The sequence below is a fragment of the Duganella sp. GW821-FHT07F09 genome (assembly GCF_059418705.1).
On sequence record NZ_JBWKQJ010000001.1, the window covers coordinates 810,536 to 867,463 of the forward strand.

Sequence of the window (56,928 nt, forward strand, 5' to 3'; positions counted from 1 at the left end):
GCCATCGACACCGGCTGGCGCGAGTACTTCAACGAACCGCGCCTGCAACAGCTGATCGCCGCCGCGCTGGAGAACAACCGCGACCTGCGCACCGCCGCGCTGCGCATCGAGGAGGCGCGCGCGCTGTACAACGTGCAGTCGGCCGACCGCCTGCCCAATCTCAACGCCAGCGTCGGCGCCACGCGCGCCAAGACGCCGGCCCTGCTGTCGCCCACCGGCGAGAGCGCGATCGGCCGGCGCGTCGACGCCGGCCTGTCGATCTCCTCGTTCGAGCTCGATTTCTTCGGCCGCGTGAAAAGCCTGAACGACGCCGCGCTGGCGGCCTACCTGGCCACCGACGAGGCGCGCCAGGCGGCGCAAATCAGCCTGGTCGCGCAGGTGGCGCAGGCCTATTTCACCGAGCGCGCCTACGCCGAGCAGTATGCGCTGGCGCAGCAAAGCTACGAGGCGCGCGCCCGCACCTACAAGCTCACGCAGCAGCGCGCCGAAGTGGGCGCCTCGTCGCGGCTTGACCTGCGCTCCAACGAAACGCTGATGGAGACGGCGCGCGCCGCCGCGCTGACCCTGGCGCGCCAGCGCGCGCAGGCCGAAAACGCCCTGACCCTGCTGGTCGGCCAGCCTTCGGCCACCGGCGCCGCCACCACCACGAATGCCGGAGCCATGCCGACCGACAGCCAGATCGACGCGCTCAGCGCCGTGCCGGCCGGGCTGCCGTCCGATTTGCTGGCGCGCCGGCCCGACATCCGCGCCGCCGAACAGCGGCTCAAATCGGCCAACGCCAACATCGGCGCCGCGCGCGCCGCCTTCTTCCCGCGCATCAGCCTGACGGCGGCGATCGGCAGCACCAGCCCGACCCTGGGCGGCCTGTTCGACAGCGGCACCGGCAGCTGGTCCTTCGCGCCGCAACTGGTGCTGCCGATCTTCGACGCCGGCCGCAACCGCGCCAACCTGACCCTGACCGAGGTACGCAAGAATATCGCGGTGGCCGACTACGAGAAGACCATCCAGACCGCCTTCCGCGAGGTGGCCGACGCGCTGGCCGCGCGCGACTACCTGGGCGAGCAGGTGGCGGCGCAGCGCGCGGTGCAGGACGCGCAGGCGGACCGTTTGAAGCTGTCGCAGCTGCGCTTCGACAACGGCGTCGCCAGTTCGCTCGACGTGCTGGACGCGCAGCGCGAGTTGTTCAGCGCCCAGCAGTCGCTGGTGCAGGCGCGCCTGCTTCGCACCACCAGCGCGATCGACCTGTATCGCGCCTTGGGCGGAGGTTTGAAGTAAAGCGTCACCGCCATGACACGTAGGGTGGATTAGGCGGCACGCCGTAATCCGCCATCTACGAGCCGCCGACCACGCACGCATTGGCGGATTACGCTGCGCTAATCCACCCTACGTATTTCCTACTTCACGCATACACCGCATGTCGTCGCCAATTAACATCCGTCTGGGCCAGCGCGCCCGCCAGCGCATTGCGCAGGAAGGCATGCTCGCCTCCGACATCGCCATCATCCCGGCCGCCGCCGGCGGCCCCAAAGGACTGATCCTCAACGGCCTCGATCAATGGCTGTTCGGCTCCTGGCTCAAGACCGCCCCGCGCCCGCGTAAACTGGTCGGCGCCTCGATCGGCGCCTGGCGCATGGCCGCTTCCGCCTTCGACGATCCGGCCGCCGCGCACAAACGCCTGGCCCACCTGTACGCCCATCAGCGCTATCCCGCCAAGGTCACCGCAGCCTACGTCAGCCAGACCTGCCGCGCGCTGCTCGACGAACTGCTCGACGGCCGCGCCGCCGAAGCGGTCGACCATCCGCACCACCACGTCAGCGTGCTGACCGCGCGCGGCACAGGCGCGCTGGCTCGGACCAACGGCGTGCGCTGGCGCGAGATGGCCGGCTTCCTGCTGGCCGCCGCCGGCAACGCCGTCTCGCGCGACCGCCTGGCCGGCGCGATGGAGCGCGTGGTCTTCCACAACCGCCGCGACGACGCCCAATGGTTGCGCGAGCCGTTCGACGCTTTCGCCGGCCACTTCGTCGATCTGTCGGCGGCCAACCTGCGCGACGCCCTGCTGGCCTCCGGCTCGATCCCGCTGGTGCTGGAGGCGGTGACGGCCATCGCCGGCGCGCCCGACGGCGCCTACTGGGACGGCGGCTTGATCGACTACCACCTGCACCTGCCCTACCAGCGCGACCCGGGCCTGGTGCTTTACCCGCACTTCAGCGACTACATCGTGCCGGGCTGGCTGGACAAGTCGATGCCCTGGCGCCGCGCCGGCGGCAACGGCGATCCCGCGCTCGACAACCTGATCCTGGTCTCGCCGTCGGCATCCTTCGTCGCCACGCTCCCCAACGGCAAGCTGCCGGACCGCAAGGACTTCACCGCCTACGGCCAGGACCACGCCGGCCGCATCCGCGACTGGACGCGCGCCATCGCCGAGAGCGAACGCATGGCCGAAGCCTTCGCCCGCTGGTGCGAAAAGCCCGACTTAAAGGCAATATTGCCTTTCTAGTCAAGACACATTGTTTCATATCCGCAACATAAATTCACTGACCACATGACCTTGCGCAAGGCGGGGTGCATACTTCGCCTATCAAGCCGCGCCACCTCGGCGCCGCCCTCCATTTAGCCTCGTCTGTTGTTGTCATCGGAGTAAATCATGAACTTTCTGTCGCATACGCGCATCGGAACCCGCCTCGCCATCGCGTTCGCCATCGTCCTGCTGCTGGCGGTCGTCGCCACCACGGTGGGGCTGGTCAACGCCCGCAGCAACGCCGCCGCCACCAAGCAAATGATGGAGCAACCGCTGGCGAAGGAACGCCTGGTGTCGGACTGGTACGTGCTGATCTACTCCGCCGTCGCCCGCACCGAACTGATCGCGCGCAGCAAGGACGACACCTTGCCGGTGGTGTTCGCCGACACCATCGCCGCCAGCACCAAGCGCGGCGGCGAGTTGCTGGGCAAGGTCAAGGAACTGCTGTCCAGCGACGAGGAACGCAAGCTGTACGACGCCACCATCGCGCTGCGCGCCGCCTACCAGAAGGCCAAGAACGACGTCGGCGACATCCGCAAAACCGGCGACGACGCCGCCGCCGAAGCGACCTACCGCGACAAGTTCCTGCCGGCCGCCGAGGCGTACAAGAACAAGGTCAACGAGCTGCTTGGCTATCAGCGCAAGGCCATCGACGACACCGCGCGCGCGATCGACGACGCCAACGCGCGCAGCAACACGCTGCTGCTGATCCTGACGGTGCTGATGGTCGCGATCGGCTCGTTGGCGGCATGGATCATCTCGCGCTCGATCACGGCGCCGCTCAAGTCGGCGATCGACATCGCCGCGACGGTCGCCAACGGCGACCTGACCACCCGCTTCGACGGCCCCACGTCGCGCTCCGAAATCGGCGAACTGATGACCGCCCTGAAGGGCATGAACGACTCGCTGCGCAATGTCGTCAACCAGGTGCAGGTCGGCACCAAGACCATCGCCAGCGCCTCCAACGAAATCGCCGCCGGCAATATGGACCTCTCGCAGCGCACCGAGGAACAAGCCAGCTCGCTGGAGGAAACCGCGTCGTCGATGGAGGAACTGACGTCGACCGTGCGCCAGAACGCCGAAAACGCCCGCCAGGCCAACCAGCTGGCGCACGCCGCCTCCGACGTGGCCGAACGCGGCGGCTCGATCGTCGGCCAGGTGGTCAACACCATGGGCACGATCAACGACTCGTCGCGCAAAATCTTCGACATCATCAGCGTCATCGACGGCATCGCCTTCCAGACCAACATCCTGGCGCTGAACGCGGCGGTGGAAGCGGCGCGCGCCGGCGAGCAGGGGCGCGGCTTCGCGGTGGTCGCCTCGGAGGTGCGCAATCTGGCGCAGCGCTCGGCGGCGGCGGCCAAGGAGATCAAGGAGTTGATCGGCAATTCGGTCGAGCAGGTCGACATCGGCTCCAAGCTGGTGCAGCAGGCCGGCAGCACGATGAACGAGGTGGTCGACAGCGTGCGCCGCGTGACGGACATCATGGGCGAGATCACCTCGGCCAGCAGCGAGCAAAGCATCGGCATCGACCAGGTCAACACCGCGATCACGCAGATGGACCAGGTCACGCAGCAGAACGCCGCGCTGGTCGAGGAAGCTGCCGCGGCGGCGGCCAGCATGCAGGAACAGGCCGAGCGCCTGGCCGATGTGGCGTCGTCGTTCAAGCTGGATCAGGAGGAAAGGCGCCAGACGCTGGCGGCGCCGCCGGCCGCGCGCAAGATCGCCGTCAAGGCGCCGGTCCGTCCGGCGCCCGCCGCGCCGAAAAAGCCCGCCGTGCGGCTGGCGTCGTCCAGCGCCAGCAGCAATGCCCGCAAGCCCGCCACGGTCGGCAACGACAAGGACTGGGAAGAGTTCTGACCGTGACGCGGAATGACCACGGCGACACGTAGGGCGGATTAGGCGGAACGCCGTAATCGGCCATGCCTGCGCCGCGGGCTGCTCATGCATGGCCGATTACGCTGCGCTAATCCGCCCTACGTGATCACGTGGGCATGCAATTGTCTCGCCGCGTCAGGCCGTCAGGAACATCTGCTGCAAATCGTTGAGGAAACGCTGGCCCAACTCGGTGGGCCGGATCACTTTGTAATCCCGGTACAGCAAGCCCTTGGCCTCGGCGGCGTCGAGGCTTTTCTCGATCGCGTTCAAACTCAATCCGGTGCGCTCGCTGAACAGGTTCGGATCGAAGCCGCCGTGCAGGCGCAACGTGTTCAACATGAACTCGAAGCCCATGTCCTCGCGCGCGATCTCGTACTCCTCCTGCACCGGCGCGCCCAGCCTGACCTGCTCCATGTAGGCCTTCGGCTGCTTGTAGCGCGCCTGCCGCAGTATGCGATGCGGGAACGATATCTTCGAATGCGCCCCGGCGCCGATACCGAGATAATCGCCAAACTCCCAGTAATTCAAATTGTGGCGCGCGCGGTGGCCCTCCTTGGCGTACGCCGACACCTCGTACTGCTGGTAGCCATTGGCGGCGGTAAGTTCGGCGATCATGTCCTGCATGTCCGCGCTGGCGTCGTCGTCGGGCAACGACGGCGGATACTTGGCGAACAACGTGTTCGGCTCCATCGTCAGGTGGTACAGCGACAGGTGCGGCGGCTTGAACGACATCGCCGTCTCCACGTCGAGCCTTGCCTCCTCCAACGTCTGCGACGGCAGCGCGTACATCAAATCCAGATTGAAGTTGTCGAAGTTGGCGAGCGCGATATCGACCGCGCGCCGCGCCTCGTTGTCGTCATGGATGCGGCCCAGCGCCGTCAGGTGGCGCGCGTTGAAGCTCTGGATGCCGATCGACAGCCGGTTGACGCCGCTGGCGCGGTAGGACTTGAACTTCTCCGCCTCGAAGGTGCCCGGATTGGCCTCCATCGTGATCTCGACGTCGCTGTCGAGCGGCAGCAAGGTGCGCACGTCCGACAGCAGGCGGTCCAGGCCGGCCGCCGACATCAGGCTCGGCGTGCCGCCGCCGATGAAGATCGTGTAGATCTTGCGGCCCCAGATCAGCGGCAGCGCCATTTCCAGGTCGGCGCGCATGGCGTCCAGGTATTCCTGTTCAGGGAAGGCGCCGCCCTCCTTCGCCTCGTGCGAGTTGAAGTCGCAATAAGGACACTTCTTCACGCACCACGGGAAATGGATGTACAGCGACAGCGGCGGCAGCGCCGACAGGTTCAGCGAGCCGCTTTGCAGGTACTTGAGCGCGACGCCGGCCGCGTCGCCCAGGTCGGCGCTTGCCGCATTCGGTGAAGCCGGTGAAGCCGCCTTGCCGCCGGCTCCGACGATTTTGATCGGAATCATTTCAGTTTCTCTACCAGCGCGCGCAATGCCTGGCCGCGATGGGACATGGCGTTTTTCTCGTCGGCGGTCAGCTCGGCCGCGCACTTGCCCAGCGCCGGGATGAAGAAGTAGGGGTCGTAGCCGAAGCCGCCGTTGCCGCGCGGCGTGGCGATCATCTCGCCGTTCCAGCGGCCGTCGGCGATGACCGGCTGCGGATCGTCGGCGTGGCGCAGGTACACCAGCACGCAATAGTAGTAGGCCGATTTGTCGGCGTGCGCGGCCAGGTCGGCGATCATTTTCTCGTTGTTGCGGGCGTCCGATTTCGGCTCGCCCGCGAAGCGCGCCGAGTACACGCCGGGGGCGCCGCCCAGGGCGTTGACGCACACGCCGGAATCGTCCGCCAGCGCCGGCAAGCCGGTCAGGCGCGACGCGTGGCGCGCCTTTTGCAGTGCATTTTCGACAAATGTGTGAAAAGGCTCATCCGCCTCGGGCACGCCGAACTCGCCCTGCGCGTGGACGGAAAAGCCCACCGTGGACAGCAGTTCGTTGAATTCCTTGAGTTTGCCGGCGTTGTTGGAGGCGAGGATCAGGCGTTGGGTCATGGGAATCGGCAGGGCCACTAAAGCTAGGAAGCCGACATTGTAAACCCTTTGCCCGGATAGGTCGCCAGCACGATCGAAGTCGAGACGGCGCCGAAAGCCGCCAGCTTGTCGATCACTTCTTCCAGCTGGCTCATGGTGGCGACCGTGGCACGTACGATGAAACAGTCCTCGCCGGTGATGCGGTCCGAGGCGACGATGGCCGGCGTGCCCGCAAACAGCCGCAGGCAGGGCTCGATCTTGTCGTGTGTGGTCTTGAGCCGTATGAAGGCGCTGATCTCCAGTCCGGCGCTGCGTGGATTGATGCGCGCGCCATAGCCTTCGATCACCCCCTCCTCTTCCATCCGCTGGATGCGCGCCGTCACCGCCGGTTGCGACAGGCCGACCTGCTTGCCGATCTCGGTGTTGGTGTAGCGTGCATTCTGCTGCAACAGGTCGAGGATGCGTTTATCCAGCCTGTCCAGCGCGCGCCTTGAAGTCATCAGAAAAACCCTCGGAATTGTTCGATATTGCTCGTATCGAGCAGCAATTTCATTTGCCAGCCCATGTGACAACGGCAGCTTAGCCCGCATACTGGACAAGGTCAACAACAACGAGGAAACGAACTATGCGGAAACTAATCGTGCCGGGCATCGGCAACTCCGGTGCGGAACACTGGCAAACGCTGTGGCAGCAAAGCCACGCCTGCGTCTCGCGCATCGAGGTCGCAGATTGGAACGAGCCGCAATGCGCCGACTGGGTGGCTGCCATTGAACGCGCCATGCGGGCAAGCGGGCCGGATACGTTGATCGTCGCGCACAGCCTGGGATGCCTCGCGGTGGCACATTGGACGGCTTCGGCGGGGCGGGCGGCGTGCCGCGCGGCGGTGCTGGTGGCGGTGCCCGATCCGCATGGACCGGCCTTCCCCGCCGCCGCGCACGGTTTTGCGCCACTGCCTGAACAACGGTTCGATTTCCCCAGCCTGATCGTCGCCAGCGACAATGATCCATACGCCAGCATCGAGCATGCGCGGCACTACGCCAACGTATGGGGTAGCCGCCTGCACTACGCCGGCGCGCTGGGGCACATCAATGCCGCCAGCGGACTCGGCACATGGGATAAAGGATGGGAACTGCTGGAAGAACTCAGTCGATCAACTTAAGCGTTCAAGCCCAGCACCTGCTTCTGCAATTTGATCAAATCGGCGATGCCGCCCTGCGCCAGGTCGAGCAGGCGGTTCATGCCGGCGCGGTCGAACGCCGCGCCCTCGGCCGTGCCCTGCACCTCGATGAAGTGGCCGGCGTCGTTCATCACCACGTTCATATCGGTATCGCAGCTCGAATCCTCGACATAGTCCAGGTCCAGCACCGGCACGCCCTGATACACGCCGACCGAGATCGCCGCCACGAAACCCTTGAGCGGAATGGCCGGCACCGCGCCGCGCGCGACCAGTTTGGAGAACGCGTCATGCGCGGCGACCATGGCGCCGGTGATCGACGCGGTGCGGGTGCCGCCATCGGCCTGGATCACGTCGCAGTCCAGGTGCAAGGTGCGCTCGCCGAACGCCTGCAGATCGAAGGCGGCGCGCAGCGAGCGGCCGATCAGGCGCTGGATCTCCTGCGTGCGACCCGACTGCTTGCCGCGCGCGGCCTCGCGGTCCATGCGCGTGTGGGTCGAACGCGGCAGCATGCCGTATTCGGCCGTCATCCAGCCTTGGCCCTTGCCCTTCAGGAAACCGGGCACCTTGTCCTCGATGCTGGCGGTGCAAATGACCTTGGTGTCGCCGCATTCGATCAGCACCGAGCCTTCGGCGTGCTTGGTGTAATCGCGGGTCAGGCGCAGGGTGCGCAGGGCGTCGACGGCGCGGCCGCTGGGCCGGGCGAAGGTGGGTGTTGCTAAGGTCATACGGTGTCCTTGTGAATTGTGTGGGGATTATTTGAGAATCTGGGAGGATTTTTCGATCGCGCCGCGTATCTCGGCGATGGCTTTTTCAATTTCATCGTCGTCGAAGGCGGCATCCATAGCGGCCGTCGATGGATCCAACTCCGTCCGAACCGGCCCGCCCTGGATGGTGGTGCTGTGCAGGTCCTGCGGCAGCGCCTCGGTGGAAATCACCGTCGGCATGCCGCCCGCCGTCGTCGCGCCCATGCCGTCGACCACCGAACTGCCCTGCCACATGATGGCCAGCGCGGTGACGTTGTCGCTGCCGTCGCCGGCCGCGACCAGCGCCGCCCGCAGCAGGTCCGGCACGGCCCGCACCACCGTGTGCGCGTGCATGCGGCGCGCCATTTCATCGTCCGGCAGCATAGACCACAAACCGTCGGAGCACAACAGCAGCTGGTCGCCCGGCAGCAGCCCCCCGCCGCCCGACATCTCCACCTTCGGCAGGCTGTCGGCGCCCAGGCAGTTATACAGCTTGTTACGGTCCGGGTGGGTGGCGCGCTCGGACGCCGCCACCAATCCCTTGGCGATCAGGCTTTCGATATGCGAGTGGTCGCGCGTGCGCGCCAGGATGCGGCCGTCGCGCAGCCAATACAGGCGCGAGTCGCCGCAGTGCGCCCAGGTCGCCGTGTTGTGCTGGATCAGGCAGGCGACGATGGTGGTGCGCGGCGTCTCCGCCATGTCGTGGGCCTTGCGGTAGTCGTGGATGTCCTGGTGCGCGGCCGTGAAAGCCTCCTCGAGGAAGCGCTGCGGCTTTTTCACGTAGGGCGTGGCCTGCTGCTGGAACATGGCCGAAATGGTTTGCAGCGCGACGGCGGCGGCGATCTCGCCGCGCAGGTGGCCGCCCATGCCGTCGGCCAGCACCAGCAGCAAGGCGTCACGCGTAAAGCTGTAGCCCATGCGGTCCTGGTTGACCTTGCGGCCGCCGATGTGGCTTTCCTGATACACGGAGAATTGCATTGTTTGCCTTCGCAGTCGCCTTGTTTAACGTGACCAGTACCCAGTCCCGATCAGACAAGTGTATCCGGTCCGGCCTTAGCCTTCGGTCCTGCAGCGCCACCGAGCCGTCCGACCAGGCCGCGCAGGCCGCCGCCGAGCTTCTCGATGATGCCCCGCCGTGCCTGCGCCGGGGGCGGCGGCTCCGGCGGCGCCACCGACGCCTGCAGCACCTTCTGCAGCGCGAACAGGCTTTGCGGCCGCTCCAGCGGGTCGACCATCAGGCACCAGCGCACCAATTGCACCAGCTCCGGTGTGTAGCCGCCGGCGAGCTTTTCAAAGTGTCCGGCCATTTTATCCTCGGTCTTGCGCTGGTCGGCCGGCTGCGGCGGCGAACCGACCATGCAGGCGAACATCGACGCGCCGATGCTGTAGACGTCCGACCACGGCCCCAGGCCGCCGGTTTTGACGTACAGCTCCGGCGGCGCGAAGCCCGGCGTGTACATCGGCGCCAGGGTCGGCATGTCGTTGTTGACGGTCTGGCGCGCCGCGCCGAAGTCTAACAGCATCGGCGTGCCGTCGGTGCGCAGGTAGATATTGGCCGGTTTCAGGTCCAGGTGCAGCAGCTTGTTGGCGTGTACCTCGCGCAGGCCCTTGAGCACCTGAATAAAGATCGTTCGGATGAAGGCCTCGCCCACTTTGCCGCCTTTGGCGCGCTGGCCCTGGATATGCTCCTGCAGCGAATGGCCCGATTCGTAGGCCATGACCATGTAGACGGTATCGTGGGCGCGGAAGAAGTTGAGCACGCTGACGACGTTGGGATGGGAGATGCGCGCCAGCGCCCGGCCCTCCTCGAAGAAGCATTTGAGGCCGATCCGGAACACCGGCAGGTTGGCGCGCGAGACGGTCGGCGCCAGCTCGCCGTCCTGGCGCAGCGCAAGCGAACTGGGCAAATACTCCTTGATGGCGACCGCCACCCCGTCGGGGTCGTACGCGAGGTAAACAATACTGAACCCACCGGACGCAATTTTCTTTACAATGCGATATCCAGCAATTTCCAGACCATCGGGTAACGGGGCGTTGTTTTGTGCAGCCATAGGATTCCTCGCCTCAACACACCGGATTGTGTGGATAAATCACTGTTTTGTAAAGATTAAATCGGGGACATCCATTGAGCATTTCCAGCATGACGGGCTACGCAGTCGCCACCAGTGAAAGCGCGGCGGGCACACTGACGATCGAAATCAAGAGCGTCAACTCGCGCTTTCTCGACCTTCAGTTTCGAATAAACGACGATTTGCGCGCGCTCGAACCCGATTTGCGCTCGGCGGTCATGGCCGCCATCACGCGCGGCAAGGTCGAGCTGAGGCTCAGTTTCGGCCGTAAAGCGGCCACGGCCGGCACGCAGGCGCTCAACCTGCCCCTATTGACCGAATTACAACGACTGCAACAAGAAGTCGGCGCGCACTTCCCCGCCGCGCCGACCATGACCGTGGCCGAACTGCTGCGCTGGCCCGGCGTCATCGAGGAAGCCCAGATCGGCCAGGAGTCGCTGCAGGCCGACGTCGCCGCGCTGACCGCGCGCACGGTCGAGGCCTTCGTCGTCAGCCGCCAGCGCGAAGGCGCCGCGCTCGAAGCGATGCTGACCTCGCGCATCGAGGCGATGGAAGTGATCGTCAAGCGCATCACGCCGCTCATCCCGCAGGTGGTCGCCGCCTTCCAGCAAAAAGCCGTCGAGCGCATGCAGGACGCGCTGGGCCTGGCCTGCCAGGGCTCGAATTCGGCGTTGTCGCGCCAGGACGCGCTGGAGCGCATCCGCCAGGAAGTGATCCTGTACGGCATCCGCATCGACGTCGCCGAGGAGCTGGGCCGGCTGTCGGCGCACCTGACGGAGACGCGCCACATCCTGAAAAAGGGCGGCCAGGTCGGTAAGCGCCTGGACTTCATGATGCAGGAACTCAACCGCGAAGCGAACACGCTGGGCGCCAAGGCCTCGGTCAAGGAATTGGCGGACGCCTCGATGGAGCTCAAACTGCTCATCGAGCAGATGCGCGAACAGGTGCAGAACCTGGAATAACGGAAAGGAGCGGCAACGCTCCTTTTTTTCGCCCCGCCTCCTTGAAGCGCCGTCTCGCGCCACTCCCCCGTTAAGAACCGTTTTATCACCGCACAAATCAGCGACGGTTGAAAAGTGTCAGAAAATAGCGCATACTTCTTTCATTCAGGAGAAATTCACCATGCAGACCCTTGCCAAACAAGTCTTACAGCACGCCGCAGAACTGCCGGAAGGCACGCCTCTGGTCGCGAAAGGATTGCTTCACTTGGGGAATCGGGCAGCGGTCGATCAGGTGCTATCCCGCCTCGTCCGGCGCGGCGCCCTGCTGCGCGCCAGCCGTGGCATCTATGTTCTGCCTGTAAAAACCCGCTTCGGCAACCGCGCGCCATCGACCGCCAAGATGGTCGAGGGATTGGCCAACCACTGTGGGGAAACCATCGTGCCGCATGGCGCAGCGGCGGCCAACGCGCTGGGACTAACCAAGCAAGTACCAATGCGTGCGATTTACCTCACGTCAGGCCCTAGCCGCCGCTTGAAGTTGGGCGCGCAAACGGTCGAGCTGCGGCACGCCGCGATTTGGCAATTGATTTTTCCCGGACGCGCCGCAGGCGAAGTCGTCCGAGCACTTGCCTGGCTGGGACCAGAAAAGTCCGTGGACGCGGTACGCAAGCTACGCGCCAAGTTGCCCTCAGCGGAGCTGAACGAAATCGCCTCGGCGCGGCCCCGCCTGCCGACCTGGATGGCTCAAGAAATTAGTACGCTGGTGATGCATGCCTGATTTTTTCCAGCTCGCCGTCGACGAGCGACTGGACGCTTTGAATGCCGCCGCAGATGCGTCGGGCCTCCCGCCCCATCTTTTGGAAAAAGACATATGGGTAGTCTGGGCTTTGCGGCATTTGTTTTCAGGCCCTTATGCCGAGCAACTGGTATTCAAAGGTGGCACCTCCTTGTCGAAGGCATACGGCGTTATCCGGCGCTTCTCCGAAGACGTGGATCTGACTTACGATATTCGTGCCATTGCCGGCGATCTGGTGGGCGATGCAGATACGCCACTGCCTGCCACTAAAAGCCAAGAGAAGAAATGGAGCAAGGAAATTCGTGTACGCCTGGCCGACTGGGTGAGCACCGAAATCGTGCCTCGCTTGCAGCGCGACCTTGAACAGTCCAACTTGCCGGCCACGGTGCGGGCCGAAGGCGACACGATATTTATCGAATACACGCCTCTGTCCACCGGGACCGGCTATGTGGCCCCTGCGGTCAGGCTGGAGTTCGGCGCCCGCTCCACCGGAGAGCCAAACGAACAGCGCACGGTACATTGTGACGCGGCCGCATATCTGCCGGACGTAGAGTTTCCGACCGCGACGCCACAAGTCATGCGCGCCGAACGCACCTTCTGGGAAAAATCCACGGCAATCCACGTTTTCTGCGCTCAAGGCGAGTTTCGTGGCGGGGACCGCTTCGCGCGCCATTGGCATGACATTACGCGACTCGACAGCGCCGGTTTCGTCGATGCCGCGCTCGCAGACAAAGCGCTCGCCAGCGCAGTGGCTGATCATAAGGGCATGTTCTTTTCAGAAAAAGACACCCAAGGAAAGTCCATCGACTATCACGCCGCAGTCGCGGGCGGACTACAGTTGGTGCCCGATGATGGCGCTCTAGCCAAGTTGCGAATCGACTATCAGCATATGATCGATGACGGCCTGTTTCTTGATGACGCCGAGCCATTTGAGACCTTGATGGAGCGTTGCCGAGTGATTCAGCAGAAAGCCAACCCCAAACGGTGATTGTGAGAGCGCCTCAAATGAAGCCAAGCTTTTTTAGCGACTGGCGTTGGCTCCACCGAGGTCACACCCACATTGAAGCTCAGTTATGTGACCGTGGAGGATGACGCTTGCGGCTCGGTACCCGCTGTAGTAATTTCGTCGTACTCGCCAGTATGTTCCTTGTCGATACCAATGTCGTATCGGAATTACGAAAGGCACGACAAGGCAAGGCCCAAGGGGTTCAATTCGATGGCGCGGCACCGATTTGCTGTAACAAGCCAAGCATATCGGGCTGGCCGCGCTCTTCAACGAACTTGCCGTTGGAGAGACGGTAGAGGTTCATGGCTTGCACGGCGATCTTCTTCCCGGTAGGCGCTACACCGAAGAATGGTCCTTGATGTGTGCCGCGCATCGTAAACCGGGCGGCCACTTTATCGCTCTCGGCCACCATCTCTTCCAGGGTCCACTGAATGTCGGGGAATCCTTCGCGCATCATGCCGATGATGGCGAGATAACCAGCCGGCCCTTGCATTGGCTCCGGACGTCCCGGCACATGAAAGATTGCCTCCGTCGAGATGAGTTCGTTAGCCAATGCTTCGCTGGCGGTGTTGATGAACTCGACAAACTTCTGCATGGTGAGTTTGTTTGCTTCTGATGTCATGGTAATGCTCCTTTATCGAAGGATTTTTCGCGATGTGCTACCTGATGTTAAAACCAACCGCCGTGGCGAACGACATCCCCTCGGGCACGGTGATGACGAGGGCGTCGTCGTCCTGCTTCCAGCGCAAGGGCGCGCCCGCATGGCCGAGCAACGTGACGGAGGCGACCGGCTTACCCAAGCGATTGGCGGCGCGGCCCAGCGAAGCGATGCGGAGTTCGCTGCCGGCGGCGGGAACCGCCATGCTGTACGCGTAGAGCGAGCCGTCACCACCCACCGTGAAGCGGAAATCCTTGGGACCGAAGCGGAACTCGGCCTGCTCTTTTCCGATTTTTCCGCCAGGCAGGGTGCGCAACTTTCCGCCTTCGCCCTCGCCGGGCACGACCCAGGCCTTGCTGCCGTAGATGCCCTGGCCGTTCAAGCGCATCCAGGCGCCGACCTCCTCCAGCATGCGGGTGCTGCCGGCGTCCAGCGAACCGTCGGGCAGCGGCGAAATGCAGATGGCGATATTGCCGTCGCGCGACACCTGCTCAAGGATATAGCGGATCACCGCGCCCGAATCGTAGGTGAAGCCGGGCCCGTAGTACCAATCCCCCACCGGCGTTTCCGCGATCCACGCCTGGTCGGACTTGATGCCGTCCGGGACGCTGCCCTCCTCCGTGTTCACGGTGCCGTTGGTGGTCGGCCGGAACTTGATGATGCTGAAGGTGTCGACCTTGCCGCGCTTTTTCAGGGTCTGATTGTAGAAATCGGCGATCACGCGCTGCGTCGCATCGGACTTGATGCCGGTGCCGGTGTGGGTTCCGCTAAACGGTTGCGGCCCCGTGCCATCGGTATAGATGAAATCGGGATCGTAGCGCTCCACCACGTCCATCATGCGCAGCGCCCATTGGGTGGCATACCACTTCGTATACGCGGTGTGGCGGCTGAACAGGCCGGCCGGCGGCGGATTCCAATCCGTCTGGGCCGCCGCGGCGACGCCCTTGTATTCGCGCAGGTCGACGTTGTAGAGCCGGCGCGGATCGAGCCCTTCCCACCACTTTCCCTTGCCGTCGGCCATGGTCAGGCCGCCATCGTAGGGAACGCCGGCCAGCGGCCCCTGCTTGTCGCTGCCGAAGGCGGTTTGCCACCACCACCACGAATATTCATGATGGAAGGCCACGCCATAGCGCATGCCGGCCTCCCTGGCCGCCTTGGACCACTCACCGACCAGATCGCGCTTCGGGCCCATGCGGGTCGAATTCCACGGCTGGTAGCGCGAGTCCCACAGGTCGAAATTATCGTGATGCACGCCTTGGACGATCAGGAAGCGCGCGCCCGCCGCCTTGTACAGCGCCGTCAATTTGGCGGGATCGAGCTTGCTCGGATTCCAGTCGCGCAGCATTTCCTTGTAGCCGACGCGCGATGGATGCCCCTGGTTCTTGAGGTGGTTGTCGTAGGCCGGCGTGCCGGGCGCGTACATCCGGCGGGCATACCAGTCGCCGCTCATGCCGGCCGCCTGCGGTCCGAAATGCACCCAGATGCCGAATTTCGCTTCGCGCAGCCAGGCCGGCGTGCCCGGGTAGTTTTTCTCGATCGATTCCCAGGTTGGTTCGAAAGGGCCTGCCGTGATCGGCAACGCCAGCTTCACTTCCGGCACGGAATCGTGGGCGGCCATGTCCACACTGTCCTGCGGCAGCGGCGACGGCAGCGCCGGCATGGGCGGCATCGGAGGCAACCGCGACGGCGGGGCGGCGTGGGCGGCGTGGGCGGCGATCGTGGCTGCGAGCATGCCTGCCAGGAGCACTCGGCCCGGGACTTTCTTCGTGTGCAAAGATTTCATTTACAGGTGTCTCGAATGGGTAGTTTGGCTAGATGATAACCCAAATTGTTCCACATATATAATAAACATTTACTACAAAATCTTGCAGGTTGTCCCGATGTTTTATGTAACCGCCGCCGTCGGCAATCGCTGACGGCGGCGTCCCCTTCACTACGCCAGGCTTACGGCCGGCCCACCACGATCCCCCTGCCCGCCGTGCTCATGTAGACCACGCCGAAGGTGTTCATGTCGCCGACGACGAATCGACCATTGCCCGGACCGCCGTACTGGTGGGCGTTGTCGTTGATCCGCGTCCAGGTCTGGCCGGTGTCGGTGGAGCGGAACAAGCCGCGCACGCCGCCGACCGTGCCCCAGATGAAGACGGTCGGATAAGTCGCGCCCGCCGCCGCCTTGCCGAAGCCGACCGCGCCGCAGTAGCTGACGTTGGCGAAGGTGGTGAATTGCCAGCCGGAGCTGGTGGTGCGCGCCAGGCCGCCACCGTAGAGCGGCACCCAGATGTCGCCCTCGCGGCCGGGCACCGCGCGGATCACGTCGCTGCCGCCGGCGGCCAGCGTGTTGTACTGCCAGAACGACGCGCCGCCGTCGGTGCTGATCATGAAAGCGCCATTGGCCGGATTGTGCACATAGAACTTATTGTTGTTGACCGGATCGCCCAGCGGACGCGCGTTGCTCACGCCCAGTCCGCCGACGGCCGTCCAGTTCGTGCCCAGGTTGGTCGAACGGTAGGTGGTGGAAGAATTTTCCGGGCTGTGCAGCAACACGCCGCCGCTGGCCGACAGCGCCACCTGGCCCTTGGCGCCGTTGATGGTCGCCTGCGTCCAGTTGGTGCCGCCGTTGGCGGAGCGGTACATCGCGTTGCCGACGCGAACAACCGTGCCGGTGTTGGCGTCCGCCACCGCCAGGCCGGTGGTCGTGCCCATCGTCGGCGTGTACATCGGGTTGGTGTAGCTCTGGGTGTTGTAGTGCTGGAAGCCGTCGACATCGCCCAGCGCCGACAGCAGCGGGCCGCCGGCGATGCTGTTGATGTTCAGCGGCACCGTCTCCTCCAGGCCCTTGGTGTTGAAGGTCCAGGTGGTCGTGGTGGCGTCGATGTCGCTGGTCTTGAAGATGCCGTTGCCGGACGTGACCCAGACGGTCTTGGTGTTGAACGGATCGAACGCCACCGTGCCGGCCCAGTGGATCGACGAACCGGCGATCCAGTTGATGCCGCCGGTGTCCTTGGCGAAGCCGCGCGCGACGACGTCGGTCCACGCCGCGCCGCCGTTGGTCGAGATATACACCCGGTCGCCCCAGCTGTTGCCCTGCTGGGCGTACTGGTTGACCGACGAGGCGATCAGGCGCTGGGCATTGTTCGGGTCGACGCTGATGCCGCTGAACGCGACCGTCACGCCGGCCGGCGTGACGTTGGTCCAGGCGCCGTTGGCGATCGCGTATTTCCAGATCTGGCCGCTGTTCATCGGCTCCGTGCCGGACTGGTTGCCGTGCGGGCCGGCGCCGTTGGCGTAGGTGATGTACAGGTTGCCGGCGCCGTCGAAGGCGGCGCGCTGCGGCATCAGGTTGGCCGGGCCGCCGGAGACGGCGCTGAACGAGCCGCCGGCGTTGTCGCTGCGATAAAAGTTGGCGCCGGCCGAACCGTAGCGCGACACGCCGACGAACAGGCGCTGGGCCACGCCGCCGGACACGCTGGCCGGATCGGCCATGACCACGCTGATGCCGTTCTCGTTGGCCGTGGTCGTCACGTTGAGGGCGTTCACCTTGGTCCACGCCGCGCCGGCGTTGGTGCTCTTGAACAGGCCGTTGGCGCGCGTGCCCAGGTACAGCACGTTGCTCGAACCCGGATCGACCACCATGCGCTCGCCGTTCTGGCGCCCCATGCCGTTGCCGTGCGCCTTGAACTGGGCGGTCACGTCGGTGGTGGAGAAGGTGGCGCCGTAGTCGGTCGAACGCAGCACGGCGCTCTTGCCGCCATTGAAGTAGCTGATGCCGACGTACAGGTAGACGTTGGCCGCGTTCTTGGGATCGACCGCCAGCGATTCGACGCCGAGGTAGCCGGTCTGGTCGTCCGCCACCCAGTCGAGCATGGACACCCAGCGCGCGGCCGAATTGTCCCAGCGGAAGGCGCCGCCGACGTCGGTACGGGCGTACACCACGCCCTGGGCCTTGCTGGGAATGACGGCCGAGACGAACCCGCCGCCGCCCATGGCGACGGTGTCCCAGGTATAGGCGGCGGCGGGCTGCTGGGCCGCCACGACCATCGCGCCGGCGGCCACCAGGGGCCGGGCCGCGACGAGCACTGCATTAATCCATTTCATCTTACTTGTCTCCTTATGATTTGTTGTATATATGGATGACAGCGAAGCCGCCTTCCCCGGGCGGGGCCGACGGCTCCGTTTCCGCGCCGGCCGCCGACATCCCTCCCCCGACGGCAAACGTGAAAACCTAATAAACATATATCAAACAATTCAGAAGGCGAACCGCAAACGTGTTGTGCACGCGAAATCATTCCGCTATTTGATGAATTTCATAATGGCGTAAACTTGCAAAATTCAAGGCAGTAAACTACCGCCGCGACACGCGAGTACCAATCGTGGTGTATTCTATGTATTCAATACACTACGCCGCCACAACGGCGCCCCGCACCACAAAACATGGCCAAACTTCCCATCACCACCCGGCGCAGCATCAACCTGCTGCTGGACCACGCCGCCAACCACCTGGCCGTTGGCGATCCCCTGCCCACCGAAATGCGCATGACCGAGATCGTCGCCAGCAGCCGCACCGCCGTGCGCAGCGCGCTGGCCCATTTGGTCGACCATGGATTGGTGGCCGGCATGAAGCAGCGCTATTTGCTGCGCAAGCCAAGGCCGGACGACTACTTCGACGTGGCCGAACTGCACAGCGCCACCGAGCAGCTGCAGCAAGTGCTGATGGAGCGCATCTACGAGCGCGATTTGCCGCCGGGCGCCGAGTTCACCGAGGTCGAGCTATCGCGCGCTGCCGGGGTCAGCACCATCGCCGTGCGCGAATTCCTGATCGGCTTCTCGCGCAACGGCATGATCGCGAAAAACCCGCGCGGCGGCTGGCGCCTGTGCGCCTTCGACACCAAATACGCCCAGGAGCTGGGCGAGGTGCGCGAGATGTTCGAATTGAAGGCGATCGAAAAAATCGCCGAGCTGGCGCCGGACGACCCGGCCTTCGCCAGGCTGCGCGAGCTGCTGGCGCGCCACGAGGCGCTGGGCCGCGAACCGGCCGAGAGCCACGCGGAATTCCCCGCGCTCGACCGCGAGTTCCACACCTTCCTGATTGGCCTGCTGGACAACCGTTTCGCCGAGAGCCTCAACGACGTCGTCTCCATGGTCTACCATTACCACTACCAGTGGGACAAGCGCGACGAGATCCCGCGCAACCAGTACGCGCTGCAGGAGCACCTGGCGATCCTGCGTCCGCTGGCCGAGGGCGACGTCGCCGCCGCGCTGGCGGCGATGCGGGTCCACCTGGGCTCGTCGCGCTCGACCATGCTCAACGCGCTGCGCAAGCGCGACGCCGGGCACGGCCGCGATCAGGCGGCGTGACGCAGGCGCCCCCGACGGCCAACTCCGCCTCAGTGGGCGTCGCGTCGCTGACGAAGTGTCTTTAATATATCGTATCGAGTTCAGCCATTCGGGCGTTACCCACGTCCACCGTATAAATCTGAGCGCGTGCCGCCTCCGCCATGCCCAGCCCTTTGAGGTGTTGCTTCACCTTCGCTTTCGCTTCGCTGTCATCAATGGCCACCACCAGGAACTCGCCAAGCTGGTCGGTTTCTTTCTCTAGCCGGCAAACGGTGGCATGGAAGCGGCGCGCCAGCATATTGCGCGCTTGAAGGTGCTCACGCAGCGCCGCGTTCACGCGGGTTTGCCAGCCTTCGCCGGTTGCCTTGAAAGAGTCCAGCACATCACTGTCGAGCCGCATCGTGGTGGGTACCTTGGGGGCGTCTTTGGTCGGTCGGCCCCGAGGGCGGCGGGGGGCGAGGCTGGCCGGGGTGAAATCGGCCATGGTGTCCTCGGCCTGCGGCGGATTGTCCGGATCGCTCAGCGCGGCGGCAGTGATGGCGGCGTCTTCTTCCGGCGTTGGCATGAGGAGCTGTTGTGCCTTGCGTCGCCGCGCTTCCGCGCGGGCGGAATCGAGAACCAAAGCATCGACACCCGCGCGCGCCGCAGGAGGCGCAGGCGTATCGAGGACCATGGCGGCTTGCTCCGCGTCCAGTTCGTTACTTTTGCGCTTCGACATAATCTTTTACCTCTCTTGAATTCGCTTTTCGCAGGCTGATGATACGGCGTCGATCTTCCCTGTCCACATACACCACACAGTAAAGCCGATTATCGATAGGTGCGAACGCTATGTATCTATCCTCCCCGTAGTCCTCTCTATTGTCCAATTTTTCCAATGCCGTGAACCAGTCGATATTTTCCGCTTCGGCCAGCGAAACACCATGTTTCGCCTGGTTGCTCACGTCCTTGTTCGGATCATAAGTGATGTCCGTTCATTTATTGTACGTACATAAAAAATAGCAGTCAAATGTTTTATGTACGTACATTAAATTGACTTGATCTTGCGACTCAATCCATTTGGCATGCGGCCGACGCGACGCCGCCGCCGATCGGATAGCCCGCCTCAGTACGTCCCCATGCGCACTTTCAGGACGGTGGGACGGGCCGGCAGGTTCAGGCCGGAATCGACCTGGTCGCCGTTCCAGTTGCGCTCCATGATCCATTTTCCCGCCGCGTCGAAGCGGCCTTCCTCAACGCGCAAATACATGGCCGGTTTGCTGGCGTTGGCGCCTGCGCCGCCGAAGTGCAAACGCACCTGCTGGCCGATCACGATGAACTCGTTGTCGCCGGTTTGCGCGAACGCGGCGCCGCCGGTGGGGAACTCGGTGCCGGGCGGGAAATCCTGCTTGTTGGCCGAATGCGCGACGGTGCCCATGTGCCATTCACGGAAGATCGCGTTGACGCTCCAGTTCCCCATGGTGATGGTTTGCGGCGTGCGCTCGTCGCTCTCGGCGATGCCGTGGGTGCGCCCCTCCATCGCCCAGGTCGCCCACATCCGCTCCATCGGCCGGAACGCCGCGTAGATCTTGCCGAACGGCGCGGCCATGGCCTTGTCGGCCGTCCGCGCCCCCAGCGGATAGTTGGTGTAGTCGGCGTAGTCGACGCCGAACGGCGCGACACCGATCGCGCCGCGTCCCAGTATCTGGTAGATATAGCGCGCGAAGTAAGGCGCGTTGGCCATCTCCGGGATGAACAGGGCGTTGTCCGGGCGCTGGTATTTGGCCAGGTTGCCCGCCACCTGCTCCGACTCCTTGCCGTACAGGTCAGCGGCGGAGATGTCGATATGGGGGGCCGCCGCCTGGTAGATGTCGATCACGTCATAGGTCGGGCCGCCGGCGTTGAAATTGTTCTTCCACGGCGTGGCCGGCGCGACCGAATCGCGCACGGCGGCGTTGACGAACATCGGCAGGTTGTAGACCGCGCGCCCGGCCTTGGCCATCTTGCCGATGTAGCTGGCCATCGAATACGCCAGGAAATACTCTTCCGCATATGGGCCGTAGACCTCGGACCAGGTCCCGCTGGCGGCGCCGGGCACGGGCGGCTTCTTTTTCGCCAGCACGGCCGCCGGCACCGGCTGGCGGAACGCCGCCTCCGCCTTCGGACTGTAGTCGCGCGTGCTGTTGAACGTGCCGACCTCGTTCTGGACCTGCACCATGATCACGGTGCGGTCGGCCTCGTCGGTCTTCTTCAGGTGCGCCATGAAGGCGACGAAGGCCCTGGTGTCGGCCTTCAAGGTCTCCTCGCCGTAGGTCGACAGGCAGTAGGTCGGCTTGCCCTCCTTGTCGAGCATGCGCGGGAAACGCTGGTTATTGGTCCTGACCCACTCCGGCGCATATTGCGGACGCGTGTTTTTATAGGTGCCAAACCACAGCAGCACAAGACGCACCTTGTTCCGGCGCGCCTGCGCCACCAAGGTGTCGACGTAGCTGAAATCGAATTTGCCCTCAACCGGCTCGACCTGCTCCCAGGCGACCGGGATTTCCAGCGTGTTGGCGTGCGCGTCCCTGACGGCGGACCACACTGGCTCCAGCGCGCCGGGATAGTTGCTCGAGTTGTGGGCCTGCACGCCAAGCATCGTGAACGGCTGGCCGTCGACCATCAGCGCGTGGCGGCCGTTTTTTTGGACAAGCTGTGGGATGGCGGCGGCCCCGGCGTCAAGATGGGCCGACGAAAGCAAGAACATGCACATGGCGGTGACCAAGCGGCTGGAACTTTTCTTCATGGGGTGGATACCAAAAATGGACAAGGGGTCCGAGCATAGGACCGCGCGCCGGGACGTTCTTGCGCCATGGCCGAAATCTCTTTCACTAAGCGGAAATGGCAAGCGGTCCTGCGAAAAGTACAAGTGACCGGTCCGGCGTGACCGTGGGGAGCGATCGATCAGGAGGGAATCGGTTCCGCCGGCTGTTTCTGCTTGGTCGACAAAGACCGGAAAGCCTTCGGCGCGCAGCCGTATTCCTCTTTGAACAGCCGGTTGAAATAAGAGACGTTGCCGTAACCGACCGAATACGCGATCTCCGAAACGGTCGCGCCATTGTCCTCGGCCAGCAAACGGCCCGCCTCCGTCAGCCGCAATTTATTCAGGTAACCGGTGAAGGTCATGCCCAGTTCTTTTTTGAGCAGGTCGTTGACTTTGGAGCGATTCACCCCGGTCCCGACGACCACGGACTCCAGATCCAGTTCCGCATCGGCGTAGTTGGTCGCGACGAATTGCAATACCGAAGCCTTTTCCTTGTCCTTGGATGACTCCAGGATCAATTGACGGTAGGCGATCAGCGGCAGATCGTTCTTCTTTTTCGACTCCAGGCTGGCGATCAAGGCCCGCGCGAGGCTGCGGAAAAACCACAGGCCAAACGCGCTCCAGCTGGCCAGCAGGACGACGGCCAGCGCGGCGATATAGCGGTAGTCGCGGCCATGCAGTGTGAATTCGCTGATTTCCACCCGGGAAGCGACGTCGCGGGGACTTTGAAAACTGGTGCCGAAGACGATTTTCGATATCTTGTCCAGCTTGTAGTCCTGCAGCGATACCGGCAGCTTGTGCAAGGAGAACCACCACTCGGGCATGGTCAGCCGGGACAGGTCCACCGCCACCGGCACGCCGGCCTCGTTACAGGAGAAAAAGCTTTGCGGCGTTCTATAGGTCGGGAAATCACCCACCCTGGAGATCTTGTCGTCGAAGGCCAGCATGCCGAAGATGAGCGAATTGGCCGGCGCGCATTTGGCGAGGAAGGTGGCGCTGGTGTACTTCGACCAGTCGACCTGCGCCAGCCGGTCCTGCCGATCGTTCAGCAACAGCGTCGCGGCGGCGAATGGATATTCGATCGCCGTGGTCAGCTGGAAATCATAACGCAGCCGTTCGCCGTCGGGATCATGCATCCGGATGGTCGACGTTCCGCGCCAGGGGGCGTCCGTTTCGCCGACGCTGCGCCAGTGCGTGCGGTCTTGGAGCGGCGCCAGCACGGTCACCGACAGATAGCTCCGGTAAATGAACAACGCCGCCAGCAAGGCGTCCGCCACCACGAGGAAAATCAGCGCGAGGAGCGCCTTCTTATAAAACGTCTGCATCTGCCTTGGTTGGTTGTTGGTCTCGAGGCAATACATCATATGCAGCCGATTAAATAAATGCAAACTGTTCTCAATATATCACATACAATTAATGCGCATAAAGTTCCACCTGCGTGACTGAACGCAGCTTTTTAACCATTTGTGATGACGACATGATGAACATAAAGATAGTGAGCGCGCTGCTGGGATTAAGCTTGACCAGCGGCGCTGCGCTGGCGCTCCAGAGCCCCGACAAACAACTGGATGTTGCCGTAAAAATCAATCCGGACAGTACCTTATCGTACAGCGTGCACCGCAACGGCCAACCGGTGCTGCTGCCATCGCCGCTTGGTCTGACGTTGGCGGACGCGGATTTCTCGCGCGGCCTTCGCTTGGTGAAAACTTCGGCGGTCAAAGCGATCTCCGACAAGTATGCAATGGCGGTGGGCAAGCGCTCCGCCATCCACTACCGCGCCAATGAGCAAGTGTTCTCCATCGTCAATTCCGCCGGGTACAAGATGGATGTGGCGTTCCGCGTGTCCGACGATGGCGTGGCCTTCCGCTATGTCGTCGCCGATGCGCGGATTCCCGTCAAGCGCTTTCTCGGCGAAACGACCGGTTTCGCTTTCAATCCGAAGGCGCGCGCCTTCCTCCAGCCGATGGCGGTGGCCAAGACCGGGTTCGGTAAAACCAACCCGTCCTACGAGGAGCGTTACCAGGTCGACATTCCGGTGGGCCAGCCCGCGCCGTTGAAGGCAGGCTGGGTGTTCCCGGCGCTGTTCAAGAGCGGTGACACTTGGGTGGCGCTGACCGAAGCCAACATGAACGGCAGCTTCCACGCCTCGCGCCTCGCCACCGAGGCGCCCGGCGGCGTCTACCGCATCGACGTGCCGACGCCACCGGAGGTCTTCACGAATGGCAGGCTGCTGGCGGAAACCGCCGGCCCCCTGGTCACCCCTTGACGTGTGGTCGCGGTGGGGTCGCTTAACGCCGTGATGGATTCCACACTCGGCACCGACCTGGCGGCGCCGGCCATCGCGTTCGACCGAAAATTGATCCAGCCCGGACACGCGTCCTGGAGCTGGCCGCTATTGAAGGACGAGTTCACCGTATTCGACGTGCAGAAGAAGTTCATCGACTACGCGGCGGACATGAAATGGAACCACACCCTGGTCGACGCGGAATGGGACCGGCAGATCGGTTACGAGAAGATGGCCGAATTGGCGCGCTACGCCGGCACCAGGGGCGTGAACCTGCACGTCTGGTACAACTCCGCCGGCGCATGGAACGACGCGCCGCAGACGCCGCGCGACAAGCTGCTGACGCACGATGCGCGCGTGAAGGAATTCGCACGCCTGCGCGGAATGGGCGTCAACGGGGTGAAGATCGATTTCTTCGGCGGCGACGGCGTCTCGATGATCCGCTACTACGTCGATATCCTGAAGGACGCGGCCAACGCGGGGCTGCTGGTGAACTTCCACGGCGCGACCCTGCCGCGCGGATTGCAGCGCACCTACCCCAACCTGATGACGGTGGAGGCGATTCGCGGTTTCGAGTTCACCACCTTCGACCAGGGCGACCATGACGCCGTGCCCGCCCACGCGGTGAACGCGGCCATGATCCGCAACCTGTTCGACCCTATGGACTTCACGCCCATGGTCTTCGGCGACATGGGCAAGATCAAGCGCATCACCCGCAACGGCTTCGAGCTGGCCCAGTCGGTGCTGTTCCTGTCGGGTATCCAGCATTTCGCCGAGATTCCCGAGGGGATGGCCACGGTGCCCGAGTATGTCAGGAGTTTTCTGCGCTCGCTGCCGCGCAAATGGGATGACAGCCGATTCCTCGCTGGCTATCCCGGCACCCATGTCGTCGTTGCCCGCAAGGCCGGCGCCAGCTGGTATGTGGCGGGGATCAACGCCGATGAAAGCGAGCGCACGGTCGAGCTGGACCTCTCCTTCATCGGCGACCGCAAGGGCGCCATGATTAGCGATGGCGCCGACCAGCGCGAATTCAGCCAAGCGGAGCTGCGGAGCGGCCAGGCGCGCGTGACGCTGAAACCACGCGGCGGCTTCGTCGCGGTATTTCGCTGATCTTGAAGCGACTGCGGCGCGGCGGCAATGGATGCCGTCGCGCCGCGTTGGGAACCCTCAATCCATATGGAACACGGCGGGCATCATCGCCCAGTGCTCGCCCTCGGCGCGGCTCGCCAGCGGCAGCTGGCAAGGCTCGCAGAAGGTCCACCAGCGGCGCGTCTCCGGGTCGGCGGCGACGGCGCGCATGTCGGCGTCGAAATCGTCGCCGTGGTACTCCCAATAGCCGAACAGCAGGTTCTCCGGCTCGCGCAGGAAGATCGTGTAGTTGCGCACGTTCGCGGCGGCCAGCGTGGCCAGCACCTGCGGCCACACGGCCGCGTGCAGGGCCTTGTATTCATCGATCTTATCGGCGGCTATCCCGATCACCATGCCCATGCGTTCCATCGTCCGTCCTTGTTCCATGTTTTGTAAAAAATGCCGCGCCGCGCCAAGCCGAGCCGCGCTCAGGCGTTGAGCGTGATGAAGCCGCCGTCGATCGGATAGTCGCTGCCGGTGATGAAGGAAGCCTCGTCGCTGCACAGGTACAGCGCCAGCGCGGCCACCTCCTCCGGCCGCGCCATGCGGCCGATCGGCTGCGTCTTCGACAGCCGCTCGAACATCTCCGCCTCCTGGCCAGGGTAGTTCTTGGCCAGGAAGCCGTCGACGAACGGGGTGTGCACGCGGCCCGGCGAGATCGAATTGCAGCGGATGCCGTCGCCCAGATAGTCCTTCGCCACCGACAGGGTCATCGCCATCACCGCGCCCTTGGCGGTGGAATAGGCGAAGCGCTCCGGCACCGCCACCCACGCCGCCACCGACGCCATATTGAGAATGACGCCGCCGCCGTTCTCCTTGAGCAGCGGTATCGCCGCGTGCAGGCAGTTGTAGGCGCCCTTGACGTTGACGCCGATGACGCGGTCGAAGTCCTCTTCGGCGGTGTTGTCGGCCTTGCCGACATGCGCGACGCCTGCGTTGTTGATCAGAATGTCGATCGGCCCGATCGCCGCGAAGCAAGCGCGCACCTGCGCCTGTTGCGTCACGTCGCAGGTCTGCGCGGCGGCGCGGCCGCCCTCCTCCGCGATCTCGCGCAGCACTTGCGCGCCCGCGTCCGCGCCGATGTCGAGGATGTGCACCGACGCGCCGCGCCGTGCGAACAGCATGGCGATGGCGCGGCCGATGCCGCTGCCGCCGCCGGTGACGACGGCCGTTTTGCCGGTCAGTTCAAACATGTGCGATGCTCCCTGTCGATGTGGCGGTTGCCTCCGCCGGCGCTGCCTGAAGCACGTTCCGCGCGAACCAGCCGATCACGAGAAAGCACAACAGCGGCGCGGCGTAGCCGTACTGGAGATTGTGGGTGATGTCGCTGATGGCGCCGAACAGCAGCGGCAGCACCGCGCCGCCGACGATGGACATGACGATCAAGCTGCTGCCCATCTCGGTGTCGGCGCCGGCATCGCGGATGCCGAGCGAGAAAATGGTGGGGAACATGATGGACATGAAGAACGCGATGCCGATCACCGCCACCAGGCTGGCGGTGCCGCTGGCGAACATCGCCACCGCGCACAGCGCCACGCTGGCCAGCGAATAGACCAGCAGCAGGCGCGCCGGCGCGATGTATTTCATCAGGCAGGTGCCGGCGAATCGGCCGACGACGAACGCGGTGCCGCAGCCCCAGCCCAGGTAATCGGCCGCCGCGATCTGCGACACGCCGGCCGCCCTGGTCGCGTACAGGATGAAGAAGCTGAACACGCACACCTGCGCGCCGACATAGAAGAATTGCGCGACGACGGCGCGCCGGATCGACGAACGCCGCCACGCCCGCATGACCGCCCCCTTGGCGGGCGCCGGCTGGACGTTGTCGGCGGCGGCGCCGATGGCCGGCACCTTGAGGAAGAAGAACACCACCGCGATGGCGGCGATGACCAGCGCGATCGCCAGGTAGGGCCCCTTGACGCTGGCCGCCTCCGTCGCCAGCGCGGCCTGGCGCGCGCCTTCGGACATGGCCTGCAACTGCGCGTCGCTGTGGCCCTCGACCAGGATCAGGCGGGCGCCGGCGATGGGCGCGAGCATGGCGGCCAGGCCGTTGAACGATTGCGCCAGGTTCAAGCGCTGGGTGGCGCGCTCGGGCTTGCCCAGCAGGGTGACATAGGGATTGGCCGCCGTTTCCAGCACCGTCAGCCCGCAGGCGATGACGAACAAGGCGCCCAGGAAGAATATATAGCGGTGCGTGTCGGCGGCCGGGATGAACAGCAGCGCACCGACCGCGAACAGTCCCAGGCCGCACAGCATGGTGTTCTTGTAGCCGGCCTTGCGGATCAACAGGCCGGCCGGCAGCGCCATCACGAAATATGCGATGAACACCGCCGAATCGACCAGCGCGGCCTCCAGCACGGTCAGGCTGAACGATTTCCGCAGATGGGGAATCAGGATCGGATCGAGGTTATGGACGAAGCCCCACATGAAAAACAGCGAGGTGATCATCACGAAGGCGAACTTGTAGGTCTGCCGGTTGGATTGTTCGGTCATTGCCTTGTTGTCTCCATCTTGTATCCCTGCTTGTATCCCTGCGGCGCCTGGTTTTTTTGTGCGCCGTGGACTTTAATTGTCGATCAGCTCCGGATTCCAGGCGTGGACGGTCTGGTTTTGCTGGCCCAGGCCCTCGATGCCCAGCGCCATGCGGTCGCCCGGGCGCAGGTAGATCGGCTCCGGCTTTTGCCCCAGGCCGACGCCGGGCGGCGTGCCGGTGCTGATCACGTCGCCCGGGTTGAGCGTCATGAAGCGGCTGATGTAGCTGACCAGGTGGGCCACCGTGAACACCATCGTGCGGGTGTTGCCGGTCTGGTAGCGCTTGCCGTTCACGTCCAGCCACATGGCCAGGTTCTGCGGGTCCGGCACTTCGTCGGTGGTGACCAGCCACGGTCCGACCGGACCGAAGGTGTCGCAGCCCTTGCCCTTGTCCCACTGGCCGCCGCGTTCGAGCTGGTACTCGCGCTCGGACAGGTCGTTGACCACGCAATAGCCGGCCACGTGGTCGAGCGCGTTCCCGATGTCCACGTAGCGCGCGCGGGTGCCGATCACCACGCCCAGCTCCACTTCCCAATCGCTCTTGACCGAGCCGCGCGGCAGCACCACCGGATCGTTGCAGCCGATGATGGCGCTGGTGGCCTTGGTGAACAGCACCGGCTCGGCCGGCACGTCCATCCCCGATTCGGCCGCGTGGTCCGAATAGTTCAGGCCCACGCAAATGAGCTTGCCGATGTCGGCCACGATGGGGGCCAGGCGGCCCGGTTCGGCGACCACCGGCAGCGACGCCGGATCGATCGCGGCCAGCAGCTTCAGGCTGTTCTTGCCTAGGTAGGCCGACGTCAGGTCCGGCAGCGCGACGGACAAATCGCGCACGACGCCTTGAGCGTCGCACAGGCCTGGTTTTTCGTGGCCCTTGGGGCCGAAGCGCAGCAATTTCATTGGTTTCCTTTATACGTCACGTCAAAACAGCTTGAAACAATCGGGTAAAAACGGGTAAATACGGCGAAGCTCACGCGCCCTTGGGCGTGGGCGCGCCGGCGGCGATCAATCCATCGCGCGCCAGCGCGTCCCACAAGGCGGCGGGCAGCGGCCGCGCGAACCACTGCGCGTTCTGGCGCAACTGCGCAGCGCTTTGGGCGCCGGGGATGCACGACACCACCGCCGGATGGGCCATCGGGAACTGCAGCGCGGCCGCCTGCAGCGGCACGCCGGCCCGCGCGCACACCGCCGCGATGGCGTCGACGCGGTCGACGATGTGCGCCGGCGCGTCCTCGTAGTTGAATTTGCGGGTGCCGGCCAGGATGCCGGAGTTGAACGGACCGCCGATCACGATGCCGACGCCGCGCCGCGCGCAGGCGTCCAGCAGCGCCAGCGCGCCCTGTTCGAGCAGCGTGTAGCGCCCGGCCAGCAGCGCGCAATCGAGATCGCACACCTCCATCGCCTCGGCGACCGCCTCCCATTCGTTGACGCCAAGGCCGATGGCGCCGACCGCCCCCTCGTCGCGCAGTGCCGTCAGCGCGCGGAAGCCGCCGCCGTCCGTCAACTGCTCCCAATAGCGCGCGTGCAGGTCGCCGTGGGTGGCGCGGCCGATATCGTGCACGTACAGGATGTCGACGCGGTCCACGCCCAGGCGCTGCAGGCTGTCCTCGTGCGAGCGCATGACGCCGTCGTACGAATAGTCGTAGTGCGGCCGGAACGGCAACGGCTCGGCCCAGCCGGATTCGCCGGGCTCCACACCGGCGTCGGGCCGCATCAGGCGACCCACCTTGGTGCTGAGCACATAGCCGTCGCGCGCGCGCGCGCGCAGCGCCTCGCCCAGCCGCCGCTCCGACAGCGTGTAGCCGTAATAAGGCGCGGTGTCGAAATAGCGGATGCCCAGGTCCCACGCGGCATCGACGATGGCGCGGGCATCGGCCTCGCCGACGGCCTGGTACAGCCCTCCGAGCTGCGCGCAGCCCAGCCCCAGGCCGGTCAGCGCAATGTCGCGGCGCGCCAGCTTGCGCGGCGCGCCCGGGTGCGGATTGGCCTCCATGCTAGGCCGCTTTCAAGGGGAAGCATCCGGGACCGGACGCTTCGAACTGCTTATAGGTGAGGATGAACTCCTGGTGCCCCAGCGCCTCCGAGCAGCTCTGCGCGCCGTTGGCCACGCCCACCACCAGTTCGACGATCTCGCTGCCGACCTGCTCCAAGGTGGCCTCGCCGTTGAGGATGCGGCCGGCGTTGACGTCCATGTCCTCGGCCAGGCGTTCGTAGGTTGCCGGGTTTGCGCACACCTTGATCACCGGCGCGATCGCCGAGCCGACCACCGAGCCGCGCCCGGTGGTGAACAGCGTGAGGTGGGCGCCGCAGGCGATCAGTTCCACGATCTCGGCGTTGTCCGAGATATTGGGGAAGCCGAAACGCACCTCGCCGTCCGGCACCACGTCCAGCAGATACAGGCCGCCGCCTTCGGGCTGGTCGCCCGGTTTGAGGATGCCGCTGATCGGCGAGGCGCCGCTTTTGGCGTAGGCGCCGAGCGACTTTTCCTCCTGCGTCGTCAGGCCGCCGTCGGCGTTGCCGGGGGCGAAGCTGCCGTGGCCGAGCACCGTGTAGTAGTGCGCCGCCTTGTTCACGCAGGCGACGATGGCGTCGCCCAGCTCCGGCGTGGCGGCGCGCCGCTTCATGTGGAACTCGCAGCCCACCAGTTCACCGGTCTCCTCGAAGATGCAGGCGGCGCCGGCCGCGACCAGCTGGTCGAAGGCCACGCCGACGGCCGGGTTGGCGGTGATGCCGCTGGTGCTGTCGGAGCCGCCGCAGATGGTGGCCACCACCAGTTCGTCGAGGCGCATCGGCACGCGCTGTTGCGGCGCCAGCGCCTCGCGCGCCCAGCGCACCCATTCGATGCCGTCGGCGACACTGGTGCGCGTGCCCCGGTTCTGCTGGATGGTGAGTGTGTGCACCGGCCGGCCGCTGGCGGCGGCCTCCTCCTCCAGGCCGCGCCGGTTGAAACTCTCGCAGCCGAGCGAGACGATCAACGCGGCGCCGACGTTGGGGTGGGTGACCAGGCGCCGCATCATCGTATCGGCGTAGTCGTTCGGATAGCAGCCGGGGAAGCCGATCAGGTGCACCTCCTCGCCGGGAAACGCGTTGACGATCAGGCGCGCCACGTGGTGGGCGCATTCGACGGTGTAGGCCACGACGACGACGTTGCGGATGCCCTTGCGGCCGTCGGCGCGCGGATAGCCATGCAGCGCCGGCAGGGAGGTGTTGGTCATCAGTGGGTGCTCCCGATGAAGGAATGGGCGTCCGACGCCAGGGTGTAGGTCGGGATGTAGTCGCTGACCAGGTTATGCGTGTGCAGCATGGCGCCGGACGCCACGTCGGCTGTCACGGTGCCGATGATGGCGCCGTAGCGCAGCACCTTGTCGCCGGCCTTGAGCGCGCCGCGCGCGACCTTGTAGCCCAGCGGGACGTCCTCCGGCAGGATGACGGGCGCGCCGTCGATCTCCAGCGCCTCGCCGGCCGCCAGCGGGACGCGCGCGATCAGGCAGTTGTCTTCCGGCGACATCAATAGCAGGCGCGACGCCTGGGTATCTGGCATGGGTGCTTCTCCGGGTCGGTATGGGATGAGTAAAAATCAAGTGTTTTCAATATATCGCAAACCTTGCGATTATTGGCGATAAAAATGTAAATCACTCAAAAACATAATAGAACGTATAAAATTTAATACTCGAATGTACTTGATATATTCGATACACTCAAGGTATAACTTAACATATCACTATCCTTACCCGGAAAATCTCATGATGAAAACCGTTGTCTGCCTGTCCCCGGGCGCGCTGGAACTGGTGGAGCGTCCGCTACCCCGGGCGGCGGCCGGCGAGGTGCTGCTGCGCGTGCGCCGCATCGGCCTGTGCGGCACCGATATGCATATCTTCCGGGGCACCCAGCCCTTCCTGCAATATCCGCGCGTGATGGGCCACGAACTGTCCGGCGAGATCGTCACCGCGCCCGAAGGCAGCGAGCTGGCGCCCGGCGACCAGGTGTACGTGATGCCCTACCTGTCCTGCGGCACCTGCGTGGCCTGCCGCCAGGGCAAGACCAACTGCTGCACCAACATCCAGGTGCTGGGCGTGCACCGCGACGGCGGCATGGCGGAGTACCTGGCGCTGCCCGAGCGCTTCGTGTTCAAGACCGACGGCATCTCCCTCGACGACGCGGCCATGCTGGAATTCCTGGCCATCGGCGCCCACGCCGTGCGCCGGGGCGGCGTGGGCGCCGGCCACAAGGTGCTGGTGGTCGGCGCCGGTCCGATCGGCATCGCCGTGGCTCTCTTCGCCCGCCTCAACGGCGGCGGCGTGACGGTGCTCGACGGACGCGCGGACCGCCTGGCGTTTTGCCGCACCGCGCTGGGCATCGAACAGACGGTCGCGGTCGACGGCGAAGACAAGGACCGCCTGTCGGCGCTGACCGGCGGCGATTTTTTCGACGTCGTGTTCGACGCCACCGGCAACGTCAAGGCGATGGAGCGCGGCCTGGAATTCGTCGCCCACGGCGGCACGTATGTGCTGGTGTCGATCGTGCTGGACCGCATCTCCTTCGCCGATCCCGAATTCCACAAGCGCGAGACCAGCCTGCTGGGCAGCCGCAACGCCACCGCCGAGGACTTCCGCACGGTGCTTGCGGCGATGAAGGCCGGCCATGTGCCCACCGGTTTGATGAACACGCACCGCGCCACCCTGGCTGAATTCATCGACGTGCTACCGCGCTGGATGGACCCGGCGGCCGGCGTCATCAAAGCCATCGTCGAGGTGTAAATGACGTCGCCCATACTGCAATTCGGCACCAGCCGCTTCCTGCAGGCGCACGTGGACCTGTTCGTCCACCAGGCGCTGGAACAAGGACAGGCGCTGGGCCGGATCACCGTGGTGCAAACCACCGACAGCCGCGCCAGCGCCAGACGGGTGGAGGCCTTCAACGCGCCTGGGGGCTACCCGGTGCGCATTCGCGGCCGCGCCGGTGACATGGTGATCGAGCAGGAGCAGCGCGTCACGGCGATCGAAACTGGACTGCACGCGGACCGCGACTGGGCCGCGATCCGCGAACTGGCCGCCACCTCGGTACGGGTGATCGTCTCGAACACCGGCGACCGTGGCTACGAACTCTCCGACCATGATGGACCCGCGCTGCTGGAAGCGCCGACGGCGCCGCGCGGCTTCCCCGCGAAGCTGCTGGTGCTGCTGCACCAGCGCTACGTGCGCGGCGCGGCGCCGGTGACGCTCTACCCGTGCGAGCTGGTCACCAACAACGGCGACGTGCTGCGCGACGTGGTGCGCCAGCTGGCCCGCTCGTGGGGCCTGGACGGCGGCTTCATCGCCTATCTGGGCACGGGCTGCGTGTGGGTCAATTCGCTGGTGGACCGCATCGTCTCCGAGGCGATCGAGCCGGCCGGCGCGGTCGCCGAACCTTACGCCATCTGGGTGATCGAAGCGAAAAGGAAGATGGTGCTGCCATGCACCCATCCGCAAATCGTCGTCACGGACAAGCTGGAACCGTACGAGCGGCGCAAGCTGTTCCTGCTCAACCTGGGCCACACCTTCCTGGCCGAGCACTGGCTGCAGTACCAGCGGCCGAAGGACGAGACGGTGCTGCAGGCCATGTCCGATCCCAAACCGCGCGCCGAGCTCGAAGCGCTGTGGGAACAGGAGGTGCTGCCCGTGTTCGACGCGCTGGGCGAGGCCGACACCGCGCGGGACTACCTGGCGCAGGTGCGCGATCGCTTCTGCAATCCCTTTCTCGCCCACCGGCTGGCGGACATCGCCCAGAACCACGAGGAAAAGAAACGCCGCCGCCTGCGCCCCGTGGTGGCGCTGGCCAACGAGCTGCAATTGCCGCTGGCGCAGCCGCGCCTGCGCGCGGCGCTGAGACTGGCGGCGGCATGAGCGGGCGCGATCCAATTCGATCCAGGTCCGGGCGCGTCGACGCCCACCAGCATTTCTGGCAACTGGCCGCGCGCGCCGGCGCATGGCCGCCGCCGTCGCTCGCGCCCATCCATCGCGATTTCCACCCGGACGATCTGGCCGACCTGCTGTATCAAAACGGCGTCGCCGCCACGGTGCTGGTGCAATCCCTGCCCGACGAGGCGGACACCCGCTTCCTGCTGGACCTGGCGGACCGCCACGCCTTCATCGGCGCGGTGGTGGGCTGGGTGGACCTGAAGGCGCCCGACGCCGCCGGGCGCATCGCCGCCCTGGCCGCCCATCCCAAGCTGCGCGGCCTGCGGCCCATGCTGCAGGACCTCGACGACGACGGCTGGATCGACGATCCCGCCGTCACGCCGGCGGTCGACGCCATGCTGCGCCACGGCCTGCGCTTCGACGCGCTGGTGCTGCCGCGCCACCTGCCGTCGCTGCTGGCGTTCGCGCGCCGCCACCCCGGGCTGCCGATCGTGATCGACCATCTGGCCAAGCCGGTCATGGGCGCCGTTGCCGACGCGCGCTGGCTGCACGACATGGAGCGCCTGGCCGCCGAGCCGCAGGTGGAATGCAAGCTGTCGGGCATGGTCACCGAGGCGGGCCCCGGCTGGACGGTGGAACAACTGGCGCCCTATGCGCGCCATGTGCTGGAGGTGTTCGGGCCGGAGCGCGTGATGTGGGGCAGCGACTGGCCTGTGCTGCGGCTGGCGGCCGATTACACGGCGTGGGTGGATGCCAGCGAAGCGCTGCTCGCCCATCTGGACCCGGCACAGCGGGACGCGGTATTCGGCCGGAACGCCGTGCGCTTCTACGGCATCGCGCGGACGGTGGCGGCATGAACGGCTTTCAGCCACAGGCCACGCGCCCGGCCGAACCGCGCATGTACCGGGTGGTGGCCGAGCGCATCCAGGAGCTGATACGGGAGCAGCGGATGGAACCCGGCGAGCGACTGCCGTCGGAGCGGGAATTGGCGGCGTCGCTGCGGGTAAGCCGCGCCTCATTGCGCGAAGGGCTGATCGCGCTGGAGCTGGGCGGCGTGGTCGAGGTGCGCGGGGGTTCCGGGGTGTATGTCAGCGAACGTGCGACCTCCCTGGCCGAAGTGCCTGAAGCCGGCCCGGGACCGTTCGAAGTACTGTCCGCGCGCGGCGTGATCGAGACCGAGGTGGCGGCGATGGCCGCGAAGAACGCCTCCCCCGACGCGCTGAGCGCCATCCTGGCGGCGTTGCTGGAGATGGAGCGCAGCCACGAGGACCGCTCCAGCAACGAGCAGGCCGACCGCAATTTTCATCTGGCGATCGCGCGCGCGACCGGCAACACGGCTCTGGTGGGCGTGATCGACTACCTTTGGCGCCAGCGCAGCAGCCTGTGGCATCGCTTGAAGCAGCACTATCGGACCGAGGAACTGCGCATCTCGACCTTGTCGGACCACCGCGCGATCCACGACGCCATCGCCGCGCGGGATGCCCCCGGCGCGCGCAAGGCGATGCGCCAGCACCTGGAACGCGTCACCCGTACGTTCGCCGGTGGCGGCAGCTGAGTACCCTGCCGCGTTTAGCCGCCGACGGAGCATGGCGGATTACGCTGCGCTAATCCGCCCTACGTGTTTCAGATATCCGGCACGTGTTGCGGTCGCCGCACGCGATTGAAATATCCGGTGATGCCATTGTCTGCGGACCACGGTTCCACGTAGGGCGGATTAGCCGGCACGGCGTAATCCGCCACGAACCGCCACTAGCCCCTCAAAAATTACAGTAATTGATTCAGCTTTGTGACCTTGATGTCGGCCACCTCGCCGATGGTCTTGACCAGCTCCAGAAAATGCGGCGTCGTTTCGTGCAGCGCATGCGCTTCGGCGTCGTCCCAGGCTTCCAGCATGACGAAGGTCGCCGGATCGCCCAGATCCTGATGCAGGTCGTAGCGGATGCAGCCCGCTTCGGCGCGGCTCGGCGGCACGATTTGGTCCAGCGCGGACCGCACCAGCAGCTCGGAACCCGAATGGGCGGTAATGGTGGCGACAATAATCAGATCTGACATGTTCTATCCTGTGGGAATGTTGAGACTCTTATAATTGGGGCTGTTTGCCAAACCAAAAGCCCTCGCCGCGAGTATCGGCCCGGCGGAGGAGCAATAATGTATGGTATGTTCGAAAGTTGTCGATAACAAAACCAATTGGAGACTGAATGGCCTACCCGGGACAATTCACGCGGGCCGCGCTCGCCATCGCCGTCGCGCTGACATGGTCGCAATCGGCCGCCATCGCCGCGCCAAAACTGCCGGAAACCGTGCTGTTCGGCGTCGCCTACTACGACGAGTACACCCCGGTCGACAGGATCGACGAGGACGTGCGCATGATGAAGGAAGCCGGCATCAGCGTCGTGCGCATCGCCGAATCGACCTGGGGCACGCTGGAACGCAGCGAAGGCGTGTTCGACTTCACCCACGTCGACCGCATGCTGGCCGCCTTCGACAAGGCCGGCATCAAGGTTATCGTCGGCACGCCGACCTACGCCATCCCCACCTGGCTGGCGCGCCAGCATCCCGACGTGCTGGTGACCACCCCCAAAGGCCGGGCCGACTACGGCCCGCGCCAGAACATGGACATCACCAACCCGGACTTCCGCCGCGCCGCCGAACGGGTGATCGTCAAGCTGATCGACCACGTCAAGGACCACCCGGCCGTCATCGGCTACCAGGTCGACAACGAGACCAAGGCCTACTTCACCAGCGGCCCGAACGTGCAGGCCGCCTTCGTGGCCGCCATGCGCAAGAAGTTTCCGGACCTGGAACAACTCAACAAAGCCTTCGGCCTGGATTACTGGAGCAACCGCATCAATAGCTGGGAGGATTTCCCGTCGGTGAACGGCTCCATCAACGCCAGCCTGTCCAACGCCTTCGCCGACTTCCAGCGCGGCCTGGTCACCGAGTACCTGACCTGGCAGGCCGGCTTGGTGCGCGCCCGCGCCCGCCCCGAGCAGTTCATCACCCAGAACTTCGATCTGGGCTGGAAGGACCATTCGTACGGCGTGCAGCCCGAGGTCAACCACTGGGAGGCCGCCAAACCGCTCGACGTCGCCGGCATCGACATCTACCACCCCAGCCAGGACAAGCTGACCGGCGCCGAGATCGCCTTCGGCGGCGACCTGACCCGCTCGCTGCGCAACGGCCAGAACTATCTGGTGATGGAGACGCAGGCGCAAGGCTTCTCTCACTGGACGCCCTACCCCGGCCAGTTGCGCCTGCAGGCGTTCAGCCACCTGGCCAGCGGCGCCAACATGGTCGCTTACTGGCATTGGGCGACCACCGCCAACGCCATCGAGACCTATTGGCGCGGGGTACTGTCGCAGGACTACCAGCCGAACGAGGTCTACGCCGAGGCCAAGACCATCGGCGCCGACCTGCAAAGGCTGGGACCGAAACTGGTCAACCTGCGCAAGAAAAACCAGGTCGCGCTGTACGTCAGCAACACCGCGCAGGCCGGCTTCGACGCCTTCAAGGTCAACGTGGCGGGCAAGAGCTTGAGCTACAACGAGGCGGTGCGCCCCTACTACGACGCGCTGTACCGGATGAACGTCGAAGCCGACATCCTGTCGCCATCGTCCACCGCCGCGCTGTCGGACTACAAACTCATCGTGGTACCGTCGCTGTACGCGGCCAGCGACGCCGAGATCGCCAGACTGAACGACTACGCCAAGGCCGGCGGGCGCGTGCTGTACACCTTCCGCAGCGGCTTCTCCGACGAGAACACCAAGGTGCGCTACGCGGTGCAGCCGGGGGCCATCAGCGAGGCGGCGGGTGTGCGTTACAGCCAGTTCACCAACCCGGTGGATGTGACGCTGGACGGCGATCCGTTCAAGGTCGGCAAGCAGGACAACCAGGCGCGCTGGTGGATGGAGTTCGCGACGCCGACCACCGCCAAGGTGCTGGCGCGCTACAAGCATCCGTCGTGGCCGAACTACGCGGCCGTCACGCGCAACAGCTACGGCAGCGGCGAGGTGACGTACGTCGGCTTCATGCCGACCGACGCGGTGATCGGCAAGATCGTGGCCGAGCAGGTGGAACGCGCCGGCATCGCGCTGCCGCAGGCGCGCTACCCGCTCATCGTCCGTGGCGGCACGCTACAGAACGGCAACGGGGTGCGTTACTTGCTAAACTATTCGGCCAAGCCGCAGCGCGTCAGCTACACCTACGCCAACGGCACCGAGCTGCTGTCGGGACGCGCGGTGAAGCGCGGCCAGGCGCTGGAGCTCGAGCCCTGGGGCGTGGCCATCGTCGAGGAACGCCGACCTTAGTCGGCGCGGCGCCGATTCCGGCCACGATCTTGCAACGACTTTCGAGGAGCACGCATGGCCGCATCGAACGCAAAATCGACTATCCGGGTGGGCATCGGCGGCTGGGATTTCGCGCCGTGGCGAGAGACGTTCTATCCCAAGGACGTGCCGCAAAAAAAGGCGCTCGAATACGCCAGCCGGCACGTCACCAGCATCGAAATCAACGGCACCTTCTACCGCACCGCCAAGCCCGAACATTTCGCCTCGTGGAACGCGCAAACGCCGGACGATTTCATCTTCTCCGTCAAGGCCAGCCGCTACGCCACCAACCGCAAGGTGCTGGGCGAGGCGGGCGAATCGATCGAACGCTTCATCGGCAGCGGCCTGGCGGAACTGGGCGACAAACTCGGCCCCCTGCTATGGCAACTGGCGCCGACCAAACAGTTCGATCCGGACGACCTGGAAGCGTTCTTCAAACTGCTGCCGGCCAAACTGGGCACGTGCAAGCTGCGCCACGTGCTCGACACCCGCCACGACAGCTTCATGTGCGCCGACTACGTCAAGCTGGCGCGCAAGTACAAGGTCGCCAGCGTGTTCACCGACTCGCCCAAATTCCCCTCCTTCGCCGACGTCACCGGCGATTTCGTCTACGCCCGCTTGATGAACGCGCAAAGCGAACAAGTGACCGGCTACACCAAGCCGGCGCTGAAGAAATGGGCGGCGGTCGCGCAGCAATGGCAGGCCGGCGCGCTGCCGCCGGAACTGCCGTATGCGGAGCCGCCGCCTTCGACATCCAAGGCCGGCGACAAGGCGCGCGCGGTGTTCGTCTACTTCATCAACGGGGCCAAGGAACGCGCGCCCGCCGCCGCCCAGCACTTGATCGGACTGCTGTGAGCGCGGCCCGATTGAACGCAAATTGAAAGCCGAATTGAATGCCGGCCATTGCTCTTGGTAAAATACGTCTTTGGGCGCTGCCCGCATACGCATTTGAAAGTCAGATATGAACTCATCCAACGCATTCGCCGGCAGCCTGTTCATGGTGGTGGCGCCATCGGGCGCCGGCAAGTCGACGCTGGTCAACGCGCTGCTGGCGCAGGAACCGACGATCAAACTGTCGATTTCGACCACCACGCGCGCGCCGCGTCCGGGTGAAACCCACGGCAAGGAATACTACTTCACCAACGCCGAGGATTTCGTCGCGCGCGCCGACGCCGGCGAGTTCCTGGAGTGGGCCGAAGTGCACGGTAACTACTATGGCACCTCGCGCATCATGGTCGAGCAGCAGATGAAAACCGGCACCGACATCCTGCTCGAAATCGACTGGCAGGGCGCGCGCCAGGTCAAGAAGCAGTTCCCGCAGGCGGCCGGCATTTTCATCCTGCCGCCGTCGATCGACGCGCTCGAACAACGGTTGAAAAAACGCGCCACCGACGAGGCCCACGTGATCACGCGCAGACTGCTGGCGGCCGGCGGCGAAATCGCCCACGCTCCCGAGTTCGAGTATGCTATTATCAATGAAGAATTCGCGGTCGCCCTGTCTGAATTGACGGCGATTGTCAGAGCGGCCCGTTGCCGGTTTGCGCAACAAGCGGCACGCAACACCTCGCTATTTGCCCAATTGGGTATCCACGCTGAATAAATACACAAGATTTTAGGAGTTAAGATGGCCCGTATTACTATTGAAGATTGTCTCAAAACCATTCCGAACCGTTTCCAGCTGACCCTGGCCGCGACCTACCGCGCACGCCAACTGCTGCAAGGCCACACCCCTAAAGTGGAAGCCAAGGACAAGCCGACCGTCGTCGCGCTGCGCGAAATCGCCGCCGGCAAGGTCGGTCTGGAAATGTTGAAAAAGGTCCCAATGTAAGTTGGGCCCGCGTTCCCGAACAATGTGAATGATGGGCGTTGGCAGCAATTGAGCAGCGGTTGAGCAATAGCGCACGCCATCAGGTAGTATTTACATTGACATTCTCATTACGACGGAACGCACACGTATGAATCTGATCCCCGCCGATCCGACACTTAGCGGCAAGCCCCGGTCCAAGCAACCGGGCAAGCAGCCGGCCAAAGCGCCGGCCGCAGCCACGTCGGGCGCCAACGCGGGCGACAGCACCGTCTCGACCATCGCCTCCTCCGCACCAGCCCCCGTTCAACCAGTGATTTCCTCGTCGCCCCTGGCCACGCCCACCCTGACCGCCGGCGTCGCGTCCGTCACGCACCTGACCGAAAAACTGGCCGAGTACATGACACCCGCCGACCTCAAAAAGGTCAAGGAAGCGTACCGTTTCTCGGACGAGATGCACCTGGGGCAGGTGCGCAAATCGGGCGAGCCGTACATCTCGCATCCGATCGCCGTGGCCGAGATCTGCGCCGACTGGAAGCTCGACGCGCAAGCCATCATGGCCGCGCTGCTGCACGACGTGATGGAAGACCAGGACGTCAAAAAGGACGAGTTGATCGAGCGCTTCGGCGCGCCGGTCGCGAACCTGGTCGACGGCCTGTCGAAGCTGGAGAAAATCGAGTTCCAAAGCCAGATCGAGGCGCAGGCGGAGAACTTCCGCAAGATGCTGCTGGCGATGGCGTCGGACGTGCGCGTCATCCTCATCAAGCTGGCCGACCGTCTGCACAATATGCGCACGATGGAGGTCATGGCGCCGGCCAAGAAGGCGCGCATCTCCAGCGAGACGATGGAAGTGTACGTGCCGATCGCGCACCGCCTCGGCCTGAACAACATCTACCGCGAGCTGCAGGACTTGTCGTTCTCGCATCTGTATCCGCTGCGCTACCGCACCCTGGCAAAGGCCGTGAAGGCGGCGCGCGGCAACCGCCGCGAGGTGGTGTCGAAGATCCTCGACTCGGTCAAGACCACCTTGCAGATCGCCGACATCGAGGCGGAGGTCTACGGCCGCGAGAAAACCCTGTACGGCATCTACAAGAAGATGCGCAGCAAGCACCTGTCGTTCTCGCAGGTGCTCGACGTCTACGGCTTCCGCGTGGTGGTCGACAGCTTCCCGAACTGCTATGTCGCGCTGGGCACCCTGCACTCGCTGTACAAGCCGATGCCGGGCAAGTTCAAGGACTACATCGCGATCCGCAAATTGAACGGCTATCAGTCGCTGCACACGACCCTGATCGGCCCATACGGCACGCCGGTCGAGTTCCAGATCCGCACCCAGGAGATGCACCGCACCGCCGAATCGGGCGTGGCCGCGCATTGGCTGTACAAGAACGGCGAGTCGAACCTGTCGGACCTGCAGCAGCGCACCCACGCGTGGCTGCAGTCGCTGCTCGACATCCAGCAGCAGACCGGCGACTCGGCCGAATTCCTCGAACACGTCAAGGTCGACCTGTTCCCCGATTCGGTCTACGTGTTCACGCCCAAATCGAAGATCATCGCGCTGCCGCGCGGCGCCACGCCGATCGACTTCGCCTACTCGATCCACACCGGCATCGGCGACCACACGATCGCGGTCAACATCAACAACGAGCCGGCCTCGCTGCGCACGGAGCTACGCAACGGCGACATCGTCGAAATCGTCACCGACTCGTCGTCGCGCCCCAGCCCGACGTGGCTGTCGTTCGTCCGCACCGGCAAGGCGCGCTCGGCGATCCGCCACCATCTGCGCACCATCAACCTGCCGGAATCGATCACGCTCGGCCAGCAGCTGCTGTCGCAGGCGCTGACGTCGCTGGGCATGAGCGCCGACCTGGAAGACCACCTGATCGAACGGCTGCTCAACGAATCGAGCGCCAAGTCGCTCGACGAACTGTATGCCGACATCGGCATCGGCAAACGCATGGCGGCGCTGGTGGCGCGCCACATCTTCGGCCTGCGCGGCGGCGAATCGGCCAGCGCACCGGTGGACCACAACAGCGCCGCCGAACTCGATCCGGTGACGATCTGCGGCAGCGAGGGCGTGTCGGTGCAATTGGCGCCGTGCTGCCTGCCGATCCCGGGCGACTCGATCGTCGGCCAGTTGCGCCGCGACCAGGGCCTGCTGGTGCACACCAACGACTGCACCCTGGCCAAGCGCCAGAAGATCAAGGAACCGGACCGCTGGATCGCCGTCAAGTGGGGCGCGGAATTGAACCGCCGTTTCGACAGCCGCATCAAACTGTTGATCAACAACGAAAAAGGCATCCTCGCGCGCGTCGCGGCGGAGATCGGCGAGGCCGACGCCAACATCACCTACGTCGGCATGGACGAGGACAAGGAACACGTGCTGCACCAGTTGCGCTTCACGATCCAGGTCAAGGACCGCGTGCACCTGGCGGGCCTGCTGCGCAACGTGCGCCGCGTGGTGGGCGTCAACCGCATCCTGCGCGAGCGCAGCTGAGACGCTGCGCGCGAGAATAAGCTTCCATCTAAACCACGTAGGGCGGATTAGCGCAGCGTAATCGGCCATGCATGCGCCACCGTCGGCGCACGCATGGCCGATTACGGCTGCGCCTAATCCGCCCTACGGTTTACCAATGGATCATACCAATACGCCTTGTTGGCCAGCGGCGTCTGCGCCGGCAGCAACGGATTCTCCAGCCTGAAAATGCGCCGCTTGCGCAAGCCGACCTTCTCGATCACCCCATCGTACGTCTGGTGAAACAACCGGTCCAGGCGACCATCGGCGCTCAGCGCCCGCATGCCGTATTCGAGCCGCTCGGCCAGCCTCCGCTCGCCCGGCGCGACAAAGAAATAACGCGCCAGCGGCATATACAACGCCAGGTCCTCCTCGATGGCCAGCGTCTGGAAAGCCGGCGAATACGCCTCCCGCTCATAGACCGCCTCCTCCACCGAGCGCGGAAAGAACAAAAAGCGCTCGGCCGCCAGCATCGCTTGCAGATTGTGGACCGACGCGCCGGTAACGACCTTGAAACCGTTGTGCAGAAGCACCGGGGTCGAACTCCACTGCCGGCCGGACCCCATCACCAGCTCCTTCAACTGAGGCAACCCCGTCACCGCGCTGAACCGGGCCTGGCGGCGGCCGTCGATCAGAAAGATACGGTAGCCTGAAAACCCCTTGTCGACGGGAATGCGGATCGGGATCAGCTTGCGCTCCCACTCCTCGGTGGTGACCTGCGCGGTCAGGTTGACCATGCCGCCCTTGACCATTTCCTGCATCAGACGGTCCCGCTCCATGATCAGCGGCGAGAAGGTCAGCTCGAAGGGGCCGTACTTCTCCGTGGACGCCTCGAGCGCCGCCCGCAATACGCCCAGCGCGTACCGGTCGCGCAAATCGGGGTTGTTGAAGACAAAATCAGCGCGGTAGGTATCGAGCGCGCGCGCCGGCGGCGCTGCGCCGAACAGCGCCAGCGCCGCCAGCGTGCACAGCATCAGCCGGCGCCCCCTTGCGGACCCGAGGCCGTCATCGCGGCACGGCCTGTTGACAGTTGCCTGTTTCATCATAGTGATTGTGACGGCTTCCCTCATGCGGTTGGCGTGGTAGCGTGCGGGCGCCGGACATTCCTACTTTTGCGGCAGCGGATCGTACCAGTACGCCCTGGTCGACAGCGGCGTGCGCGGCGGCAGGAAGGGATTGTCCAGCCTGAAAATCCGGCGCTTACGCAATCCCGCCTTCTCGATCAGTCCATCGTACGCCTGATGGAACAGCAGGTCCAGGCGCCCGTCGGCGGCGATCGACTGCATGCCGTATTCGAGCCGGGCGGCCAATCGCTGCTGGCTCGGGGAGATAAAGAAATAGCGCGCCAGCGGCATGTACAACGCCAGATCGGTCTCGACGGCCAGCGCCGGGAAATCCGCCGCGAACACGTCCCGCTCGAACAACGCCTCCTCTATCGCGCGCGGAAAGTAGGCGAAGCGCTGCGCGGCCAGCATCGCATGCAGACCGGTGGTCGAGGGGCCTGCCACCACCTCGAAGCCGGCGTTGCGCAACACCGCCGTGGCGCTCCATTGCCGCCCCGATCCCACCGGCAGCACCTGCAGCTGCTGCAGCGTGGTCAGTGCGCTGAACTGCGCCTGGCGCCGGCCGTCGATCAGGAAGATGCGATACCCGGAAAACCCCTTGTCGAGCGGAATGCGGATCGGGATCAGCCGACGCTCCCAATCCACCGACGTGATCTGCGCCGTCAGGTTGACCAGGTCGCCCCGCACCATCTCCAGCATCAGGCGGTCGCGCTCCATGTGGTGCGGCGAAATGCTCAACTCGAACGGGCCGTATTTGGCGCTGGACGCCTCCAGCGCCGCCGTCAGCACCGCCAACGCATAGCGGTCCCGATAGTCGGCATTGCTGAAGACATGGTCGAGCACATAGGTGTCGAGCGCGCGCGCCGGCAGCGCCCCGCCGCACAGCGCCAGCGCCAGCAGCGCGCAACGAACCAGACGGCGGGCGCACCCGCCACCGCGCTGCTCTGACTTCTGGACAATCACCATGTTCATTTGGACCATTGTAGCGAGTTCTTGATTTCACCACGGAACCGATGAACGAACCCGGCAGGAATGACTTACTTGTGCGCGAACGGGTCGTACCAATACTTCTTGTTGCCCAGCGGCGTATGCGGCGACAGCAGGGGATTGTCCAGTTTGAAGACGCGACGTGTGCGCAGCGCCACTTTCTCGATCACGCCATCGTAGGCCTGGTGGAACATCTTATCGAAGCTGCCATCGGCGACCAGCAACTGCAGGCCGTACTCCAGACGCTGCGCCAGCCGCTGATGGCCGGGCGCGACAAAGAAATAGCGCGGCAACGGCATATAAATGACCATGCCGCTCTCGATGGCCAGCGCCGGGAAGGCCGCCACATGGCTCTCTTGCTCGAAGACCGCCTCCTCCACCCCGCGCGGGAAATGCACGAAACGGTTCGCCGCCAGCATGCTGTGCAGGCCGTCGGTCGAATTGCCGTGTACCACATCGAAACCGGCGCTGCTGAAGACCGCCGTCGAGCTCCACTGCCGCCCCGCGCCCAGCGACAAGGCCTTCAACTGCGGCAAGCCGGTGATCGCGCTGAACTGCGCCTGGCGGCGGCCGTCGATCAGCGAGACCCGGTAGCTGGACAGCCCCTTGTCGATCGGAATGCGGATCGGTATCAGTTTGCGCTCCCATTCCGGCGAGGAGATTTGCGCGCTCAGGTTCACCAACTCGCCGCGGACCATTTCCAGCATCAGGCGGTCGCGCTCCATGACCAGCGGAGAAATGCCAAGCTCGTATGGGCCATATTTGGCGCTGGACGCTTGCAACGCCGCCCGCAACACCTGCAAGGTATAGCGATCGCGGTAATTGGGCCGGCTGAAGTTGTAGTCGATCGTATAGGAATCGATCCCGCCGGCGTGCAGCGGAGCGCCGCACAGCGCCAGCATCGCCAATGCCGCCAGCCCGCGCCAGAACACCCGGCGGGCGATCCCACGCGCCCCGTTATCATGCTTTGGGTGCGTATTTTTAACAATTGCCATGTTCATTTTGGCATTGTAGCGGCTTTCCAGCTTATTGCTTCCATAGGACAACAACGACCAGTGGAAAGCGGGCGCCGACGCCACATGGTATCGATAAACCGGACCGACCATGCCGGTTTGGCCCGTTCCACCGATCGCAATGCTATTAAAACGACTATGAATTGGGCCTGCACTCTAATCTGCGGCCGGCGCCGGATAACTCACTTCCAGAATCTCCAGCTCCTCCACCCCGTGCGGTGCCTGGAACGTGACAACATCGCCCTCGCGCGCCTTGGTCAGCGCGCGCGCCACCGGCGCCACCCAGCTGATCTTGCCGTTCAGCGGGTCGAGCTCGTCGATGCCGACGATGGTGATGGTGCGGGTCTCGTCGTTCTGGTTGCAGTAGGTGACGGTGGCGCCAAAGAAGATCTGGTCGCTGCCATGGTGCACGCTGGGATCGACAATGGCCGCCGAATCCATGCGCTTGGTGAGGAAACGGATGCGGCGGTCGATCTCGCGCAGGCGCCGCTTGCCGTAGATATAGTCGCCGTTCTCGGAACGGTCGCCGTTCGACGCGGCCCAATGCACGATGCGCACCACCTCCGGCCGATCGACGTCGATCAGCTGCAGCAGCTCATCCTTGATGCGCTGGTAGCCCGCCGGCGTGATGTAGTTCTTCGACCCGGCCGGGATGGCCAGCGCCAGCGCGGCGGCTTCCTCGTCGTCGTCCCCGTCCGATTCTTTGACAAATGCTTTATTCATGCGGGCCATTGTACCCCCTGCCACCCCCGCCACGCCTCCGCCGCGCCGCACGCGAGACGACATTCCCCGCACCGGCGATGCTTTCACGTATCATGCTGTCAGAGGAACAACATAACAACCAATGAAACCCTTCCGCCGATACGCACGCAGACTGTTCGCGCCGCTGGTGTATCTTGCCGCCGTGTTGCTGCTGCTGGAGGACTGGCTGTGGACGCTAGGCGCGCGCTTGATGGCCAGACTGACCGCGTGGCCGCCGCTGCACCGGCTCGAGGCATGGATCTGCCGCCTGGGGCCGTACGCGGCGCTGGTGCTGTTCGCGCTGCCGGCGGTGCTGCTGTTTCCCGTCAAGCTGCTGGCGCTGTGGGCGATGGGCAATGGCCACGCGCTGACCGGCTTGATCGTCATCGTCGCGGCCAAAATCATCGGCGCGGCGGCCGTGGCGCGGCTGTACCTGCTCACGCGGCCGGTGCTGTTGACCATCCTCTGGTTCGCCCGGCTGCTGCACTGGTTCCTGGATTTAAAACAGCGCTGGATAGCAAGCCTGCGCGCCACCGCCGCCTGGCGCCAGGTCGGCGCCGCGACGGCCAGGTTCCGGCGCTGGCGGCAGGCCCTGCCCATGCCGGCGCCCGGCAGCTGGACGGCGCGCTTCCGCCGCCTGCTAAAACGTTTCCGCGCGCGCTGGCGCGCTTGATCCCGACACCATTATCGACGGCTACCCCATGAACGCACCATCCGACAATCCCAACGACAGCGCAGCGCTGGCGGCCGAGCTGGCCGAGGTGCGCGCCCGCTTCGACGCCATCGTCTCCAACACGCCCGGCCTGGTCTACCAGTTCGTGCTGCACGCCGACGGCAATGTCTCCTTCCCCTACCTGAGCGACGGCTGTCTGGCCCTGCTGGGCGTGACGGCGCCCGAGCTGCACGCCGAGCCCGGCCGCTTCCTCGACCTGATCCTGCCCGACGACCGCCGCGCCTACCGCGACGCCATGCAGGCGTCGGCGTCGGCGCTGTGGAGCTGGAACTGGGAGGGCCGCATCTGGGTCGACGCCTGGAAAGACGTCAAATGGATCAACCTGCGCGCCACGCCGCACGCGCTGCCCGGCGGCGACGTGCGCTGGGACGGCATGATGACCAACATCACCGAGAGCAAACTGGAACAGATGGAAGTGCGCCAGTCGCGCGCCCGGCTCGCCGAGCTGAGCGCCCACACCGACCGTGTCAAGGAACAGGAGCGCACCCGCATCGCCCGCGAAATCCACGATGAGCTGGGCGGCAACCTGACCGCGATCAAGATGGCGCTGGCCATGCTGGCGGCCCGCCTCGACGACGCCGATCCGGCGCTGCGCGAAAAAACCGACTACGTCGACGCGCTGGTCGACCGCACCATCGACGCCGTGCACCGCATTTCGCTGGACCTGCGCCCCGCCCTGCTGGACCTGGGACTGGTGGCGGCGCTCGAATGGCAGGTCAAGGAGTTCGAAAAACAGGCCGGCGTGCCGAGCACCTTCTGCGCCAACCAGCGCGACATCGCGCTCGACAACGACCAGGCCACGGCGCTGTTCCGCATCGCCCAGGAGGCGCTGACCAACATCGCCAAGCACGCCAACGCCACGCGGGTGACGGTCAAGCTGGCGCGGTTGCGGCACCACGTGTCGCTCAAAATCACCGACGACGGCCGCGGCATCCGCCAGGCCGACCGCGCCAAGGCGGCCTCGTTCGGGCTGCGCGGCATGGCCGAGCGGGCTCGCGCCTTGGGCGGAACGTTGACGCTTAGCCACGCCGCCGGGGGCGGAACTGTTGTTGCCATCAAGATTAAACAAGAGACCGCGCGCGAAACGCTCATTGCGGCGGCGGCCGGCACTACAATAGCTGGAGAAAACATTACCACTGTGAAATAATGTCACAGCGGGCATCGCGCAAACGTAAAGAAAACAATAATGACAGAGAAAGCCATCATCAAGGTCTTCATCGCCGACGACCACGCCATCGTGCGGGAGGGCTTGAAACAAATCCTGGCGGAGACGCGCGACATCGTGGTGGCGGGCGAGGCCGAGAACGGCCTCGACGCCGTCAAGCTGTTCCGCAAGTCCGAATGCCAGGTGATGCTGCTCGACATCTCGATGCCGGACCGCAGCGGCATCGAGGTGCTCAAACAAATCAAGAAGGAAAAGCCGGAGCTGGCGGTGCTGATGCTGTCGATGCACCGCGAGGACCAGTACGCGATCCGCTCGCTCAAGGCCGGCGCGTCCGGCTACCTGACCAAGCAAAGCGCGCCGCGCGAGCTGGTGACGGCGATCCGCCAGGTGGCCGGCGGCCTCAAATACATCAGCCCGGCGTTGGCGCAGGAGCTGGCCAACCACGTCGGCGAGGACCACGAGGCGCCGCCCCACGACACCCTGTCGGACCGCGAATACCAGACCCTGACGATGATCGCCTCGGGCAAGACGGTGGGCATGATCGCCAAGGAACTGTCGCTGTCGGTCAAGACCGTGAGCGAATACCGCGCGCGCCTGCTGGTCAAGATGAAACTGAAAAATAGTGCCGAATTGACGCACTATGCGATCAAAAACCAACTGATCGAGTAATCGGACGCTAGCGCCCCGGCGGCGCGGGTAAGATAGTGGCTGATCGATAAGCCGAACCACGGGCTGCGCAGCAAGGCATGGTTGACGGATTGCACATATTTAATGCCATGATGAAAGGCACCTTCCACCCGCTTATCCGGGCATGGTAATGCGGCACACGGTCTTATCATGGTGTAATCAGAAAACCTTTTAAAAGGCCGCGTGTCATATATGTCCAAACCATCCACTCCCGAGCAAAATCCGGCCGAGATCGCGCGCGAGGCGTTCAAACGTCTGGCCGTGCGGCGCATCGCGCCGACGCCGGAAGCGTACCGGGATATCTATAACGAGATCGCCGGCATCACCGAGCCGGCCGCCCCGGCGGCCCAGGCACCGCTGGGCAGCGTCGATCCCGGCCCGGAATCGGTGCTGAGCCAGTTCGCCACCCGCCTGACCGAAAACACCGGCGACCTGGCCGAGTTCGGCCGCCGCTTCAACCGCGCCGTCAAGACGCGCGACTGGGAAGGCTACGCCAAGACGCTGTCGCAACTGGTCGAACGCCACTTCGTCGCCAAAAAAGGCATCGAGATCGCCGGCGTCGACGCCGACGACGAACAAAGCCGCGTGCTGCGCGACCTGCTGAGCCGCACCCTGACCTTCGCCGTCGCCTCGCTGCTGAGCGGCGCGCCGGTGCTCGTGGCCGAGGCCGAATCCCTGGGCGCGGCCACCAAGCTGGCCCACAGCGAGGAGGCGCTGGCCGAGATCGGCCTGCGCCTGAAACAATTGTGCTTCCAGATCGAACTGCGCGGCGGCGACAGCGGCGAGCAGCAGGAACTGTTGCTGCGCCTGTTCAAGCTGCTGCTGGAGAACGTCAGCGAGCTGCTCGACGACGACAGCTGGCTGCGCGGCCAGATCGAATCGGTGCAAAACCTGATCGCCGGCCCGCTCGACGTGCGCGCGCTGGAGGAAGCCACGCGCAGCCTCAAAGAGGTGATCTATAAGCAGGGCCAGCTCAAGCACAGCCTGTCGGACGTCAAGCTCACCGTCAAGAACATGATGATGACCTTTATCGACCGCCTGGGCCAGGTCGCCGCCTCGACCGGCGACTTCCACGAGAAGATCGGCGGCTATTCGGAAAAGATCAGCAAGGCCGACAATATTTCCGAACTCAACAGCATCCTCGACGAGGTGCTCAAGGAAACCCGCCTGGTGCAGAGCGAAGCCCTCAAGGCGCGCGACAAGATGGTATTGGCGCGCCAGGAGGTGCAGGACGCCGAGACGCGCATCCACGCGCTCGAGGCCAAGCTGCAGCATTTGAGCGAACTGGTGCGCGAGGACCAGTTGACCGGCAGCCTCAACCGCCGGGGCCTGGACGACGTCTTCGAGCGCGAGACCGCCCGCGCCGACCGCCGCGGCACGCCGCTGTGCATCGCCATCCTCGACCTGGACGATTTTAAAAAGCTCAACGACACCTACGGCCACATCGCCGGCGACGCGGCGTTGAAGCACCTGGTCAAGATCGTCAAGGACACGTTGCGCTCGATGGACGTCATCGCCCGCTTCGGCGGCGAGGAATTCCTGATCCTGATGCCGGAGACCTCGGTCGAGGCGGCCGCCACCACGATGACGCGCCTGCAGCGCGAGCTGACCAAGCACTTCTTCCTGCACGATAACGAGAAGGTCCTGATCACCTTCTCGGCCGGGGTGGCGTTGCGCCGCCCCAACGAGGAGCAAACCGAACTGGTCAAGCGCGCCGACAAAGCGATGTACACTGCCAAACAGACCGGGAAGAACCGGGTGGTGATCGCCGACTAGTGGTTGATTCGACCACGAACCGGCGCTTGCACCCGTCGACAGCCCCCAGCCCGGCCTTCGCCGGGCTTTTTTTTCGCTTAAAACACGCTGAAAAATAATTATTTTGACCCTAAAGATTCCGGATTCGCGGTCGTTTAAGCGGGCACATGGAGCGAACTTGAGGGTGAAAAACAGGAATTTCTTGCTGTTTCCCACCCTAAATTTTCCCACAGGGCAACCGTTAATCATTACAACAGCGGTTTGATTGTCTCGGAACAGGGGGACAGACCAAAGTGAAATGAGCACCTAGCCCAAATCGTAGTAATCTGGAGAATCATCATGGCACAAGTCATCAATAGCAACATCGCATCGCTGAACTCGCAACGTAACCTGAGCACCTCGCAAGCTTCCCTGTCGACCTCGCTGCAGCGTCTGTCTTCCGGTCTGCGCATCAACAGCGCCAAGGACGATGCGGCCGGCCTGGCAATTTCCGAGCGCTTCACGTCGCAGATTCGCGGTAACCAACAGGCTGCGCGTAACGCCAACGACGGTATCTCGCTGGCTCAAACGGCCGAAGGTGGCTTGAGCACTGCTGGCGATCTGCTGCAACGTATCCGCGAACTGGCCGTCCAGTCCGCCAACGGCACCAACTCTGAATCGGACCGCAAGTCGATCCAGAACGAGGTCGCCTCCCTGTCGAAAGAGCTGGACCGCGTGGCCAACACCACCCAGTTCAACGGCCAGAACGTCCTCGACGGCAGCCTGACGAACACCCAGTTCCAGGTCGGCGCCAACTCGAACCAGGTCATCAACGTCGGCGTGCAAAGCGCCAAGGCGACCGATCTGGGCAACAACACCTTGAAAGCGGTCAACAGCGCCACCACCCTGGGTTCGGCCGTTGCCGGCACCACCAACCTGCTGACGGCCGCTGAAACGATGTCCATCAGCTCCGGCGCCGGCGTCACCACCACTGTGCTGGCCAAACAAAACGATAGCGCCAAGACGATTGCCGCCAGCGTCAACGCACTGAGCGGTTCGAGCGGCGTCACGGCGCTCGCCAAGACCACCGCCACCATCTCCAACATCGGTACCGACGCCGCCGGCGCGGTTGCCGACCCGGCCGCCTCGCTGGGCGTCAAGTTCACGCTGAAAAGCGCGAACACGGAAGCTGTGACGATCTCGGCTTCGGTCAAGAACGGCGACCTGTCGGCGCTGGCCCAGGCGATCAATGCGCAAAGCGGCACCACCAATGTGACCGCCAGCATCAAGATCAACCAGGCGACCAACCAGAAGGAACTGCAACTCGACAACATCGCCGGCGACGACATCAAAATCGGCGGCACCGCCGACACCACCAACGCGGCCATGACCGCCGCCACCATCCGTGGCGTCGATCTGCCCGACGCGGATGCCGATGGCGACCTGGAACCGGGCGCCGGCGTGGCCATGACTGCGGACGCCACCGTTGGCGGCACCGTCGACTTCTCGTCCGACGGCGGCTTCTCGATCACCACCGCCGGCGGCGCTGGCGTCATCACCGGCGGCGCCTCGATCGGCAGCCAACTGTCGTCGGTCGACAAGATCGACGTGAGCACCATCGCCGGTTCGAACAAAGCCTTGCTGACCATCGACTCGGCCCTGAACCAGATCAACAAGAACCGCGCCGATCTGGGTGCGATCCAAAACCGTTTCGCTTCGACCATCGCCAACCTGAACACGACGACGGAAAACCTGTCCGCTTCGCGTAGCCGTATTCAGGATACCGACTTCGCGCAGGAAACCGCGTCGCTGACCCGCGGCCAGATTCTGCAACAGGCCGGTACCGCGATGCTGGCGCAAGCCAACTCGCTGCCAAACGGCGTGCTGTCGCTGCTGCGTGGTTAAGATCCGGGGATGAGCTGACGTCGTACAGTCACTCTGACTAGGTTCCCCGGCTGATTTTCATCAGCCGGGGATTTTTCGTAAAGGAAAGTATCATGACTATCGATACCATAGGCTCCGCCACTTCGGCCCGCCCGGCGGATCGTGTGCCAGTCAGCAGCGATGCGGCGGCGGCGCTCGGCGCGCCCCGCGCGCCGGCTGCCGAGGTCGAAACGGCGGCGGCCGTCAAGGGGCCTGCCAATGTGCCAAGCTCCGAGCAGCTCAAAGAGGCCGTGTCGCAGTTGAACAAGGCGTCCCAGGACAAATCACAGGGCCTCGAGTTTTCGATCGACAACGACAGCAAGCGCACCGTCGTCAAGGTGATCGACCAGACCACCAAGGAAGTGCTGCGCCAGATTCCGACCCCGGAAGCACTGGAAATCGCCAAGGCGCTGGAATCGAAATCCAGCACAGCCGGCCTGCTGATCCAGCAGACCGCATGAAGCGGCCGCGCCATGCGCGCGCCGCTTTTTCTTCTTTTCAGGCATGCTTCTCGAAGGCAATGCCCAGCATACGCCAGCGCGTTCGCGTCGGCGGCACCCTCCTTTTCGACTCTGCCGCCCGTTTTTTCCGCTTTGCCCGAACAGGCCGGTAATCTCCCCTCTCAAGTCCGGTTTGATTCTGCCGATACTGTCTTATATTATTGCTTTACTTAGGAGCGCATCGTGGCTATCTCATCTCCCGGCATCGGCTCGGCTCTTCCGGTCAACGACATCATCAGCAAACTGATGGTGGCCGAATCGGCGCCGCTGGCCCAGTTCGACAAGAAGTCGGCCAGCTACCTGGCGCAGGTGTCGGCCTTCGGCAACCTGTCGAGCGCGCTCGGCGCGTTCCAGTCGTCGCTGTCGAGCCTGACCTCGCTGAGCGGCTTCCAGACCATGTCGACGACGCCGGGCGACGCCTCGATCTTCACCGCCGGCGCCACCAGTAGCGCCAAGCCGGGCAGCTACCGCGTCAACATCAGCCAGATCGCCCAAGCCCAGACCCTGGCGTCGAACATCGGCTACAAATCGACCACGGCCGCCATCGGCCTGGGCGCCAAGACCACCATCAATTTCTCGCTCGGCACCCTCAGCGGCGGCAGCTTCGGCGTCACCGGTGGCGCGCTCGGCGCCAGCCTGACCACCGGCGGCCTGACGCCCGGCGCGCTGAGCATCAACGGCACCGCCATCGCCACCGACGGCACCACGCGCAGCGCGCGCCTGCTGGCCGACGCCATCAACGCCAAGAGCGCCACCACCGGCGTGTCGGCCAAGGCCGCGGCCACCGTCACCAGCGCCACCCTGTTCGGCGCGGGCGGCGCCTCGAGCTTCGGCCAGGTCGACACCAGCGGCGGCGGCACCTATTCGCTGTCCGTGGGCGGCGTCGAGATCGCCGTCCAGGCCGACGGCGTGGCCGGCGGCGCCGGCGTGACGGCGGCGTCGATCGACGCCGCCCTGACCGGCAACACGGCCACCGCGCGCGCGCTGGCCGACGCCAACATCACCTACACCGGCAGCGCCGCCGATGGCACTTTGCAATTCACCAACGCCGACGGGAGCAACATCGCCATCGCCGAAGCCGTCTCCGGCACGGTGACGGGCGGCATCGGCAACAGCGGCGCGGCCAATATCGGTTCGAGCACCACGGCGGTCGGGACGATTTCGCTGGTGTCGGCCGACGGCAGCCCGATCAAGATCGGCGGCACCAACCCGGCCGGCGCCGGCCTGACCGAGGGCACCGGCGGCGCCTACCTGGGCGCCGGCTTCGCGCCCAACGCCGACCGCACCAGCGGTAACATCGTCATCGACAGCACGAACAATTCGTTGCAAGGCATCATGGATGCCATCAACAAGGGCAATTTTGGCGTCACCGCCTCCATCGTCAAGGACGGTTCGACCGGCACCAACGCCACCCCGAACCGCCTGGTCCTGACGTCCACCGACAGCGGCCAGAGTTCGACGATGAAAATCACGCTGTCCGGCTCGGGTGCCGACCCGGCCGACCCGGCGCTGGTGAGCCTGCTCGGCTACGACCCGGCCGGGGTGCAGAACCTGAGCCAGAAGCAGGCCGCCTCGGACACCAAGGCCTCCGTCAACGGCATCGACGTCACCAGTTCGAGCACGAGCATCGGCGGCGCCATCACCGGGGTGACGATCAACGCACTCAAGGTGGGCGCATCGACGTTGACGGTGTCCAAGGACACCAGCTCGCTGACCGCCTCGGTGAACGGATTCGTCAAGGCCTACAACGAACTTAACACCCAGATGAGCGCGCTGGGCGGCTATAACCCCGAGACCAAGGTCGGCGGCCCGCTGCTGGGCGACCCGACCCTGCGCACCCTGCAGGCGTCGATCCGAGCCCAGATGTCGGCCACCTTGACCGGCCTGCAAGGCACCAAGCTGACCAACCTGTCGCAAATCGGCATTTCCTTCCAAAAGGACGGCACGCTCACGCTCGACGGGTCCAAGCTGCAAAAGGCGATCGACAACAACTACAACGACATCGCTGGCCTGTTCGCGGCGGTCGGGCGCAGCACCGATCCGGATGTCACCTTCGTCAGCTCGACGGCCAAGACCAAGGCCGGCGACTTCGCGCTCAACATCACCCAGTTGGCCAGCAAGGGGGTTCTGCAGGGCACCACCGCGCTGCCGGCGGAAACCACGATCGCAGCCGGCACCACCTGGACCGTCACGCTCAACGACACCGTGCCGGCCAGCCTGACGAACACGCAGACGGTGAGCATTCCCGCCGGCACCTACAATCCCAGCCAGCTGGCCACCATGCTGCAATCGCAGATCAACGGCGTCAAGGAATTCTCGGCGGCGGGCGCGACCGTGTCGGCGACCGTCGGCGACGACGGCCGGCTCAAGCTCGAATCGACCCGCTACGGCTCCAAGTCGAACATCACGGTGGCGAGCGCCGACGGCAGCCCGGTTTCGGACGTGTTCGGCGCAGGCGCCTCGGTCAAGGGCGTCGATGTTGCCGGCACGATCGGCGGCTTCACCGCCACCGGCGACGGCCAGACGCTCACCGGCGCGCCCGGCGCGGCGGTCGAGGGCCTGAAGCTGACCGTGGCCGGCGACACGATCGGTCCGCGCGGCACCTTCGGCTTTTCGCAGGGCTACGCCTACCAGCTCAATTCGCTGGCGGCCGGCTACCTGGGCGGTACCGGCTCGATCACCAGCCGCACCAAGGGCCTCAACGACACGGTCAAGGATATCACCAAGCAGCGCGACGCCTTCAGCGTGCGCCTGGTCGATATCGAGGCCCGTTATCGCAAGCAATATTCGGCGCTCGACACCATGATCGCCAGCATGAACACGACGACGTCATTTTTGACGCAGCAGTTCGCGGCCATGGCCAAGGCCTAACGCGACCCCATTTACAGGAGACGGAATATGTTCGGATCTCGACACACTGGCGTGCATGCCTATGCCAACGTCGGCATGGAAACAGGCGTAGTGGCCGCCAGCCCCCACAAGCTGATCGTGATGCTGTTCGACGGCGCGCTGGTCGCGCTGAACGCGGCATTGAGCGGCATGCGCAGTGGCAATATCGCCGAGAAAGGCAAATCGATCTCCAAGGCCATCCTGATCATCGACAGCGGCCTGCGCGCCGCGCTCGACAAAAAGGCCGGCGGCGAGATCGCCGAAGGGCTCGACTCCTTGTACGAATACATGAGCGGCCGCCTGGTGGCGGCCAACGTCACCAACGACCCGGCCATCCTGGAGGAAGTGCAGCGGCTGCTCATCGAGCTGCGCGACGCCTGGAACGCCATCGCCGACACCCCCGCCGCCACCGGCATCAAACAACCCAACCTCGCGAGCGCCTGATCCATGATGACGAGCCAAGAAATTTTATCCGTGTACGCCGCCATGGCCGCCCTGACCGAGCAGATGGTGCAGGCCGCCACCCGCAGCGACTGGGACATGCTGGTGCTGCTCGAGGAGCGCGTGGCAGTCCACGTGCAGTCGCTGCGCGAGCAGGAGGCGCCGGCGCCGATGCGCGGCGCCGAGCGCGAACGCAAGATCGAACTGATACGCCAGATGCTCAACGCCGACCGCCAGATCCGCGATCTGACGATGCCGTGGATGGAGCAGCTGTCCAAACTGATCAACTCGACCGGCGCGGAACGGCGCGTGGTTAGCGCCTACGGCAGCGTTTAAAGCAGGCCGGCGTCATGTTGCCGCGCTTTGACGCCGCCGTCATGCCCGTCCGGCCGGCCGACGGCGTCGGCGCCGGCGCGGCCGTCGGCGACGAGCGCCAAGCCGCCTTCCAGCGCGTGCTGCAGGGCATGGTGGGCAAGTCGGTGACGGCCGAGGTCATGTCCCGCTTCAACGACGGCAGCTCGCTGGTCAAGGTGGCCGACAACGCGGTGCGGATGATGTTGCCGCCCGGCGTCAACGTCGGCGACCAGGTGCCGCTGACGGTGCTGACCGCCTCGCCCCGTCCGACCTTCCAGCTCGGCACCGGCACTTCCGGCGCCGCCCCCACCGTGGTCTACAGCGAAAGCGCCGCCGCCGATGGCGG

53 protein-coding genes and 1 pseudogene (2 of these 54 only partly in view) are annotated in these 56,928 nt (G+C 64.7%); 29 read left to right on the forward strand and 25 right to left on the reverse strand.

The features are described 5' to 3' along the window. The 3 genes from AC07P1_RS03715 to AC07P1_RS03725 all read left to right on the forward strand — a co-directional run. Positions 1–1,275, forward strand: the 3' portion of a protein-coding gene (locus AC07P1_RS03715; RefSeq protein WP_494694794.1) for an efflux transporter outer membrane subunit. The gene continues 210 nt to the left of window position 1, outside the view; the window shows 1,275 of its 1,485 coding nt (coding positions 211–1,485); the start codon falls outside the window, past its left edge; its stop codon occupies positions 1,273–1,275. Positions 1,276–1,414: 139 nt separating this feature from the next. Continuing rightward, entirely contained in the window at positions 1,415–2,497 is a 1,083-nt protein-coding gene (locus tag AC07P1_RS03720) for a patatin-like phospholipase family protein (RefSeq protein WP_494694555.1), read from the forward strand. A 147-nt stretch (positions 2,498–2,644) separates the two neighbouring features. Next, the gene (locus AC07P1_RS03725; RefSeq protein ID WP_494694556.1) at positions 2,645–4,378 is read left to right on the forward strand and encodes a methyl-accepting chemotaxis protein; all 1,734 of its coding nucleotides are present in this window, start codon (positions 2,645–2,647) and stop codon (positions 4,376–4,378) included. A 153-nt stretch (positions 4,379–4,531) separates the two neighbouring features. Here AC07P1_RS03725 and hemW read toward each other — a convergent pair whose 3' ends face one another. The 3 genes from hemW to AC07P1_RS03740 are packed head-to-tail and all read right to left on the reverse strand — an operon-like array spanning position 4,532 to position 6,869. Then, positions 4,532–5,809 carry a radical SAM family heme chaperone HemW gene (gene hemW, locus AC07P1_RS03730; protein ID WP_494694557.1) on the reverse strand — a complete coding sequence of 426 codons (1,278 nt, stop codon included), beginning with the start codon at positions 5,807–5,809 and terminating at the stop codon, positions 4,532–4,534. Then, positions 5,806–6,390, reverse strand: a complete 585-nt coding sequence (gene rdgB / locus AC07P1_RS03735) for an RdgB/HAM1 family non-canonical purine NTP pyrophosphatase (protein WP_363499720.1) — start codon at positions 6,388–6,390, stop codon at positions 5,806–5,808. The genes hemW and rdgB overlap by 4 nt, the downstream gene beginning before the upstream one ends. Before the next feature lie 23 nt (positions 6,391–6,413). Continuing rightward, the gene (locus AC07P1_RS03740) at positions 6,414–6,869 is read right to left on the reverse strand and encodes an Lrp/AsnC family transcriptional regulator (protein WP_494694558.1); all 456 of its coding nucleotides are present in this window, start codon (positions 6,867–6,869) and stop codon (positions 6,414–6,416) included. A gap of 125 nt (positions 6,870–6,994) precedes the next feature. Here AC07P1_RS03740 and AC07P1_RS03745 point away from each other — a divergent pair, with 125 nt between their 5' ends. Then, on the forward strand, positions 6,995–7,528 hold the full coding sequence (locus AC07P1_RS03745; RefSeq protein WP_494694559.1) for an RBBP9/YdeN family alpha/beta hydrolase: 534 nt from the start codon (positions 6,995–6,997) through the stop codon (positions 7,526–7,528). Here the strand turns inward: AC07P1_RS03745 and rph are convergent. Genes rph through AC07P1_RS03760 form a run of 3 tightly spaced genes read right to left on the reverse strand, consistent with a single transcriptional unit; the run spans position 7,525 to position 10,340 of the window. Beyond that, positions 7,525–8,271 (reverse strand): ribonuclease PH, encoded by a 747-nt coding sequence (gene rph / locus AC07P1_RS03750; protein WP_494694560.1) that lies wholly within the window; start codon positions 8,269–8,271, stop codon positions 7,525–7,527. The two genes, AC07P1_RS03745 and rph, sit on opposite strands and share 4 nt — an antisense overlap. 27 nt (positions 8,272–8,298) lie before the next feature. Beyond that, entirely contained in the window at positions 8,299–9,267 is a 969-nt protein-coding gene (locus tag AC07P1_RS03755) for a PP2C family protein-serine/threonine phosphatase (protein WP_494694561.1), read from the reverse strand. A gap of 50 nt (positions 9,268–9,317) precedes the next feature. Next, positions 9,318–10,340: a serine/threonine protein kinase gene (locus AC07P1_RS03760; RefSeq protein ID WP_494694562.1), complete on the reverse strand. Its 1,023-nt coding sequence runs from the start codon at positions 10,338–10,340 to the stop codon at positions 9,318–9,320. 89 nt (positions 10,341–10,429) lie between these two features. Here AC07P1_RS03760 and AC07P1_RS03765 point away from each other — a divergent pair, with 89 nt between their 5' ends. The 3 genes from AC07P1_RS03765 (at position 10,430) to AC07P1_RS03775 (ending at position 13,083) form a co-directional block, all read left to right on the forward strand. Continuing rightward, the gene (locus AC07P1_RS03765; RefSeq protein WP_494694563.1) at positions 10,430–11,320 is read left to right on the forward strand and encodes a YicC/YloC family endoribonuclease; all 891 of its coding nucleotides are present in this window, start codon (positions 10,430–10,432) and stop codon (positions 11,318–11,320) included. 160 nt (positions 11,321–11,480) lie between these two features. Next, a complete protein-coding gene (locus tag AC07P1_RS03770) occupies positions 11,481–12,077 on the forward strand; it encodes a DUF6088 family protein (RefSeq protein ID WP_494694564.1) in 597 nt (198 codons plus the stop codon). Beyond that, the gene (locus AC07P1_RS03775) at positions 12,070–13,083 is read left to right on the forward strand and encodes a nucleotidyl transferase AbiEii/AbiGii toxin family protein (protein ID WP_494694565.1); all 1,014 of its coding nucleotides are present in this window, start codon (positions 12,070–12,072) and stop codon (positions 13,081–13,083) included. The genes AC07P1_RS03770 and AC07P1_RS03775 overlap by 8 nt, the downstream gene beginning before the upstream one ends. 220 nt (positions 13,084–13,303) lie before the next feature. Here the strand turns inward: AC07P1_RS03775 and AC07P1_RS03780 are convergent, their stop codons facing one another. From AC07P1_RS03780 to AC07P1_RS03790, 3 genes are all read right to left on the reverse strand, one after another. After that, the gene (locus AC07P1_RS03780; protein WP_494694566.1) at positions 13,304–13,723 is read right to left on the reverse strand and encodes an ester cyclase; all 420 of its coding nucleotides are present in this window, start codon (positions 13,721–13,723) and stop codon (positions 13,304–13,306) included. A gap of 37 nt (positions 13,724–13,760) precedes the next feature. Continuing rightward, the gene (locus AC07P1_RS03785) at positions 13,761–15,491 is read right to left on the reverse strand and encodes an alpha-L-fucosidase (RefSeq protein ID WP_494694567.1); all 1,731 of its coding nucleotides are present in this window, start codon (positions 15,489–15,491) and stop codon (positions 13,761–13,763) included. Positions 15,492–15,703: 212 nt separating this feature from the next. After that, positions 15,704–17,854, reverse strand: a complete 2,151-nt coding sequence (locus AC07P1_RS03790; protein ID WP_494694568.1) for an exo-alpha-sialidase — start codon at positions 17,852–17,854, stop codon at positions 15,704–15,706. Positions 17,855–18,190: 336 nt separating this feature from the next. On the opposite strand from AC07P1_RS03790, the gene AC07P1_RS03795 reads away from it, so the two are divergent. After that, the gene (locus tag AC07P1_RS03795; protein ID WP_494694569.1) at positions 18,191–19,114 is read left to right on the forward strand and encodes a GntR family transcriptional regulator; all 924 of its coding nucleotides are present in this window, start codon (positions 18,191–18,193) and stop codon (positions 19,112–19,114) included. Positions 19,115–19,400: 286 nt separating this feature from the next. On the opposite strand, the pseudogene AC07P1_RS03800 reads toward AC07P1_RS03795, so the two are convergent. From AC07P1_RS03800 to AC07P1_RS03815, 4 genes and pseudogenes are all read right to left on the reverse strand, one after another. After that, positions 19,401–19,658: pseudogene (locus tag AC07P1_RS03800) on the reverse strand (BrnA antitoxin family protein); the annotation flags it as partial. 133 nt (positions 19,659–19,791) lie between these two features. Further along, entirely contained in the window at positions 19,792–20,058 is a 267-nt protein-coding gene (locus tag AC07P1_RS03805; protein ID WP_494694795.1) for a BrnT family toxin, read from the reverse strand. 137 nt (positions 20,059–20,195) lie between these two features. Further along, a complete protein-coding gene (locus AC07P1_RS03810; RefSeq protein ID WP_494694570.1) occupies positions 20,196–21,854 on the reverse strand; it encodes a DUF5597 domain-containing protein in 1,659 nt (552 codons plus the stop codon). Between the two features lie 158 nt (positions 21,855–22,012). Further along, positions 22,013–23,197, reverse strand: a complete 1,185-nt coding sequence (locus AC07P1_RS03815) for a helix-turn-helix domain-containing protein (protein ID WP_494694571.1) — start codon at positions 23,195–23,197, stop codon at positions 22,013–22,015. A gap of 155 nt (positions 23,198–23,352) precedes the next feature. Here AC07P1_RS03815 and AC07P1_RS03820 point away from each other — a divergent pair, with 155 nt between their 5' ends. Both AC07P1_RS03820 and AC07P1_RS03825 read left to right on the forward strand, forming a co-directional pair. Continuing rightward, positions 23,353–24,138: a glycoside hydrolase family 97 N-terminal domain-containing protein gene (locus AC07P1_RS03820; protein ID WP_494694572.1), complete on the forward strand. Its 786-nt coding sequence runs from the start codon at positions 23,353–23,355 to the stop codon at positions 24,136–24,138. Between the two features lie 33 nt (positions 24,139–24,171). Next, positions 24,172–25,266 carry a glycoside hydrolase family 97 catalytic domain-containing protein gene (locus tag AC07P1_RS03825; protein ID WP_494694573.1) on the forward strand — a complete coding sequence of 365 codons (1,095 nt, stop codon included), beginning with the start codon at positions 24,172–24,174 and terminating at the stop codon, positions 25,264–25,266. A 57-nt stretch (positions 25,267–25,323) separates the two neighbouring features. Here the strand turns inward: AC07P1_RS03825 and AC07P1_RS03830 are convergent, their stop codons facing one another. From AC07P1_RS03830 to AC07P1_RS03860, 7 genes are all read right to left on the reverse strand, one after another. Next, positions 25,324–25,653, reverse strand: a complete 330-nt coding sequence (locus AC07P1_RS03830) for an L-rhamnose mutarotase (protein WP_494694574.1) — start codon at positions 25,651–25,653, stop codon at positions 25,324–25,326. Between the two features lie 59 nt (positions 25,654–25,712). Further along, a complete protein-coding gene (locus AC07P1_RS03835) occupies positions 25,713–26,477 on the reverse strand; it encodes a glucose 1-dehydrogenase (RefSeq protein ID WP_315221672.1) in 765 nt (254 codons plus the stop codon). Next, positions 26,470–27,774: an L-fucose:H+ symporter permease gene (fucP, locus tag AC07P1_RS03840; RefSeq protein WP_494694575.1), complete on the reverse strand. Its 1,305-nt coding sequence runs from the start codon at positions 27,772–27,774 to the stop codon at positions 26,470–26,472. Before fucP ends, AC07P1_RS03835 begins: the two co-directional genes overlap by 8 nt. 72 nt (positions 27,775–27,846) lie before the next feature. Further along, positions 27,847–28,713, reverse strand: coding sequence for a fumarylacetoacetate hydrolase family protein (locus AC07P1_RS03845; RefSeq protein WP_494694576.1), 867 nt, complete (start codon positions 28,711–28,713; stop codon positions 27,847–27,849). Between the two features lie 70 nt (positions 28,714–28,783). Then, on the reverse strand, positions 28,784–29,806 hold the full coding sequence (locus AC07P1_RS03850; protein WP_494694577.1) for an aldo/keto reductase: 1,023 nt from the start codon (positions 29,804–29,806) through the stop codon (positions 28,784–28,786). Between the two features lies 1 nt (position 29,807). Then, positions 29,808–31,028 carry a UxaA family hydrolase gene (locus AC07P1_RS03855; protein ID WP_494694578.1) on the reverse strand — a complete coding sequence of 407 codons (1,221 nt, stop codon included), beginning with the start codon at positions 31,026–31,028 and terminating at the stop codon, positions 29,808–29,810. After that, a complete protein-coding gene (locus tag AC07P1_RS03860; protein WP_494694579.1) occupies positions 31,028–31,354 on the reverse strand; it encodes a UxaA family hydrolase in 327 nt (108 codons plus the stop codon). The genes AC07P1_RS03855 and AC07P1_RS03860 overlap by 1 nt, the downstream gene beginning before the upstream one ends. A gap of 205 nt (positions 31,355–31,559) precedes the next feature. Between AC07P1_RS03860 and AC07P1_RS03865 the strand changes: the two genes are divergently transcribed. From AC07P1_RS03865 to AC07P1_RS03880, 4 genes are read left to right on the forward strand one after another with little or no spacing between them, the layout of a single operon-like run. Beyond that, the gene (locus tag AC07P1_RS03865; protein WP_494694796.1) at positions 31,560–32,570 is read left to right on the forward strand and encodes a zinc-binding alcohol dehydrogenase family protein; all 1,011 of its coding nucleotides are present in this window, start codon (positions 31,560–31,562) and stop codon (positions 32,568–32,570) included. Further along, entirely contained in the window at positions 32,571–33,695 is a 1,125-nt protein-coding gene (locus AC07P1_RS03870; RefSeq protein WP_494694580.1) for a mannitol dehydrogenase family protein, read from the forward strand. Beyond that, a complete protein-coding gene (locus AC07P1_RS03875; RefSeq protein ID WP_494694581.1) occupies positions 33,692–34,567 on the forward strand; it encodes an amidohydrolase family protein in 876 nt (291 codons plus the stop codon). The genes AC07P1_RS03870 and AC07P1_RS03875 overlap by 4 nt, the downstream gene beginning before the upstream one ends. Further along, a complete protein-coding gene (locus tag AC07P1_RS03880; RefSeq protein WP_494694582.1) occupies positions 34,564–35,265 on the forward strand; it encodes a FadR/GntR family transcriptional regulator in 702 nt (233 codons plus the stop codon). Before AC07P1_RS03875 ends, AC07P1_RS03880 begins: the two co-directional genes overlap by 4 nt. A 209-nt stretch (positions 35,266–35,474) precedes the next feature. On the opposite strand, the gene AC07P1_RS03885 is transcribed toward AC07P1_RS03880, so the two are convergent. Beyond that, complete coding sequence (locus AC07P1_RS03885) at positions 35,475–35,762, reverse strand: putative quinol monooxygenase (protein WP_494694583.1); 288 nt, start codon at positions 35,760–35,762, stop codon at positions 35,475–35,477. A gap of 146 nt (positions 35,763–35,908) precedes the next feature. Here AC07P1_RS03885 and AC07P1_RS03890 point away from each other — a divergent pair, with 146 nt between their 5' ends. The 5 genes from AC07P1_RS03890 (at position 35,909) to AC07P1_RS03910 (ending at position 42,333) form a co-directional block, all read left to right on the forward strand. Beyond that, positions 35,909–38,017, forward strand: a complete 2,109-nt coding sequence (locus AC07P1_RS03890) for a beta-galactosidase (protein ID WP_494694584.1) — start codon at positions 35,909–35,911, stop codon at positions 38,015–38,017. A gap of 54 nt (positions 38,018–38,071) precedes the next feature. After that, a complete protein-coding gene (locus AC07P1_RS03895; RefSeq protein ID WP_494694585.1) occupies positions 38,072–38,890 on the forward strand; it encodes a DUF72 domain-containing protein in 819 nt (272 codons plus the stop codon). Between the two features lie 106 nt (positions 38,891–38,996). Next, positions 38,997–39,635, forward strand: a complete 639-nt coding sequence (gene gmk, locus AC07P1_RS03900) for a guanylate kinase (protein ID WP_494694586.1) — start codon at positions 38,997–38,999, stop codon at positions 39,633–39,635. 24 nt (positions 39,636–39,659) lie between these two features. Continuing rightward, positions 39,660–39,863: a DNA-directed RNA polymerase subunit omega gene (gene rpoZ, locus AC07P1_RS03905; RefSeq protein ID WP_008451304.1), complete on the forward strand. Its 204-nt coding sequence runs from the start codon at positions 39,660–39,662 to the stop codon at positions 39,861–39,863. A 127-nt stretch (positions 39,864–39,990) separates the two neighbouring features. Then, positions 39,991–42,333 (forward strand): RelA/SpoT family protein, encoded by a 2,343-nt coding sequence (locus tag AC07P1_RS03910; RefSeq protein ID WP_494694587.1) that lies wholly within the window; start codon positions 39,991–39,993, stop codon positions 42,331–42,333. 113 nt (positions 42,334–42,446) lie between these two features. Here the strand turns inward: AC07P1_RS03910 and AC07P1_RS03915 are convergent, their stop codons facing one another. From AC07P1_RS03915 to greB, 4 genes are all read right to left on the reverse strand, one after another. Beyond that, positions 42,447–43,394 (reverse strand): hypothetical protein, encoded by a 948-nt coding sequence (locus AC07P1_RS03915; protein WP_494694588.1) that lies wholly within the window; start codon positions 43,392–43,394, stop codon positions 42,447–42,449. 63 nt (positions 43,395–43,457) lie between these two features. Next, entirely contained in the window at positions 43,458–44,387 is a 930-nt protein-coding gene (locus tag AC07P1_RS03920; RefSeq protein ID WP_494694589.1) for a hypothetical protein, read from the reverse strand. Positions 44,388–44,452: 65 nt separating this feature from the next. Beyond that, on the reverse strand, positions 44,453–45,397 hold the full coding sequence (locus AC07P1_RS03925) for a hypothetical protein (protein ID WP_494694590.1): 945 nt from the start codon (positions 45,395–45,397) through the stop codon (positions 44,453–44,455). A gap of 174 nt (positions 45,398–45,571) precedes the next feature. After that, on the reverse strand, positions 45,572–46,138 hold the full coding sequence (gene greB / locus AC07P1_RS03930; protein ID WP_494694591.1) for a transcription elongation factor GreB: 567 nt from the start codon (positions 46,136–46,138) through the stop codon (positions 45,572–45,574). Positions 46,139–46,259: 121 nt separating this feature from the next. Here greB and AC07P1_RS03935 point away from each other — a divergent pair, with 121 nt between their 5' ends. The 10 genes from AC07P1_RS03935 to fliK all read left to right on the forward strand — a co-directional run. Continuing rightward, positions 46,260–46,829 (forward strand): hypothetical protein, encoded by a 570-nt coding sequence (locus AC07P1_RS03935; protein WP_494694592.1) that lies wholly within the window; start codon positions 46,260–46,262, stop codon positions 46,827–46,829. 28 nt (positions 46,830–46,857) lie between these two features. Further along, entirely contained in the window at positions 46,858–48,036 is a 1,179-nt protein-coding gene (locus tag AC07P1_RS03940; protein WP_494694593.1) for a sensor histidine kinase, read from the forward strand. A gap of 39 nt (positions 48,037–48,075) precedes the next feature. Further along, entirely contained in the window at positions 48,076–48,723 is a 648-nt protein-coding gene (locus AC07P1_RS03945; RefSeq protein WP_090322288.1) for a response regulator, read from the forward strand. Positions 48,724–48,933: 210 nt separating this feature from the next. Beyond that, a complete protein-coding gene (locus AC07P1_RS03950) occupies positions 48,934–50,517 on the forward strand; it encodes a GGDEF domain-containing protein (RefSeq protein ID WP_494694594.1) in 1,584 nt (527 codons plus the stop codon). Positions 50,518–50,835: 318 nt separating this feature from the next. After that, positions 50,836–52,380, forward strand: a complete 1,545-nt coding sequence (locus AC07P1_RS03955) for a flagellin N-terminal helical domain-containing protein (RefSeq protein WP_494694595.1) — start codon at positions 50,836–50,838, stop codon at positions 52,378–52,380. Positions 52,381–52,472: 92 nt separating this feature from the next. Further along, complete coding sequence (locus tag AC07P1_RS03960) at positions 52,473–52,859, forward strand: flagellar protein FlaG (protein WP_494694596.1); 387 nt, start codon at positions 52,473–52,475, stop codon at positions 52,857–52,859. A gap of 222 nt (positions 52,860–53,081) precedes the next feature. Further along, a complete protein-coding gene (fliD, locus tag AC07P1_RS03965) occupies positions 53,082–55,769 on the forward strand; it encodes a flagellar filament capping protein FliD (protein WP_494694597.1) in 2,688 nt (895 codons plus the stop codon). A 27-nt stretch (positions 55,770–55,796) separates the two neighbouring features. Beyond that, complete coding sequence (gene fliS, locus AC07P1_RS03970; RefSeq protein ID WP_494694598.1) at positions 55,797–56,231, forward strand: flagellar export chaperone FliS; 435 nt, start codon at positions 55,797–55,799, stop codon at positions 56,229–56,231. Between the two features lie 3 nt (positions 56,232–56,234). Next, the gene (locus AC07P1_RS03975; protein WP_494694599.1) at positions 56,235–56,564 is read left to right on the forward strand and encodes a flagellar protein FliT; all 330 of its coding nucleotides are present in this window, start codon (positions 56,235–56,237) and stop codon (positions 56,562–56,564) included. A gap of 14 nt (positions 56,565–56,578) precedes the next feature. Further along, positions 56,579–56,928: the start of a flagellar hook-length control protein FliK gene (gene fliK, locus AC07P1_RS03980; protein WP_494694600.1), read on the forward strand. The gene runs 1,171 nt beyond the window's last position; 350 of the gene's 1,521 nt are visible here — the first part of the coding sequence; its start codon is at positions 56,579–56,581; its stop codon lies beyond the right edge, outside the window.

Coding starts and splice junctions, on each gene's coding strand:
- AC07P1_RS03720 (WP_494694555.1), top strand. CDS start 1,415: ATGTCGTCGCCAATTAACATCCGTCTGGGCCAGCGCGCCCGCCAGCGC.
- AC07P1_RS03725 (WP_494694556.1), top strand. CDS start 2,645: ATGAACTTTCTGTCGCATACGCGCATCGGAACCCGCCTCGCCATCGCG.
- hemW (WP_494694557.1), bottom strand. CDS start 5,809: ATGATTCCGATCAAAATCGTCGGAGCCGGCGGCAAGGCGGCTTCACCG.
- rdgB (WP_363499720.1), bottom strand. CDS start 6,390: ATGACCCAACGCCTGATCCTCGCCTCCAACAACGCCGGCAAACTCAAG.
- AC07P1_RS03740 (WP_494694558.1), bottom strand. CDS start 6,869: ATGACTTCAAGGCGCGCGCTGGACAGGCTGGATAAACGCATCCTCGAC.
- AC07P1_RS03745 (WP_494694559.1), top strand. CDS start 6,995: ATGCGGAAACTAATCGTGCCGGGCATCGGCAACTCCGGTGCGGAACAC.
- rph (WP_494694560.1), bottom strand. CDS start 8,271: ATGACCTTAGCAACACCCACCTTCGCCCGGCCCAGCGGCCGCGCCGTC.
- AC07P1_RS03755 (WP_494694561.1), bottom strand. CDS start 9,267: ATGCAATTCTCCGTGTATCAGGAAAGCCACATCGGCGGCCGCAAGGTC.
- AC07P1_RS03760 (WP_494694562.1), bottom strand. CDS start 10,340: ATGGCTGCACAAAACAACGCCCCGTTACCCGATGGTCTGGAAATTGCT.
- AC07P1_RS03765 (WP_494694563.1), top strand. CDS start 10,430: ATGACGGGCTACGCAGTCGCCACCAGTGAAAGCGCGGCGGGCACACTG.
- AC07P1_RS03770 (WP_494694564.1), top strand. CDS start 11,481: ATGCAGACCCTTGCCAAACAAGTCTTACAGCACGCCGCAGAACTGCCG.
- AC07P1_RS03775 (WP_494694565.1), top strand. CDS start 12,070: ATGCCTGATTTTTTCCAGCTCGCCGTCGACGAGCGACTGGACGCTTTG.
- AC07P1_RS03780 (WP_494694566.1), bottom strand. CDS start 13,723: ATGACATCAGAAGCAAACAAACTCACCATGCAGAAGTTTGTCGAGTTC.
- AC07P1_RS03785 (WP_494694567.1), bottom strand. CDS start 15,491: ATGCTCGCAGCCACGATCGCCGCCCACGCCGCCCACGCCGCCCCGCCG.
- AC07P1_RS03790 (WP_494694568.1), bottom strand. CDS start 17,854: ATGAAATGGATTAATGCAGTGCTCGTCGCGGCCCGGCCCCTGGTGGCC.
- AC07P1_RS03795 (WP_494694569.1), top strand. CDS start 18,191: ATGGCCAAACTTCCCATCACCACCCGGCGCAGCATCAACCTGCTGCTG.
- AC07P1_RS03810 (WP_494694570.1), bottom strand. CDS start 21,854: ATGAAGAAAAGTTCCAGCCGCTTGGTCACCGCCATGTGCATGTTCTTG.
- AC07P1_RS03815 (WP_494694571.1), bottom strand. CDS start 23,197: ATGCAGACGTTTTATAAGAAGGCGCTCCTCGCGCTGATTTTCCTCGTG.
- AC07P1_RS03820 (WP_494694572.1), top strand. CDS start 23,353: ATGAACATAAAGATAGTGAGCGCGCTGCTGGGATTAAGCTTGACCAGC.
- AC07P1_RS03825 (WP_494694573.1), top strand. CDS start 24,172: ATGGATTCCACACTCGGCACCGACCTGGCGGCGCCGGCCATCGCGTTC.
- AC07P1_RS03830 (WP_494694574.1), bottom strand. CDS start 25,653: ATGGAACGCATGGGCATGGTGATCGGGATAGCCGCCGATAAGATCGAT.
- AC07P1_RS03835 (WP_315221672.1), bottom strand. CDS start 26,477: ATGTTTGAACTGACCGGCAAAACGGCCGTCGTCACCGGCGGCGGCAGC.
- fucP (WP_494694575.1), bottom strand. CDS start 27,774: ATGACCGAACAATCCAACCGGCAGACCTACAAGTTCGCCTTCGTGATG.
- AC07P1_RS03845 (WP_494694576.1), bottom strand. CDS start 28,713: ATGAAATTGCTGCGCTTCGGCCCCAAGGGCCACGAAAAACCAGGCCTG.
- AC07P1_RS03850 (WP_494694577.1), bottom strand. CDS start 29,806: ATGGAGGCCAATCCGCACCCGGGCGCGCCGCGCAAGCTGGCGCGCCGC.
- AC07P1_RS03855 (WP_494694578.1), bottom strand. CDS start 31,028: ATGACCAACACCTCCCTGCCGGCGCTGCATGGCTATCCGCGCGCCGAC.
- AC07P1_RS03860 (WP_494694579.1), bottom strand. CDS start 31,354: ATGCCAGATACCCAGGCGTCGCGCCTGCTATTGATGTCGCCGGAAGAC.
- AC07P1_RS03865 (WP_494694796.1), top strand. CDS start 31,560: ATGAAAACCGTTGTCTGCCTGTCCCCGGGCGCGCTGGAACTGGTGGAG.
- AC07P1_RS03870 (WP_494694580.1), top strand. CDS start 32,571: ATGACGTCGCCCATACTGCAATTCGGCACCAGCCGCTTCCTGCAGGCG.
- AC07P1_RS03875 (WP_494694581.1), top strand. CDS start 33,692: ATGAGCGGGCGCGATCCAATTCGATCCAGGTCCGGGCGCGTCGACGCC.
- AC07P1_RS03880 (WP_494694582.1), top strand. CDS start 34,564: ATGAACGGCTTTCAGCCACAGGCCACGCGCCCGGCCGAACCGCGCATG.
- AC07P1_RS03885 (WP_494694583.1), bottom strand. CDS start 35,762: ATGTCAGATCTGATTATTGTCGCCACCATTACCGCCCATTCGGGTTCC.
- AC07P1_RS03890 (WP_494694584.1), top strand. CDS start 35,909: ATGGCCTACCCGGGACAATTCACGCGGGCCGCGCTCGCCATCGCCGTC.
- AC07P1_RS03895 (WP_494694585.1), top strand. CDS start 38,072: ATGGCCGCATCGAACGCAAAATCGACTATCCGGGTGGGCATCGGCGGC.
- gmk (WP_494694586.1), top strand. CDS start 38,997: ATGAACTCATCCAACGCATTCGCCGGCAGCCTGTTCATGGTGGTGGCG.
- rpoZ (WP_008451304.1), top strand. CDS start 39,660: ATGGCCCGTATTACTATTGAAGATTGTCTCAAAACCATTCCGAACCGT.
- AC07P1_RS03910 (WP_494694587.1), top strand. CDS start 39,991: ATGAATCTGATCCCCGCCGATCCGACACTTAGCGGCAAGCCCCGGTCC.
- AC07P1_RS03915 (WP_494694588.1), bottom strand. CDS start 43,394: ATGAAACAGGCAACTGTCAACAGGCCGTGCCGCGATGACGGCCTCGGG.
- AC07P1_RS03920 (WP_494694589.1), bottom strand. CDS start 44,387: ATGAACATGGTGATTGTCCAGAAGTCAGAGCAGCGCGGTGGCGGGTGC.
- AC07P1_RS03925 (WP_494694590.1), bottom strand. CDS start 45,397: ATGGCAATTGTTAAAAATACGCACCCAAAGCATGATAACGGGGCGCGT.
- greB (WP_494694591.1), bottom strand. CDS start 46,138: ATGAATAAAGCATTTGTCAAAGAATCGGACGGGGACGACGACGAGGAA.
- AC07P1_RS03935 (WP_494694592.1), top strand. CDS start 46,260: ATGAAACCCTTCCGCCGATACGCACGCAGACTGTTCGCGCCGCTGGTG.
- AC07P1_RS03940 (WP_494694593.1), top strand. CDS start 46,858: ATGAACGCACCATCCGACAATCCCAACGACAGCGCAGCGCTGGCGGCC.
- AC07P1_RS03945 (WP_090322288.1), top strand. CDS start 48,076: ATGACAGAGAAAGCCATCATCAAGGTCTTCATCGCCGACGACCACGCC.
- AC07P1_RS03950 (WP_494694594.1), top strand. CDS start 48,934: ATGTCCAAACCATCCACTCCCGAGCAAAATCCGGCCGAGATCGCGCGC.
- AC07P1_RS03955 (WP_494694595.1), top strand. CDS start 50,836: ATGGCACAAGTCATCAATAGCAACATCGCATCGCTGAACTCGCAACGT.
- AC07P1_RS03960 (WP_494694596.1), top strand. CDS start 52,473: ATGACTATCGATACCATAGGCTCCGCCACTTCGGCCCGCCCGGCGGAT.
- fliS (WP_494694598.1), top strand. CDS start 55,797: ATGTTCGGATCTCGACACACTGGCGTGCATGCCTATGCCAACGTCGGC.
- AC07P1_RS03975 (WP_494694599.1), top strand. CDS start 56,235: ATGATGACGAGCCAAGAAATTTTATCCGTGTACGCCGCCATGGCCGCC.